Below are 56,441 nucleotides of genomic sequence, written 5' to 3'. Positions count from 1 at the left end.
CGCGGTCTGAAGCGCCTCGCGGAGCTGATCGGCGCCGATCCGGAATCGGCGGGCGGGCTCGACGCGCTTCCGCCCCAGCGAGAACCACACCGTGGCGCGGTGACGTCCGCAACTGTGACGCATACGCGTACGCGGACGCAGAAGGACATGTGATGGCCGACGAGCAGTACAGGTGGCTGAATCGTGCGACGGCGGAACGCCTACTGCGCGGTGAGTCCCCGGAAGCCGTCGACGCCTGCGCCCGTGACCAGGCAGAACGTCTCTCCCAGGCGCTCGGCGCGCTGTCCGGGCTGTCCGCCGAGGCAGCCCCCGGCACCGGTGAGCTGCCCGGCGAACAGGCCGCCCTGGCCGCGTTCCGCAAGGCGCGCGAAGCCGCCGACGCCGACCGGACCGCCACCGCGCCCGCGTCCGGCGGCGCCCGCGCGTCCGTGCCCTGCGCCGACGCGGGCCTGGTCCGCATCGGCGCGGGGGGCCGTACCGGAATCCCGTTCCGGCGCCCCCGCTGGGCCCGCCCGGTGCGCCTGGCGGTCGCCGCGGCCGTGGCCGCGGGCACGCTCGGCGGAGTGGCCGTGGCCGCCGGGAGCGGAGTGCTCCCCACGCCGTTCGGTGACGGGAAGCCCGGCCCCGCCGCGTCCGTCTCCGCCGGCGAGACCTCCGAGGAGTCGCTCGCCCCGGCGTCGCCGCAGACCACGCCGGACTACGCGACGGGCCCGGGTACGAGTCCGGGCACGGGTACACCGGGCGGCGGTCCGGGAGACCGCCGCGCCGACGCCTCGGGCGGGCCGTCCGGTCCGGCCGGCGGCACCGGCCAGAGCGCCGCCCCGGGCTCCGCCGCGCCCTCCGCGACGTCCGGCACCGGCTGGGCCGGCGCCGCCGCGGCCTGCCGGGCCCTGCGGGACGGCCGGGAACTGGACGCCGGCCGCAAGCGCGTGCTGGTGAACCTGGCGGGCGGCTCGGCCCGGGTGACCAAGTACTGCAAGGTCGTGCTGGGCGGTACCGGCTCCGGCTCCGGCGGCACGGGCGGCGGCACCACCACCGGCGGCCAGGGCAACGGCAACGGAAACGGCAACGGCGCCGGCAGCGGCGGGGACAAGGGCGGGGACAAGGGCAGCGGCGGGGACAAGGACAAAGACGGGGACCAGGGCCACGGCAAGGGCGACGGCGGCGGCAAGGGCCACGGCAACGGCCACGGCAACGGCGACGGCGGCGGCAAGGGCCACGGCAACGGCGACGGCAGGGGCAAGAGCGGCGGCAAGGGTCACGGCGCGGGTGCCGGCGGTGCGGGCGGTGCCGGCGGTGCCGGCGGCGGCAAGGGCGTCCGGCACCGCGGCGGCGCGGTCCCCGCTCCCTCCGGTCACGCCCCGGCGCACCCCGGCGGGCCGGGCAGCGCCCCCGCGGCCCCGTCGCCGACTGCGACATACACCGCGCTCTGACCGACGCAACCCCACCTGACCTGCGTTTTCGAGGTCGCCGAAAATATTTCGGCGGGAGGTGTGACGTTTCTGGAGCGGCTTACGCAGTACAGAGTGAGCCGACTGGTCATCGGCCGTCGCACTGAGCCGGGGTTCCCCCCGTACCCACGGCTCGTGCACCTGGCGCGGGCGGGACACGTTCCCCCGGTCCCGCCCGCGCCCCGCAGCCCCCTCCTCGCCCCTCCCTCACTCCACCCCGCGACGCGCCCCGCGTGACCGGCGCCGGACCACGGTGCATGGTGAGGAGTAGCGGTCCTACTGCGGAGGCATCCATGGCGCGTGATTCGGAGTCGGGCCTGCCCATCGAGCCGGTCTACGGACCGGCCGCGCTGACCGGCTGGGACCCGGACGAGAAGCTGGGCGACCCGGGCGCGTACCCCTTCACCCGCGGGGTGTATCCGACGATGTACACCGGCCGCCCCTGGACCATGCGCCAGTACGCGGGCTTCGGCACGGCCGCGGAGTCCAACGCCCGCTACCGCCGGCTGATCGACCACGGCACCACCGGCCTCTCCGTCGCCTTCGACCTGCCCACCCAGATGGGCCACGACTCCGACGCGCCCCTCGCGCACGGCGAGGTCGGCCGGGTCGGCGTCGCGATCGACTCGGTGGAGGACATGCGGATGCTCTTCGACGGCATCCCGCTGGACCGGGTCTCGACGTCCATGACGATCAACGCGCCCGCCGCGCTGCTCCTGCTCCTGTACCAACTGGTGGCCGAGGAACAGGGAGTCCCGGCGGACCGGCTGACCGGCACCGTGCAGAACGACGTGCTGAAGGAGTACATCGCGCGGGGCACCTACATCTTCCCGCCCCGGCCCTCGCTGCGGCTGACGGCGGACGTCTTCCGGTACTGCACCGCCGAGATCCCGAAGTGGAACATGATCTCGATCTCCGGCTACCACATGGCCGAGGCGGGCGCGAGCCCCGTGCAGGAGATCGCGTTCACCCTCGCCGACGGCATCGAGTACGTCCGTACGGCGGTGACGGCGGGCATGGACATCGACGACTTCGCGCCCCGCCTGTCCTTCTTCTTCGTGGCCCGCACGACCCTGCTGGAGGAGGTCGCCAAGTTCCGCGCGGCACGGCGTATCTGGGCCCGGGTGATGCGGGAGGACTTCGGCGCGCGGAACCCCAAGTCGCTGATGCTCCGCTTCCACACGCAGACCGCCGGGGTCCAGCTGACGGCCCAGCAGCCGGAGGTGAACCTGGCCCGCGTCACCGTCCAGGCCCTGGCCGCGGTCCTCGGCGGCACCCAGTCCCTCCACACCAACTCCTACGACGAGGCGCTCGCCCTGCCCACGGACAGGAGCGCCCGGCTGGCGCTGCGGACGCAGCAGGTGCTCGCCTACGAGACGGACGTACCGGCGACGGTGGACCCCTTCGCCGGGTCGTACGCGGTCGAGCGGATGACGGACGACGTCGAGGAGGCCGCCCTGGACCTGATGCGGAAGGTCGAGGACCTGGGCGGCGCCGAAGCGGCGATCGAACGGGGTTTCCAGAAGGCCGAGATCGAGCGGAACGCGTACCGCATCGCCCGGGAGACCGACTCCGGCGAGCGGGTGGTCGTCGGCGTCAACCGCTTCCGGCTGGACGAGGAGGAGCCGTACGAGCCCCTGCGGGTCGACCCGGCGATCGAGGCACGGCAGGCCGAGCGGCTCACCGTACTGCGGGCCGGGCGGGACCAGCAGGCGGTGGACTCGGCGCTGGACGCGCTGAGGAAGGCGGCCGAGGGGGAGGACAACGTGCTGTACCCGATGAAGGAAGCGCTGCGGGCCCGGGCGACGGTCGGTGAGGTGTGCGGGGCACTCCGGCAGGTCTGGGGCACCCACACACCCCCCGACACCTTCTGAGCCGGACGGTTCCCCCGCGCGGCACCGGCACTCGGACCCGGTGTCGTACCCCCGTGCGACACTCCTGCCATGTTCGGAGTCGTCGACCTTCCCACCTACCTCGCGGGGCTCGCCCTCATCGTTCTGCTGCCCGGGCCCAACTCCCTCTACGTGCTCTCCGTCGCCGCCCGCCGCGGGGTGCGGGCGGGTTACACGGCCGCCGCCGGGGTGTGGTGCGGCGACACCGTGCTGATGACGCTGTCCGCCGCCGGCGTCGCCTCGCTGCTCCGGGCGAACGCCCTGCTGTTCGGGATCGTGAAGTACGCCGGTGCCGGGTATCTGACCTGGCTGGCGGTCGGGATGCTGCGGGCCGCGCGGCAGATGTGGCGGACCCGGCGGGAGCCCACCGTGGCGGACGCCGCGCCCGCGCAGGGTGCGGACGAGCGGCCCTTCCGGCGTGCCCTCGTCGTCAGCCTGGTCAACCCCAAGGCGATCCTCTTCTTCGTCGCCTTCTTCGTGCAGTTCGTGGACCCCGGCTACGCGCATCCCGCCCTGTCGTTCGTCGTGCTCGGCGCCTTCGCCCAACTGGCCAGCTTCCTCTACCTCAGCGCGCTGATCATGGGCGGCACCCGCCTCGCCGCCGCCTTCCGGCGCCGCAGACGGCTGTCGGCGACGGCCACCTCGGCGGCGGGCGCGCTGTTCCTCGGGTTCGCCGTGAAGCTGTCCCTGGCCGGGGTGTGATCGCCGCGCCGGAGCCGCGGGGCCGGGTCGCCTGACACCGGGTCAGCCGCGGGGCTTTCCGTCCGCCGGGGCGGTGAGTTCCCGGGGGGACGCCGGTGTGCCGGCCCTCTTCAACGCCCTCCTGAGCCGTGGACCGAAAGGTTTCTCCACCCACCGGTGGATCAGCCACGCCAGCAGCAGCATGCCCAGCACGGTCAGGGCGAGCGCCGGCCACGGCGGCAGGCCGAGCCCCCGGTGCAGCACCCGGATGACGAACCAGCCCAGGTGCTCGTGCACCAGGTAGAACGGGTACGTCAGCGCGCCCGCCGTGACCAGCCAGGGCCAGGAGGCCCACCGTGTCCAGCCCAGTGCCACGGCGGCCACCGCCCCGAAGGCGACGGTGACGATCGCCAGCACGACGTGCGGGTCGCGGTGGAAATCGCCGTGCGCGCCGGCGTGCCACAGGGCGCTCGTGGCGGTGCTCTGCCCGAGCAGCCAGGACACGGCGACGATGCCCCACAGCAGCAGGTCGCTGCCGAAGCGGTGGATCAGGTACAGGGCCAGGCCGCCGATGAAGAAGGGGGCGTACTCCGGGATGAGCAGCTGGTCCGTGAGCGCGTTGCCGGAGGTGCGGCTGATCGCCGCCGCCAGCGTCCACACGCAGCAGAACACCACGACCCGGCGGTAGGTGACACCGCGCGCGACGACGAACAGGGCGAACAGCGCGTAGAACCGGACCTCGGCCCAGAGCGTCCAGCACACGCCGAGGACGCGGGTGACGCCCATCGGCTGTTGCAGCATCGTCAGATTGACGAGGAACTCGTCCGTCCGGACCGGGTGGACGACGACGGGCAGGGCGACGGCCGCCGCGGTGACCAGTACCAGGGCGACCCAGTAGGCGGGGTACAGGCGCGAGACGCGGGAGCGGAAGAAGTCGCCGACGGTGCGGCCCCAGCTGCTCATGCAGATGACGAAACCGCTGATGACGAAGAAGAACTGCACGCCCAGACAGCCGTAGGTCGCCGCCTGGGACAGGGTCGGGAAGACATGGGCCGGGCTCTGGTGCCAGGACGCCGAGACCGCGCCGCCGCGTCCGGCGTAGTGGTAGAGGCAGACCATCAGGGCGGCCACGAGCCGCAGGCCGTCCAGGGCGAGCAGGCGGCCCCGGTCCTGGCGGCGGCCGGGGACGGACGGGGTGGCGGCCGTCCCGGGCACCGGCGGGGCGTCGGTGAGCGTGGTGGGCGAAGGAGGCATGATGCTCGACATTTTCCCGAACAAACGTTGCCCGGCTCGGATTTTCATGTGAATTTCCGTGGCACGTCGAGCGGTATTTCCGTCCACCGGGCAGTGTTCGCCCGGCCACCCCTGCCCGTTAACCCGTTCTTCGTTTCTACTTCTTGTTCTATCCGCCTGCCCGGCCCTGCCGGGCAGGCGGAATTCAGCGCCGTACGGACCGGCGCAGACTGCGGGCCTTGCGCGCCACCCGGCGGACCGTCGCATTGCGCGGGATGAACGCCAGCTGGGCGGGCACCCCGCCGGGCAGCGCCAGCGCCGTCAGCCGTTTGCGCTTGAAGTAGCGCAGTATCCGCTCGTTCAGGTTCCCGCCGAGCCAGCTCTCGGTCTCCGCGCGCAGCCCCGGCAGGATCTTGGGCTGCATCGCGAAGCCCACCGCCCGCACGAGTGCGCCGAGCGTCTCCACGTCCATGCCCGGGCGCTGCCCGGCGACGGCCGCCCGGTCGGTCAGCTCGGGCAGCAGCGCGTCCACGACGGTGACCGGGACGCGGTTGCTGTTCTCGTACGGTGTCAGCCGCTCCAGCAGCAGTTCGGTGCCCACCCGGGCGACCGGCAGGCCGTACAGCGCGGAGGCCGTGAGCAGCGCGGTGGAGAAGCAGCCGACGACCAGCGCGGGACGCATCCGCTGGTACAGCACCTCCGCGAGGACCGGCGTGTCCAGGACGGTCAGCTCGACCTCCAGCCGCTCCGCCTCCGTCTCCAGGGAGCGGACGAAGCGGGCCGGAGCGGACGGGTGCGGCTTGAACACCACCCGCGTGTGCCCGAGCCCGGCCGCGCCCCTCAGCATCCGCACGTGCAGGTCCTCCTCCTGCTCGGCGGTGAGGATGTCCAGCGCGGACAGGTACTGGCCGAGCAGCAGCGCGGGCTCCTCGATCTCCGGCAGTTCCGTGCCGGAGGAGGCCAGCGTGGCGAGGACCTTGGTGAAGGCGGCCGACGGCAGGATCTCGCCGGGTACGCCGAACTCGGTGAGCAGCAGCGGCTCCAGGCCCGGCACCAGGTCCAGGTGCAGGACGCGGTCCACACGGGTGCCGACCAGCGGGTCGATCTTGTTGCGGGTGGGGCCGTAGCTCATCAGACCGTCGGCGTAGACGGTGACCGGGGCGCCGGTGAAGATCTGCGCGAGCGCCAGCGACGGACTGACCTGGATCGACTCGACCGCCAGCTCGACGTCGTCGGTGCCGAGCCGCCACTCGTGGCGCAGATACCGCTCCCACAGCGGCAGGTCGTCGCCGCGGGGAGTCCAGCCGCCCGGGTGGAACGGGAAGATCGCCGCGTTGTACGACACCACCTCGTCGAACCGGTCGCGCAGCCGCTCGAAGCCCGGCATCTCGTCCAGGGCGGGCGAGGTCTCGGGCGTGGCCGCGTTGTTGCAGACCAGGAGGATGCGCCGGTCGGCCGGGCGGAAGCAGCCGGAGTCCAGGGCGGCGGCGAGCGTGGCCGTGCCGTACAGCGTCGACGCCTGGAAGATCTGGACGGTCACGCGGCGGCTCCCACGGGTGCGGGACGGCGGCGCAGCCGGCGCAGCCGGGTGGCGCGCTGGAGGTCCATGGAGTCCAGTGCCTCGTCCAGCACGTCCTGCGGCATGCGCCGCAGGGCGGCGGCGCTCAGGGACTTCAGTTGCTTGGCCACCGCCGGCTCGAACCTTTCGATGGATCCCAGGTGATGGGAGATGATCGCGCAGTAGGTGCGGACGGCCTTCGGCAGCAGCGCGCCGGCCTCCCGGTCGGCCGCGGTCTCCGCGACGACCTGGTCGAAGGCGCGGATGAAGTCGAGCTGCCGGACGTCACCGATCTGGGTGAGTGACGAGGCGACCCCCCGCCGGTAGAACACGCCGAGCAGGCTCACCGCGGCGAAGGACTCCGCCTCCCGGTGCAGCTTCCAGATCCACGGCCGGTCCTCGGCCGTGCGCAGCCCGTCGGTGAAGTGCAGCAGCCCCTTGTCCAGGAGCCGGCGGTGGTAGACGCCCGCCCAGGCGTAGGCGTAGTCCACGGAGGTGGAGCGGTCGGCCGGCAGGATCGCCTCCCGCGGGTCCAGCACCGTGTTCCGGCGGCCCACCGGCACCCGGTGCACACTGCGCGACCGGGCGGTGCACTGCACATGGTCGGTGCGCAGGAAGTCGCAGCCCAGTTCCTCGATGGCCGTGACCAGCCGCGGGAGGTAACCGGCGGCGAGCCAGTCGTCGCCGTCCAGAAAAGTCAGGTACTCGCCGCGCGCCCGGTCGATACCGGTGTTGCGCGCGGTCGCCAGCCCTCCGTTCCGTTCGTGCCGGACCAGGACCGCGCCCGGCAGCTCGCGCTCGGCGTGCGCGAGGATCTCTGGTGTCCCGTCGCGGGAACAGTCGTCGACGAGAATGAATTCGAAGTCCTCACGCGCGTTCGCCCGCAGGCTCCTGAGCGTGTCGGGTGCGTATTGCTGCACGTTGTAGAACGGCACGATGACGGAGAGCTTGACCACGTCAGGGACGTTAGGGCGCGGCCCGGCATTCGTCTTGACCGTCTGCTTGATACCCGGTGAACGACACATGGCGAAGCTGTGAACCAGGCCTTTTCCACACCGGATCACGGCCCGATTCCCCATTCGGCGATGTGCTGTTAACCGTTTGTTGTGCCCGGGTTGGGCGGAACGGCGGAATGGCTTTCTAGCGTCCTCGGTGTGCCAGCAAGTGCAACGAAGTCTCTCCGGGTCGCCGTCCTCGCGGACTCCGACACCCGGTGGAAGTGGGGCGCGCTCACCGCGCGCCGGCTCACTCCACCGGCTGCCGAGGTCCGGCTCGACGGCTACCTCCTGCGAGGGCGCGCCACCCCCACCGCCCGCCAGCTGAACGAGATCGGCGTCCGGGCGGACTCCCTCCGTGAGGTCACCGCCGTCGAGTTCCTGCGGGCGATGACCGAGGACCCCGACGAGCGGTACGACGTCCTCGTCCTCGCCCTGGTCGGCGGCGGCGTGCAGGCCGTGCTGCACGGGCTCAGGAACGCCTGGGGGCCCGGGAGACGGCCCGTCGTCGTCACCGGTTACGTCGGCGTCGTCTACGAGAAGCTCACCGACGGGCTGCTGCTGCGGCACGGCGCGGACCTCGTCCTCGCCAACTCCCGTCACGACGCGGACCGGTTCCGGGCCGTGTACGAGGGCGTCGGGGCCGATGCCTCGGCCGTCACGGAGGTCGCGCTGCCCTTCCTCGGCGGTGACCCCTACACCGGCGGACACGAGCCCTGCACCGTCGTGTTCGCCGCCCAGCCGTCCGTCCCGGACAACCGCCGGGACCGTGCCTACCTGCTCGGCCGGCTCATCGAGCACGCCCGCAAGCACCCCGAACGTGAGGTGCTGCTGAAGCTGCGCTCCAAGCCCGGCGAACACACCACCCACATCGAGGAGCTGCCGTACCAGAAGCTGGTCCAGGGCATCGACCTGCCGGCCAACTTCCGCCTGGTGTACGGCCACATGGGGGACGTGCTGGACCGCACCGACCTGCTGGTCACGGTCAGCTCCACGGCCGCCCTGGAGGCCCTGCACCGCCGGATCCCCACGGCCGTCCTCACCGACCTCGGGGTGCGCGAGACGCTCGGCAACCACCACTTCACCGGCTCCGGCTGCCTCGCCTCCTGGAACCAGCTCGACGCCGGGCACCAGCCGGTGCCGGACGAGGAGTGGGTGGCCCGGCAGGGTGTCGCCGCCGGCGGCACCTCCCGCGGCGCGGGATCGTACGCCACCGCCTTCGACGCGGCCCGCGCGCGCATCGCCGAACTGCTGGAGCGGTCCGGGCACCTGCCGCCCCTGAACCCCTACTACACCCCCGAGACCGCGCCCGGCTATCTGCCCGGCATCCTCGCCCGCCACCACCTCGGCCCCGACGGCGCACCGCTGCCCGGTGCGCCCGCCGCCGACAAGGCGCCCGGACCGGTCCGCCAGATCGTGCGCCGCGCCGCGCGCGGCGCCTACCGGCACGGCGTCCAGCGGGTCGCCCCGGTGATCCGGCGGATGGGCGAGCTGTGACCTCTTCCCAAGGAGTAGACCTCATGTCCCACTCGGAAGCGGGCCCGGGCGCCCCGGTCCGCCGGGTGCTCGCGGTGATCCCCGCGCGCGGCGGCTCCAAGGGCGTACCCGCGAAGAACCTGGCCCCCGTCGGCGGTGTCCCGCTGGTGGCGCGCGCGGTGCGCGAGTGCCGGGCGGCCCGGCTGGTGACCGACGTCGTCGTGTCCACCGACGACCAGGCCATCGCCGCCGCCGCCCGCGAGGCCGGCGCCGAGGTCGTGCTGCGGCCGGCCGTCATCGCCGGCGACACGGCCACCTCGGAGGCCGCCGTCCTGCACGCCATGGACACGCACGAGGCGCTGCACGGCGCCGCCGTCGACGTGGTCCTCCTCGTGCAGTGCACCAGCCCGTTCCTGGTCCGGGAGGACGTCGACGGGGTGGCCGCCGCCGTCGCCGAGGCCGGCGCCGACACCGCCGTCACCGTGGCCGCCTTCCACGGCTTCGTGTGGCGGGACGGCCAGGACACCGCGGACGCCGCCGGTGACACGGGCGGCCACGGCGTCAACCACGACAAGTCCTTCCGCCCCCGCCGCCAGGACCGCCCCCAGGATTTGCTGGAGACCGGCGCCGCCTACGCGATGGACGCGGCCGGCTTCCGCACGCACCAGCACCGCTTCTTCGGCCGTACCGAGCTGGTCCGCACCGACCCGGCCCGGGTGCTGGAGATCGACGACCCGCACGACCTGGCCCGCGCCCGCGCCCTCGCCCCGCTCTTCGACGCGGACCGGCCCGGCGCGCTGCCCACCGCCGACGACATCGACGCGGTCGTACTCGACTTCGACGGCACCCAGACCGACGACCGGGTGCTGATCGACTCCGACGGACGGGAGTTCGTCGCCGTGCACCGCGGCGACGGGCTCGGCGTCGCGGCCCTCCGCAGGAGCGGCCTGAAACTGCTGATCCTGTCCACGGAACAGAACCCGGTCGTCGCCGCCCGCGCACGCAAGCTGCGCGTCCCCGTGCTGCACGGCATCGACCGCAAGGACCTCGCGCTGAAGCAGTGGTGCGAGGAGCAGGGCATCGCGCCGGAGCGCGTGCTCTACGTCGGCAACGACGTCAACGACCTCCCGTGCTTCGCCCTCGTCGGCTGGCCCGTGGCGGTCGCGAGCGCCCACGACGTCGTACGCGGCGCCGCACGCGCGGTCACCACCGTCCCCGGCGGTGACGGCGCGATCCGGGAGATCGCCAGCTGGATCCTCGGCCCCTCTCTCGATTCCCTCCCCAAGTAAGGACATCCCCTGATGAGCACCAACTCCCGTCTGCGCACTTTCGGTTCGCGCGAGGCCGGCCCCGGCCGCCCCGTCTACATCACCGGTGAGATCGGCATCAACCACAACGGTGAGCTGGAGAACGCCCTCAAGCTGATCGACGTGGCCGCCGAGGCCGGCTGCGACGCCGTGAAGTTCCAGAAGCGCACCCCGGAGATCTGCACCCCGCGCGACCAGTGGGACATCGAGCGCGACACCCCCTGGGGCCGGATGACCTACATCGACTACCGCCACCGGGTGGAGTTCGGCGAGGACGAGTACCGCCGGATCGACGAGTACTGCAAGGAGAAGGGCATCGACTGGTTCGCCTCCCCGTGGGACACCGAGGCCGTCGCCTTCCTGGAGAAGTTCGACGTCCCCGCCCACAAGGTGGCCAGCGCCTCCCTGACCGACGACGAGCTGCTGCGCGCCCTGCGCGCGACCGGCCGCACCGTCATCCTCTCCACCGGCATGTCCACCCCGAAGCAGATCCGCCACGCCGTGGAGGTCCTGGGCTCGGACAACATCCTCCTCTGCCACGCCACCTCCACCTACCCGGCCAAGGCCGAGGAGCTGAACCTCCGCGTGATCAACACGCTGGAGAAGGAGTACCCGAACGTCCCGATCGGCTACTCCGGCCACGAGACGGGCCTGCAGACCACGCTGGCCGCCGTCGCCCTCGGCGCCGTCTTCGTCGAGCGCCACATCACCCTCGACCGCGCCATGTGGGGCTCCGACCAGGCCGCCTCCGTCGAGCCCCAGGGCCTGACCCGCCTGGTCCGCGACATCCGCACCATCGAGGCCTCCCTCGGCGACGGCGTCAAGAAGGTCTACGACTCCGAGCTGGGCCCCATGAAGAAGCTGCGCCGCGTCGCCGGCGCCGTCGCCGAGGCGGAGATCGCCGCGGCGGCGGGCGAGCCGGTCTCGGTCTGAGCACCTTGACCGCCTTACTGCCCTACGACGGGACGGTCGTACGCCGATGAGCCCCCGCGCCGGTCACCCCGGCCACCCCGCCCACACACTCGCCTTCGTGGAGAGCCCGGTACAGCTGCTGAACGTACTGGAGTGGGCGCACGCCCACGGCCTGCGCGGCACCGCCGAGCAGGCCCGGCCGGTCCTGCCCACCCAGGCCGGGCCGGCCGGCGAACCGGTGCCGCCGGCCGGCGCGCAGCTCACCCTCGTCGTCCTGTCCCCGACCGACCCCATGACCCGGGGCCAGCTGCGCCGCATGGCCGACCTGGCCCGGGACGAGGGGTACCGGGTGCGCTGGGAGGAGGCGCGGGGCGGTACGACCGCGCCCTTCCACACCATCGGCGGCCTGGCCGGCTCCCTGCGCCGGGCCGAGCGGATCGTGATGGGCGACCCCTTCTCCCGCTACGTACAGCTCCTGCTGACCATCACCCGCGCCCGCGACCTCGTGGTCGTGGACGACGGCACGGCGACGATGGAGTTCGTCGCCCAGCTGGCCCGCGGGGAACGCCTGGTCCGCTGGCACCGCAAGGGCGGCCGTCCGGGCGCCCGCGACCTGCTGTTCGCGCCGGTGTCCTCCTCGGCCCGCCGCCGCCTCACCCCCAGCCCGCGCCGCCGGGTCGAGGTGTTCTCCTCCATGCCGGTGACGGAGACCCCGGACGGCGTCACCGTCACCGCCAACGACTTCGCCTGGACCCGCGCCCGCTTCGGCCCGCCCCGCATCACCAAGGGCGCGGACCTGGTCGGCACCTCCCTGGTGGAGACCGGCGTCGTGGACGGCGACCGCTATCTGACGGCCGTCCGCGACCTGGCCAAGGCGCACGGAGCCACCCGCTACTTCGCCCACCGCCGCGAGAGCGCCGAGAAACTGCACCGGCTGGCCGTCGAGACCGGCCTGGAGATCGTCCGCCCGGACCTCCCGCTGGAGCTGATCGCCCGCCGCGGCCCGATCGGCCGTACGGTCCTCAGCTTCCCCTCGACGGTCGTCCACACCCTCCCGCTGGCCCTGGCCGGCACCGGCGTCCGCGTGGCGGTCTGCGACATCGACCCCAGCTGGCTCACGGACACCGCCTCACCCCGGGCCCAGGGCTTCCTGTCCGGCGTCACGGGCACGGCCCGGGACGTCCACCGCCTGACGGCGGTCAGCCCGGCCTAGCACCGACGCGGGACACCCAACACCCCGGGGCCGCGCGGGGGTTCGATTTGATTTTCCTCCTCCTCCATGGCGAGCATGGCGAGGCCGGCGGGGGATGCCGGCGACGGGGAAACGGGGAGGACCAGACGTATGGCCTGGGACGAGTGGGAGCGATTGAAGGCGGACGCGGCGGCCCGCGGTTCCGCCCACATGCAGCTGAATCACGTGCCGATGGATCCCGGTGGCAGCGGTGCCTCGGGCAAGCTGAAGTCGGACAAGAAGACCTGGACGAAGGCCGGTGAGGACACCAAGGGTCTGCGGGACGCCATCGGCACGGCGCTGGGCAAGCTGGACGACGGGCAGGCGGGGCTGGGTGGCACCGCCGGCTGCGAATCGGCGGCGGCCCAGAAGGAGCTGTACGAGTCGTGGAAGAAGTACGTCGGTGACGTCAAGGGGCGGGCCGGTGAACTCGGCGGGGTGATGGAACGCTCCGGGCATGACCTGGCGAAGTCGGACGGCGACGTCAAGGCGGAGCTGGACAAGCTGCGGACCGGGTACCAGGACACCGAGGCTGTCGGCGGCCAGCCGAAGGGCCGGTGACGGGCAGGTCATGGACATCGCGACGCTGAAGGCCCTCAAGCCCACCGAGTACGAGCAGGCCGCGGACGGGTACCGGGCCACGAGCGACATGGCGGGCACCGCCAAGGACGAGGTGGACAACCAGATCTCGGCGACCATTCGCAACCAGCTCAGGGGCGAGGCCGCGGACGCTGCCCTGCGGGAGCTGAAGGAGCTGGGGAAGGACTTCCACTACATCCAGACCGAGTGCGCGCTGGCCGGTACGGCACTGAACGGTTTCGCCTTCGACATGGCCGCGGCCAAGAAGAAGCTGGAGGCGGCGCTGGAGGACGCACAGGCGGCCGGCTGCACGGTGGGTGCGGACGGGTCGGTGTCGTTCCCGGCCGGCGGCGAGGAGGTCGACGGCAAGGTGCCCGAGGGCGGCACGGTGTCGCCGTCGTCCAGCACGACCGACCCGACGGCGGCGGCGATCGAGCGCCAGGCCGTGAACATGCACCCCAATCCGAACTTCGGAAAGGCCGTGGGGTTCGCGAACCGTATCGGCGATGCGGTGAAGGAGGCCGCGGACGCGGACGCCAAGTGGGCGCCGAAGCTGCGGGCGCTGAAGGCCGACGACGACCTCACGGTCTCGGACCGGGACTGGTCGGATGTGAAGTCGGACCAGGACGGGGTGGGCGACGCCGGGAAGAAGTACCTCGATTCCCTTCCGCAGCCGCCCAAGGACGGCAGTCCCAAGGACAACGCGGGCTGGTGGAAGGGCCTCGACGACGACCAGCGGGCGGCCTGGCTCTCCCTCCAGCCCGATTCCGTCGGCAAACTGGACGGTCTGCCCTCCACGGTCCGCGACGAGGCCAACCGCGTCGTCCTCGACGAGACCCGCGCCCGCTACCAGATGGAACTCGACTCCATGCCGAAGGCGCCCATGAACGAGTGGACCTACATCGCCTCCAACGGCTGGGCGTCCAAGGTGCACACCGACGAATACATGGACTGGTACAACAAGTACGGCGAGCGCTACGACCACCTCACCAAGTCGCTCAACGGCATGAGGAGCATCCAGGAGCGCTTCGACAAGACCGGTGAACGGGGACTTCCCGAGGCCTACTTGCTGGGATTCAGCGCCGATGACGACGGCCGCGCGATCGTGGCCAACGGAAACCCGGACACCGCGGACCACCAGGCTGTCTACGTGCCTGGTACGACGTCGGATCTGAACGGTATCGGCGGCAATATCGACCGGATGGCCGATGTCTGGCGCCGGGCCGACAACGAGGCCGATGGCAAGGCCGTCTCCACGATCACCTGGCTCGGCTACGACGCACCCGACGACGTCGTCAAGGACGCGCCGTTCGAGCACTACGCCTACGACGGTGCTCCGGCGTTCAACAAGTTCCTGGACGGACTTGAGGCATCACACACCGGCGACGCGCCGGCGCACCGTACTGTGATCGGCCATTCGTACGGAACGACCCTGATCGGCGCTGCCGCCGAGAAGGGCACACTCAACGCGGACGACATCGTCTTCGCCGGCAGCCCCGGCGTCAAAGTGTCAGGCGCCGACGAGCTGGACGTTCCGAAGGGGCACGTGTGGAACGAGGAGGGCGGCTCGGACCCGGTTCCGGACATCGGCCGCTACGGCCACGGCGGGGACGGCTTCGTCATCCCGAGCGATCCGGACTTCGGCGCCAATCAGATGGCGACGGACACGCATGGCCACGGTGGGTACTGGACCCCTGGCTCCAAGAGCCTTTTGAACCAGGCGTTGGTCGTTGTCGGGAGGGGCGACGACGCGGAGCTGAAGCCGCAGCCCGGTACCTTCGATCCGCCCGGTTACTGGGCGCGTGTGAAGTAGGAGAGACCCACTGACATGAAGATCAGACTGAGCGCCTACGCGGTTGCCCTGCCCCTCGCCCTCACCACCCTGACCGGATGCAGCATGACTGACGAAGAGCCCGACGACATCATGTACGCCGGCACCAGCACCTCGCACGACGCCGCCGACGCGCTGGAGAAGATATCCAGCGGTATCTACGACTTGATCGGCGTCAAGGGGGAGACGTCCGACAGCCGTGCGGGCGTAGAGGAGTGCCCCGGCAAGGACAGCGAAACCTACTTCAGGACTTTCCACCCCTGGAGCTTCTACCCCGCGTCGCCGAGCGATCTCGACACCGCCATGCAGCACCTCAAGGAGAGGCTGCCGAAGCACGGCTGGAAGATCGTCGAGTACGGGCCGGACACCAGCAGGAACCGGAACGTCGTCCTGGTCGCCGACAACGACGAGAAGAAGGCCGGCGTGCACATCGCCAAGATGTCGAAGAGGGAGCGGCCGAAGCTCAGCCTGACCGTTGTCTCCGGTTGCTACCAGGTGCCGGACGGCCAGAAGGTCGAACATTTCTGATGCCGGACCCGGCTCCGCCCCTTCCGCCGGCGACCGCCCGGCCAGGTGCGACCGCCCGGGCGAGGGGCCGGGCGGTCCGTCGGGGCCGGGGCACGCGGGGGTCCGGTTCGTGGACATGGCGCGCGTGACACCGGTGATGCGTGGTATGCGTGGAGGGAGGAAACAGAGGTCTTACCCACCAGAGTCCGCCGCCATGCGTCCGACGGTCAGATTTTATTCCCCTGACGGGCTGAAATTTTGTTGAACGAGGGGTAGTTGACCGGCCGGGCGTCCTACCCTTCAGAGGGTGAAGCAATTGATGTCCTCAGAGTCCGAGGCCGGCCTCCCGGGCGATGTGCTCCCCGGCGTGCTGAGCGAGTCCCTGCATGCCGAACTCGTCGCGTTCCGGCGCGACTTGCACATGCATCCGGAGCTGGGCAACCAGGAGTTCCGCACCACCGCCGCGATCAAGGAGCGGCTCGAGCGAGCCGGTCTCAAGCCGCGCGTCCTCGCCACCGGAACCGGACTCGTCTGTGACATCGGGCTCGCGGAGGGTGAGCAGCCGGCCGTACCGCTGCTCGCGCTGCGCGCCGACATCGACGCCCTGCCCATCCCGGACACCAAGGCCGACTGCCCGTACCGGTCGACCGTGCCCGACCGGGCGCACGCCTGCGGTCACGACGTCCACACGACCGTCGTCCTCGGTGCCGGCCTCGTCCTCGCCGACCTGCACGCCAAGGACCTGCTGCCCCGGCCGGTACGACTGATCTTCCAGCCCGCCGAGGAGGTCCTGCCCGGCGGTGCCCTGAGCGCCATCGAGGACGGCGCGCTGGCGGGCGTGAGCCGGATCCTCGCCGTGCACTGCGACCCCCGGGTGGACGCCGGGCGGATCGGTCTGCGGCACGGCGCGATCACCAGCGCCTGCGACCGGCTGGAGATCGCCCTCGACGGGTCCGGCGGCCACACCGCCCGCCCCCACCTGACCACCGACCTGGTCACCGCCGCCGCCCGCGTCGCCGTCGACGTGCCCGCGCTGATCGCCCGCCGGGTCGACACCCGCGCCGGTCTCGCCCTCACCTGGGGCCGGATCGAGTCGGGGCACGCCCCGAACGTGATCCCGCAGCACGCCGAGCTGTCCGGGACCGTGCGCTGCCTGGACCTGGACGCCTGGCGGCAGGCGCCCGACATCGTGCACGCGGCCATCGACGAGGTCGCCACGCTGCACCGGGCCAAGTCCGAGATCAACTACGTGCGCGGAGTGCCGCCCGTCGTCAACGACCGGGAGTCCACCGAGGTGCTGCGCCGCGCCATGGTCGCCCGGCGCGGCATGAAGTCCGTGGAGAGCACCGAGCAGAGCCTCGGCGGCGAGGACTTCTCCTGGTACCTGGAGCAGGTGCCCGGCGCGATGGCCCGCCTCGGCGTGCGCCGGCCCGGCGAGCGCACCGTGCGTGACCTGCACCAGGGTGATTTCGACGCCGACGAGTACGCGATCACGGTGGGCGTGGAGATGTTCACCGCGGCGGCCTTCCTGGACACCGGCGCGGCCCGCGGCTGAGCCCGGGACCGGGCGGAGCGACCCCCCGGGGGGTCGCTCCGCCCGGCGCAACACGGATACAAGCCATTCGTGCACAGCGTGCGACAGCGGCGCGAGAAGGCCGGGAGTGCGTGTTCAGGCACTGTTTGCCTCGAATCGATAACGGCTTCGCGAGAGGTGTTTTTCTGACATCTACGCGCGTTACGATGCCGCGAAGCCGACGCCGAAGGGGCGTCCCGGCTCGAGCACCGACACGGTGCTCACATCAAGCGCCGACATGGCGCTCAGGTCAGGTGAAGGAGCCTTCCCGTGCGCCGGGTAGCCAAGCTTTCCGCTGCGTGTATCGCGTCCGCAGCACTCGCAATGACTGCCACTGCCTGTGGCAGCACCTCCTCCGACAACGACAGCCCGTCGTCCTCCGGTGACGGCAAGGGCGTCAAGATCGGCCTCGCGTTCGACGTCGGCGGCCGTGGTGACCGCTCCTTCAACGACTCCGCCGCGCGCGGTGCCGACCAGGCCAAGAAGGAGTTCGGCGGTGACATCAAGGAGCTGACCGCCAAGACCTCCGACACCGAGGCCGACCGGGAGCAGCGCCTGTCGGACCTGGCGGACGCCGGCTACAACCCCGTCGTGGGTGTGGGCTACGCGTACGCCGCCTCGATGGCCAAGGTTGCGGCGAAGTACCCGAAGACCAGCTTCGGCATCGTCGACTCGGTCGTGGACGCCAAGAACGTCGACAGCATCAACTTCACCGAGGAGCAGGGCTCCTACCTGGCCGGTGTCGCCGCCGCGCTGAAGACCAAGTCGAAGCACGTCGGCTTCGTCGGCGGTGTCGACGTCCCGCTGATCAAGAAGTTCGAGGCGGGCTACGTCCAGGGCGTCAAGGACACGAACCCCAAGGTCAAGGTCGACACCCAGTACCTGTCCCACGGCTCGGACACCTCCGGCTTCGCCAGCCCCGACAAGGGCAAGGAGGCCGCGCAGGGCATGCTGGACAACGGCGCCGACGTCATCTACACGGCGGCCGGCTCCTCCGGCAACGGCGCGATCGAGGCCGTCAGCGGCAAGAAGGGCGCCTGGGCCATCGGCGTGGACTCGGACCAGTACAACATCCCGGGTCTGGCCAAGTACAAGAACGCGATCCTGACCTCCATGGTCAAGAACGTCGACGTCGGCGTCTACGACTTCATCAAGTCCGTGCACGACGGCAAGCCGCTGGCCGGCACCAACAGCTACTCGCTCGCCAAGGACGGCGTGAAGCTGGCCACCAGCGGTGGCTTCATCAGCGACATCCAGGCGAAGCTGGACGCCGCGAAGAAGAAGATCGTCGACGGCTCGATCAAGGTCAAGACCACCCCGTGACCTGACGGGTCCCACGGACCCAGGCTCGGCGCGGGGGCGCCTCCCGGAGCCCCCGGCCGAGCCATAACAATGTGTCAACTCTACGCGTGTAGCACGGAGTTGCCGCGCTAGCGTCGCCGACGCCTGCCCCCTCCCCGCAGCCCCTTTCCCCGAGGAGAGTGCGCCATCAACGCGTCCAGCCCTCCCGCTGCCGTCGAACTGCGCGGCATCACCAAGCGTTTCCCCGGCGTCGTCGCCAACCGCGACATCGACATCACGGTCCGCACGGGCACCGTCCATGCCCTGTGCGGTGAGAACGGCGCCGGCAAGTCCACCCTGATGAAGATCCTCTACGGCATGCAGCAGCCGGACGAGGGCACCATCACCGTCGCCGGCGAACAGGTCGTCCTCAACAACCCCGGCGACGCCATCGCCCGCGGCATCGGCATGGTGCACCAGCACTTCATGCTGGCCGACAACCTCACCGTGCTGGAGAACGTCGTCCTCGGCGCGGAGAAGCTGCACGGCATCGGGGGCAGGGCGCGCGCCAGGATCACCGAGATCTCCGACGCCTACGGGCTCGGCGTCCGCCCCGACGCCCTGGTCGAGGAACTCGGTGTCGCCGACCGCCAGCGCGTGGAGATCCTCAAGGTCCTGTACCGCGGTGCCCGGACCCTCATCCTGGACGAGCCCACCGCCGTCCTGGTGCCGCAGGAGGTCGACGCCCTCTTCGCCAACCTGCGCGAGCTGAAGGCCGAGGGCCTCACGGTCATCTTCATCTCCCACAAGCTGGGCGAGGTGCTCTCCGTCGCCGACGAGATCACCGTCATCCGGCGCGGCACCACCGTCGGCACGGTCGAACCGAAGGGCACCACGCCCAGGCAGCTCGCCGAGCTGATGGTCGGCAGCGAACTGCCGACGCCCGAGACCGAGGAGTCCACGGTCACCGAGGTGCCGATGCTGGCGCTGGACGGCGTGCATCTCACCCAGACCGACCTCGACGGCGTCGAGCGGATCATCCTGGACGAGATCTCCTTCACCATCCACAAGGGCGAGGTCCTGGGCATCGCCGGCGTGGAGGGCAACGGCCAGTCCGAGCTGGTCGAGGCGATCATGGGCATGCGCCGGCCCGACGCCGGCGTCGTCCGTCTCGACGGCACCGACATCTCGCAGGCCCCCACCCGCGACCGCCGCGAGGCCGGCATCGGCTACATCCCCGAGGACCGCCACCGCCACGGCCTGCTGCTGGAAGCACCGCTGTGGGAGAACCGCATCCTCGGCCACGTCACCGAGAAGCCCAACTCGCGCGGCGCGCTGCTCGACCTCAAGGCGGCGCGCGCCGACACCCAGCGCATCGTCGAGGCCTACGACGTGCGCACCCCCGGCATCGACGTCACCGCGGCCTCGCTGTCCGGCGGCAACCAGCAGAAGCTGATCGTCGGCCGCGAGATGAGCCACCACCCCAAGCTGCTCATCGCCGCCCACCCCACCCGTGGTGTGGACGTCGGCGCGCAGGCCGCGATCTGGGACTACATCCGCGAGGCCCGCCGCGACGGCCTGGCCGTGCTGCTCATCTCCGCCGACCTCGACGAGCTGATCGGGCTCTCCGACACCCTGCGGGTGATGTACCGCGGCCGCCTGGTCGCCGACGCCGACCCCGCCACGATCACCCCCGAAGAGCTGGGCTCCGCCATGACGGGTGCGGCCACCGGGCACCTGGAGCACACAGAGGACGACGCGCGATGAAGAAGCTGACCTCACGGATCGACAAGGAGCGGCTGCTCCTCGGGATCGCGGCGCCGCTGCTGGCGGTCGTCGCCGCGCTCGTCGTCACCGCCCTGGTGATCGCCGCGACCGGCAAGAACCCCGGTCCCGCCTTCCACGACATGGTGACCTACGGCTTCGCCAGCGACAGCCAGGTCTTCATCCTGAACAAGGCGACGACGTACTACCTGGCGGGTGTCGCGGTGGCCATCGGCTTCCGCATGAACCTGTTCAACATCGGCGTCGACGGCCAGTACCGGCTCGCCGCGTTCGTCGCCGCCGTCCTCGGCGGGGCGCTCACCGTGCCCGGCTGGCTGGCCATCCCGCTGATCGTCATCTGCGCCATGGCGACCGGTGCCCTGTGGGCGGCCATCGCCGGCGTCCTGAAGGTGACCCGCGGTGTCAGCGAGGTCATCGCGACCATCATGCTGAACTCGATCGCCACCGCGATCATCGGCTACCTGCTCCAGCCCGGGAAGCTCGGCCAGCTCGACCAGGCGGGCACCCTGGTGTCCACCAAGCCGCTGCCGTCGTCCGCGCACTTCTTCAACATCGACACCGGCCCGGCCGGTGTCCTGGACGGCTTCATCGTCGTCGCCGTGCTCGTCGGTGTCGCGTACTGGTTCGTGCTCGGCCGCACCCGGTTCGGCTTCGACCTGCGCACCGTGGGCCAGTCCGAGAGCGCCGCCTCCGCGAGCGGTGTCTCGGTGAAGAAGATGATCGCCACCAGCATGATCATCTCGGGTGCGGTGGCCGGCCTGATCGGCATGCCGACCCTGCTGAACGAGAGCCACCAGTACGACAACAGCTTCCCCAGCGGGATCGGCTTCACCGGCATCGCCATCGCGCTGCTCGGCCGCAACAACCCGATCGGCATAGCCCTCGGCGCCCTGCTGTGGGGCTTCCTGGAGCGCACCACCAACCACCTGGAGTTCCAGGGCTACGACAAGGAGATCCTCGGCGTCATCCAGGGCGTCATCGTCCTCTGCGTCGTGATCGCCTACGAGGTCGTACGGCGCTACGGCCTCAAGCGCCAGCAGCAGAAGGTGGGCGCCGAACTCGCCGCCCAGGCCGCCGCGACGAAGAAGCAGGAGGTGGCGTGATGACTGCCACGATGACCGACGCGCCGCCGCCGGCGGCCCCCAGGGCGGCGGGCGCCCCCCGGCGCTCCGGCCGCTCCCTGGGCCTGACCCTCATGATCGTCGCGGGTGCGCTGCTGCTCCTCGCCGCGGTCCGCGTGATCACCGGCGCCAACCAGCTCGACTCCGCCGGACAGGTCGCCGCCGCGCTGGCCCTCGCCGTCCCGATCGGCCTCGCCGGTCTCGCCGGCCTGTGGTCCGAGCGGGCCGGTGTCGTCAACATCGGCCTCGAGGGCATGATGATCCTCGGCACCTTCGGCGCCGGCTGGATCGGCTGGCAGTCCAGCCCCTGGCTCGGCCTGCTGTGCGGCATCGGCTTCGGTGTCCTCGGCGGCCTGGTGCACGCCGTCGCCACCGTCACCTTCGGCGTCGACCACATCGTCTCCGGTGTCGCCGTCAACCTGCTCGCGCTCGGCGCCACCCAGTACCTCGCCAAGCTGTTCTTCGCCGGCGGCTCGGCCGCGGAGGCGGGCGGCAACCCCAAGCAGTCCCCGCCCGCCGACTCGCTGCCCGACGTCACCCTCCCCGGTCTCTCGGACGCCCTCGCGTCGGTCGAGAAGCACCACTGGTTCCTGGTCTCCGACCTGGCCGGCATCATCGGCGGTCTGATCACCAACCTGTCCGTGGTGACACTCCTGGCCGTGCTGCTGTTCGTCGGCAGCTGGTGGCTGCTGTGGCGCACCCCGTTCGGGCTGCGGCTGCGCTCCTGCGGTGAGAACCCCACCGCCGCGGAGTCGCTCGGCGTCAACGTCTACCGCTACAAGTACGCGGCCGTGGCCGTCTCCGGCGGCCTCGCCGGCCTCGGCGGCGCGTTCCTCGCGCTGGTCACCTCGCACACCTACCTGGAGGGCCAGACCGGAGGCCGCGGCTACATCGGCCTCGCGGCCATGATCTTCGGCAACTGGCGCCCCGGCGGCCTCGCGATGGGGGCTGGCCTGTTCGGCTACTCCGACGCGCTCCAGCTGCGCAACGGCGGCGTCACGGTCCACGCCCTGCTCCTGCTGCTGGTCGTCCTGCTCGCGCTGCTGGCCGGCTGGAAGCTGTACAAGAAGGCCCTGTGGCAGGGCGTGATCAGCGCCGTCATGGCCGCACTGGTCCTGGTCTGGTACCTGGTCACCGACGAGGTCCCCAGCGACTTCGTGGGCGCCACCCCGTACGTCGTCACGCTGCTCGTGCTGTCGCTGTCCGCGCAGCGCCTGCGGATGCCGAAGGCGGACGGCATGCGCTACCGGAAGGGCCAGGGCAAGTGACGGCGACACCGGCCGGCGGGTTCGACTGGGAGGCGCTGCGCGCCGAGGCGCGGGAGGCCATGTCCCACGCCTACGCCCCCTACTCCGGCTATCCGGTCGGTGTGGCGGCCCTGGTCGACGACGGCCGCACGGTCACCGGCTGCAACGTCGAGAACGCCTCCTACGGCCTCGGCCTGTGCGCCGAGTGCGGCCTGGTCTCGCAGCTCCAGCGCACCGGCGGTGGCCGGCTCACGCACTTCACCTGCGTGGACGGCACCGGCGCCCTGCTGGTCCCGTGCGGCCGCTGCCGCCAGCTGCTCTACGAGTTCGGCGGCCCGGACCTGCTGCTCGACACCCCCGCGGGCGTCCTCCCGCTCGCCGAGATGCTGCCCCAGGCCTTCGGCCCGGACCATCTCACCAAGTAACTCCCGTACGGCCCCCCTGAACCGCTCAGGGGGGCCGTGCACTTCGCACCTCCCGGAAGGAAGCCATCAGCCATGGCCATGGACGTCATCTCCGTCATCCGCACCAAGCGGGACCGCGGTGAGCTGAGCGACGAGCAGATCGACTGGGTCATCGACGCTTACACCCGCGGCGAGGTCGCCGACGAGCAGATGTCCGCGCTCGCCATGGCGATCCTGCTCAACGGCATGAACCGCCGCGAGATCGCCCGCTGGACCGCGGCCATGATCGCCTCCGGTGAGCGCATGGACTTCTCGGCGCTGTCCCGCCCGACCGCCGACAAGCACTCCACGGGTGGTGTCGGCGACAAGATCACCCTGCCCCTGGCCCCGCTGGTCGCGGCCTGCGGCGCCGCCGTCCCCCAGCTCTCCGGCCGCGGCCTCGGCCACACCGGCGGCACCCTGGACAAGCTGGAGTCGATCCCCGGCTGGCGCGCCCTGCTCTCCAACGAGGAGATGCTGCACGTCCTCGACACCACCGGCGCGGTGATCTGCGCGGCGGGCGACGGCCTGGCCCCGGCGGACAAGAAGCTGTACGCCCTGCGGGACGTGACCGGCACCGTCGAGGCGATCCCGCTGATCGCCTCCTCGATCATGTCGAAGAAGATCGCGGAAGGCACCGGCAGCCTGGTCCTGGACGTGAAGGTGGGCACCGGCGCCTTCATGAAGACGCTGGCCGACGCCCGCGAGCTGGCGTCCACGATGGTCGGCCTCGGCACGGACCACGGCGTGCGGACGGTGGCGCTCCTCACCGACATGTCCACCCCGCTCGGCCTCACGGCGGGCAACGCCCTGGAGGTCCGCGAGTCGGTCGAGGTCCTGGCGGGCGGCGGCCCGGCGGACGTCGTGGAGCTGACGGTCGCCCTGGCGCGCGAGATGCTCGACGCGGCCGGTATCAAGGACGCGGACCCCGCGAAGGCCCTGGCCGACGGCTCCGCGATGGACGTGTGGCGCCGGATGATCGCGGCCCAGGGCGGCGACCCGGACGCCGAGCTGCCCACGTCGAAGGAGCAGCACGTCATCAAGGCCCCCTCCACCGGCGTGCTGACCCGCCTGGACGCCTACGACATCGGCATCGCCGCCTGGCGCCTGGGCGCCGGCCGCGCCCGCAAGGAGGACCCGGTGCAGGCGGCGGCGGGCGTGGAACTGCACGCCAAGCCCGGCGACACGGTGACCGAGGGCCAGCCCCTGCTCACCCTCCACACGGACACCCCCGAGCGCTTCGACTACGCGCTCCAGGCGGTGACGGGCGCGTACGACATCGCGGCGCCCGGCACCGACTTCACGGCGACGCCCGTGGTGCTGGAGCGCATCGCCTGACGTTCGTCTCCCCCCTTCGGGTGAACGGGACCGGTGGACCTCCGCCGGTCCCGTTCGGCATGCTGGGATCGGTGACGCACCGATTGGAGACCGCCGTGGGCGCACTCACCGTGAGCCAGGACCCCGACCAGAACTGGGACGACCTCGTCCGGTACTGGGAGGAGATGGAATGGCCCGAGGGCAGCAAGGTGGAGATCATCGAGGGGATCATCACCGTGTCACCTGCTCCCGCGTACCGCCACAACGTGATCGCGGCCCGCATCCAGCGGCGCCTGTACTCCGTGATCCCCGATGACCTGGAAATTTTCCAGACGCAGGCCATCGCCGTGCCGTCGCGTCTCGGCATGCTCATCCCGGACCTGTTGGTGGCTCCGGTCCGGGAATGCGTGCAGGCGGACTCCCACATTCCCGCCGCCCTCGCCGAACTCGTCGTGGAGGTGACCTCCAGGTCCAACGCCCGGCACGACCGTGTCAGCAAACCCGCCGCCTACGCCACCGCCGGCATCCCGCTCTACCTCCTCATCGATCGCTGGGCCCCGGGAGGTCCGACCGCGACGCTGTACGGCGAGCCGAAAGGTGAGGTCTACCGGGTGCTGTCCGCGGTGAAGTTCGGGGACCCGATCGCGCTGCCGGAGCCGTTCGGCATCACCGTCGACACCGGCGAGTTCCCCGTCGACTGACCGGGTGTCAGCCGAGCACCGCCGCTATGCCCACCATCACCGGTACCGACACCACCGTCGACAGCAGGATCGACTCGCGGGCCAGGGACTCGGCCACGCGGTAGCGGCTGGCGTACGTGAAGAGGTTCTGGGCGGCCGGGAGGGCCGACGTGACCACGACGTCCAGCAGGGGCGCGCCGCGCAGTCCGAAGACGGCCGCCGCCAGCGTCCAGGCGACCAGCGGCTGGCCCACCGACTTCAGCGCCACCGACAGCAGGACCGGGTACCGGTCCCGGCCCCGGCCGGGCGCCGCGCTGCCGTGCAGCGACATGCCGAACGCCAGCAGGGCCGCCGGGACGGACATGTGCCCGATCAGGGTGAGGGGATTCATGAGCGGCCCGGGGAGCTGCCCGCCCGCCGCCGACACCACCACCCCGGACAGGGAGCCCACGGCTATCGGATTGCGCAGCGGGGTCAGCAGCCGCCGCCACACCGTGCCCTTCTCGGCCGCCCCGGACAGGTCCAGGACCGTCAGGGCGACGGGGGTGACCAGGACGACCTGGAAGAGCAGCACCGGCGCGACCAAGGACGCGTCGCCGAGCACGTACGCGGCGATCGGGATGCCGAGGTTGCCCGAGTTGACGTAGCCGGAGCACAGCGCGCCGATCGTCGTACGGCCCACCTCCCAGCGCCGCAGCGCACCGACCGCCACGAAGACCCCGGCCACCGCGGCCGTGCTCAGGGCCGTCACCAGCAGCCGGCTGGAGAAGAGGACGGAGAGGTCGGCGCGCGCGAGGGTCGTGAAGAGGAGTGCCGGGCCGGCCACCGTGAAGGCCAGCCTCGTCAGCACCTCGGCGCCCTGGTCGCCGAGCGTCCCGCGCCGCCCGAGCGCGTAACCCACGGCGATGACGACCGCGATCACCGCGAACCCGCTCAGCACCCCCACCACGAACCCCACCCTCAAGGGTGAGCGGGGACCGGTCAATGTGATCTTCGACGGCCCTGGCCACGGTATGGCGATGAGTTCCGTCCGTCCCGTCGGTCTAACCGGACGTGGATGCCGAGATTCCCGCCGTTCTTGTGCTGCCCTGGCCCGTCAGCCGTGACGAGGTGACCGGGCTGTGCGACGGCGTGCGGGCGCTGCTGGAGGACGGCGGCGGGGAACGTGTCGTCGTCTGTGACGTCGGCCGGCTCGGGCCGCCGGGGCTGGCGGCCGTCGACCTGCTGGCGCGGCTGGAGCTGGCCGCCCGCCGCGCCGGCGGGCGGATCCGGCTGCGGGGCGCCGGCTCCGCACTACCCGCCCTGCTGGACCTCGTCGGCCTCCGCTTCCAGCTGGAGGGGCAGGCCGAAGAGGGGGAACCAGCGCTGGGTGTCGAGGAAGCAGTGGAAACCGGTGATCCGGCCGTCTGAGATCTCCAGCACCTGCACCGCCCACGGGCTGAACCCGCCGTTCTCCGGGTCCGGCTTGTAGTGGGCGAAGCCCGGCAGGCCGTTGGCCCGCACCGGCAGCAGGCGGGAGCCGGCGCAGGAGGCGCCGATGGTGGTCATGAAGCCGGTGATGTCGGCGGTGCCGCGCAGCCACAGGTCGAACGGCGGCATCGTCATGACGGCGTCCTCGTGGAGCAGCGCCGTCAGCGCCGTCATGTCGTACCCCTCGAACGCCTTGACGTAGCGCTCCAGGAGTTTCTGCTGCTCCTCGTCCAGCGGGTCGGACACCGCGCCCTCGGCGCCCGTGTCCGCGCGCTCCGCGAGCGTGGCCCGGGCCCGCTGCAACGCGCTGTTCACCGAGGCGACCGTGGTGTCCAGCAGCTCGGCGACCTCGCTCGCCCGCCAGGCCAGCACCTCGCGCAGGATCAGCACCGCCCGCTGCTTGGCCGGCAGCTGCTGGAGGGCGGCCATGAAGGCGAGCCGGACGGATTCCTTGGCGACGGCGGCCTCCGCCGGGTCGTCGGCCGTCGGCAGCACGCGCGCGTCCGGCATCGGCTCCAGCCAGGTGTTGTCGGGGCGCGGCGTGAGCGCCGCCCGGGCGAGGGGGGTCGACTCGGTCAGGTCCATGGGCCGCGCCCGTTTGTTGCCGGCCGTCAGCATGTCCAGACACACGTTCGTCGCGATGCGGTACAGCCACGAGCGCAGGGAGGACCGGCCCTCGAACTTGTCGTGGCTGCGCCAGGCCCGCACCAGGGTGTCCTGCACCGCGTCCTCGGCCTCGAAGGAGGAACCGAGCATCCGGTAGCAGTACCCGGTCAGCTCGGTCCGGTGCTTCTCCAGTGCGACGTCCAGGTCCGCCGTCGCCGTGCTGTCGCCCATCGTCCACCCACCCCTGTGGCCGTGCTTCCGCGCGTCTTCGCGCCCCACCACCTGGAAGCTACCGCAGCCCACTGACAATGGCCCCCCGAGTACGAAAAGGGCCTGCTCAGTGGGCGCCCAACGGCTCCCGCCGGGCCGCCACCCGGGCCGCCCGGGTGCCGAGCACGGTGATCGTGACGACACCGAGGACCGCGAGGAGGCCGACACCGACCGTGCCGGACCAGCCGTTCGAGCGGAACGCCACCGCTCCGACCGTGCTGCCGACGCTGGAGCCGATGTAGTACGCGGACTGGTACAGCGCCGAGGCCTGCGCGCGGCCGTGGGTGGCCGTCTTGCTGACCGCCGAGGAGGCCACCGCGTGCCCGGCGAAGAACCCCGCCGTGATCAGCACCAGGCCCAGCAGCACCAGCGGCAGGGACGCGGCCAGGGAGAGGAGCAGGCCCGCCGCCGTGGTGCCGCCCGCCAGGTACAGCGCGCCCCGGCGGCCGCACCGGCCCACCAGCCGGCCCGCGGTGGACGCCGAGACCGTGCCCACCAGGTAGACGAGGAAGATCGAGCCCACGATCCCCTGCGGCAGGCCGAACGGCTCCGCCGTCAGCCGGTACCCGATCACCGTGTAGACGCCGCCGAACACCGTCATGAACAGCGCGCCGATCGCGTACAGGCGGCGCAGCAGCGGGTCGGAGAGGTGGCCGCGGACCGTGCCGAGCAGGATCCGCGGGCGCAGTGAGCCCGCCGTGAAGTGCCGCGGGGCCGGCAGCAGCAGCCGGAACGCCACGGCGCATCCGACCGCGAGCGCGCCGATCACACCGACCGAGACCCGCCAGCCCCACTCCTGCGCGACCCAGCCGGTGATCACCCGGCCGCTCATCCCGCCGACGCTGTTGCCCGCCACGAACAGCCCGATCGCCGTGACCAGCGCCTTCGGCCGCACCTCCTCGGCCAGGTACGCCTGCGCCGAGGCCGGGACCCCGGCCAGCGCGGCACCCTGCACCGCCCGCAGCACGACCAGCGCGCCCAGCGACGGTGCGAAGGGCACCAGCATGCCGACCGTGACCGCGACGGCCAGCGAGCCCGTCATCACCGTACGGCGGCCGAACCGCTCCGACAGGGCGCTCATCGGCAGCACGAACAGGGCCAGCCCGCCGGTCGCGGCGGCCACCGTCCAGCTCGCCTCGCTCGCCTGGACCCCGAACTCCCCGGAGATCAGCGGCAGCAGGGCCTGGGTGGAGTAGAGGAGGGCGAAGGTCGCGACTCCGGCGAGGAAGAGGGCGAGGCTCATCCGGCGGTAGCCGGGGCCGCCAGGGGTCAGCCGGGAGTCGGAGCCGCTGTCGGAGGGACGGACGGGGGAGACGGCGCCCACGCTGGTGGACGCCGGGGTACTGGCGGGAGACATGCCTCGACCGTAGGACCACCCCCCTCATGCGTCCAATGCATGGAATCGCCATAATCGTTCCCATGGCGCATCAGCGGAGGTCACAGGGGCGGCTGTCACCGTCCGGTGACACAGAAGACATGGCGGAGACGGTACGGCTGCTGGCGCCCCGCCTCGCCTACTTCGCCGGCGTGGCCCGCACGGAGCACGTCACCCGGGCCGCGCAGGAGATGAACGTCCCCCAGTCCACGCTGTCCCGGGCGATGGCCCGGCTGGAGCAGGACCTGGGCGTCGACCTGTTCGCCCGTCACGGCCGTACGGTCTCCCTGACCACCGCCGGCCGTACCCTCCTCGCCTCCGTCGAGCGGGCCCTCGCCGAGGTCGGGCGGGCCGCCGGGGAGATCCGCGCGGACGCCGACCCGGCCACCGGCAAGGTCGCCTTCGGCTTCCTGCACACCATGGGCGCCGAGACCGTCCCCGGCCTGCTGCACGCCTTCCGCGCCGACCACCCGCGCATCCGCTTCAGCCTCGTGCAGAACTACGGCGAGGCGATGCTGGAGCGGCTGCGCGCCGGTGAGCTGGACCTCTGCCTCACCTCGCCCGTCCCCGACGCCCCCGACCTGGTCGCCCGCCGCCTGGACGAGCAGAAACTGCGCCTGGTCGTCCCCGCCGACCACCGGCTGGCCGCCCGCCGCCGCGTCCGCCTGGCCGAGGCGGCCGACGACACCTTCGTCACCCTGGAGCCCGGCTACGGCCTCCGGCGGATCACGGACGACCTGTGCCGCGAGGCCGGCTTCAAACCCCGCGTCGCCTTCGAGGGCGAGGAGGCGGAGACGCTCCGGGGGCTGGTTGCGGCGGGGCTGGGGGTGGCGCTCCTGCCACCGCCGACCGTCCCCCGCCCCGGGGTGGTGGAACTGACGGTCACGGCCCCGAGGGCGGCCCGCGAGATCGGCGTGGCCTGGCTGGCGGACCGCCCGGACACCCCGCCCGTGGCGGCCTTCAAGAAGTTCCTGCTCTCCCGCCGGGGCAGCCTGCTTCCCTAGGCCGGGTCGACAGAGGCCGAGGCCGAGGGACGGCCAGGGCCAGGGCAAGGGAAGGTCAGGGCCATGGCCGAGGGACGGCCAGGGGCAAGGCCGGAGCCAGGGCATGCCGACCCGCACCGCCCGCACCGCCTCAGCGTTTCAGTGACCTGCCGAACCCCGCCGCCAGCGGCATCCGCAGGCCGATCGGCGGCGGCGCGGCCAGCGCGTCCTCCACCGGCCGCGACACCCGGCGGCCGAACAGGGCGCCGAGGACGAAGTCCACGCCCAGGTTCACCACTTCGGCCCGGTGCCCGTGCAACCCGTGGCCGTCGGAGTGCACTTCGAACCGGCACACCTCCCGGTTCGCCTTCTTCGCCCGCGCCGCGAAGCGGAACGACAGTTCGGGATCGGTGCGTTCGTCGTTCGTTCCGTGCACGATCAGCACCCGGCGCCCGACCAGCTGCTTCACCGGTTCGGCGGGCGCGGCGACATCCTCCTCCGGCAGCCAGGGGGCCAGCGCCACCACGGAGTTGACGGCCTCGTGACCGCCGGCCCGCAGCGCCGCGCGCCCGCCCATGTCCACGCCGACCAGACAGACCGGCACGTCCCCGTACCGTCGTACGACCTCGTCGGCGGCCCAGCCGGCGTCCGCCGCCAGATGTGCCTCGCTGCCGTTCCACCCGCGGTAGCGGTAGTGGACGGGATGGACGGCCAGGCCCTCGGCCCGGCCCGCACGGGCGAACGCGCGGCCCAGGGAGCGGATCAGGGTCAACGCCCGGACGGGGGACGGCCGGCGGGCGGAGACCTCCTCCCCGCCGGGGAGCAGCAGCACCGCCCCGCTCACCGACGTCGGCTCCGGGCCGACTGCCCTTCCCAGCCCGGCCGTTCGGACCGGCGTCACTTGCTGTCCCATGACAGAACAGTGTCAGAAGGCGCGGTGTACGAAACCCGTACGTGCGGTCACCGTTGCGTATCGACGGAAAAGTGCCGGGAACCGGCTGCTGCGCGCCCCCGGCGCTCTACGCGCGTAGGAGTTAGAGTGCGGAAATGACGAGCCAGACTGCACCGACGGGGGCCGTCCCGGCGGCCATCCCGGTCCATGTTCCGACGCCGGACCAGATCCGGCGGGCGCCCAAGGTGGTGCTGCACGATCATCTCGACGGCGGGCTGCGCCCGGGGACCGTCGTCGAACTCGCCCGGGAGACGGGCTACGACGGTCTTCCCGAGACGGACCCCGGCAAGCTGGGGATCTGGTTCCGTGAGGCCGCCGACTCCGGATCGCTGGAACGGTACCTGGAGACCTTCCGGCACACCGTCGGCGTCATGCAGACCCGGGACGCCCTGGTCCGGGTCGCCCGGGAGTGCGCCGAGGACCTGGCCGAGGACGGGGTCGTCTACGCCGAGGTGCGGTACGCGCCCGAGCAGCACCTCGACGGGGGGCTGACCCTGGAGCAGGTCGTGGAGGCCGTGAACGAGGGGTTCCGGCAGGGCGAGCGGCTCGCCCGGGAGAACGGGCACCGGATCCGGGTCGGCGCGCTGCTGACCGCGATGCGGCACGCGGCCCGCTCCCTGGAGATCGCCGAACTCGCCAACCGCCACCGGGACTCCGGCGTGGTCGGCTTCGACATCGCCGGTGCCGAGGCCGGCTACCCGCCCACCCGGCACCTGGACGCGTTCGAGTACCTGAAGCGGGAGAACAACCACTTCACCATCCACGCCGGCGAGGCGTTCGGGCTGCCGTCCATCTGGCAGGCGTTGCAGTGGTGCGGAGCCGACCGGCTCGGGCACGGGGTGCGCATCATCGACGACATCGAGGTCCGCGAGGACGGCTCGGTCGTCCTCGGCCGCCTCGCCTCCTACGTCCGGGACAAGCGCATCCCGCTGGAACTGTGCCCCAGCTCCAACCTCCAGACCGGGGCCGCGTCCTCCTACGCCGAGCACCCGATCGGACTGCTGCGCCGGCTGCACTTCCGGGCCACCGTGAACACCGACAACCGGCTGATGTCACACACCACGATGAGCCGGGAATTCGAGCATCTCGTCGAGGCGTTCGGTTACACGCTCGACGACCTCCAGTGGTTCTCCGTCAATGCGATGAAATCAGCGTTCATCCCTTTCGATGAACGACTCGCGATGATCAATGACGTCATCAAGCCCGGATATGCCGAGCTGAAATCCGAATGGCTGTTCCAGCAGACCGCTTCCACCAGCGGCTTCGCCGGTGCGGAGGGGTAACCGCAGGACATCCGCCGACCCGGAATGCGGACGCCTCCCCAGGGAGTGTCCGCATTCCGGTGTTTGCGGCTGGTGGGTCGGCGTGTTTAGGTCGGGGACCGCTCGGATCGTTCGTGATCTCCCGTCTCCGCATGCAAGGACGCATTCACCATGAAGCAGTCTGCTGCCAAGACCCTGGGCGTCGCCGCCCTCGGTGCCGCCGTCGCCGCCGTGGGCGCGGGCGCGGCCAACGCGGCCCCCGCCACCCCGGCCGCCGGCCAGACCCTGGCCACCGTCACCAAGGCGCTGCCGTCCGGGCAGATCGTCGAGGCCCTGCCCGACAGCGGCGCGATGAAGCTGCTCAAGCCCCTGGCCGAGCGCGGTGTCACCGCCGCGGTCCCGGCCGCCGGCAAGGGCGTGGCCGCCGCTCAGCCGGTCGCCGAATCCGTCCTCGCCAAGAGTCCGACCGGGCCGGTCAACGGCCTGCTCGGCGGAATGCCGCTGAAGGGGTTGCCCACGAACGGCGTGCCGGTCAACGGCATCGCGCTCGGCTGAGGCACGCTTCCGCACGACGCGGGCGGGGCGCTCCGGCAGGCCCGGAAGCGCCCCCGTGGTGTGCCCGCCCGCTCCGTCCCCGACTCACCAGGTGGGGGTGCGGACGCCGCCCTCCGCGGGCAGCAGGATCCACAGCGCTATGTAGAGCAGGAACTGCGGGCCGGGCAGCAGGCAGGACAGCAGGAAGATCACCCGCATCGTCGTCGCGGAGGTGCCGAAGCGCCGTGCCAGCGCGGCGCACACTCCGCCGATCACGCGGCCGTGGGTGGGGCGGGCAAGGGCGCTCATGAGGACTCCTCCGTGGTCGCCGGTCCGTCACCGGGCCGGGGGCGGGGCCGCCCGGATGGCGTCCCCAGCTGTCTTCCACGGTACGTAGACCAAAGGGATGAAGCGTCGCTCTACGGGGCGATCCCGACCCTGGGAATCGTCGGGGTACGTCCCTGAGACAGCTCCTCCTGGACGGTGACCGACGGCCCGGCCGCACCCGGCTCCCGCACGCCGCGCCGCCGCAGCCAGGCGCGGGCCGCCGGTACGACGGTCAGGTGGGCCAGGGCGACCCCCACCGTGTTCAGCAGCAGCGAGTCGACGTCGACGACCCGGCCGGGCACTCCCGTCTGGAGCAGGGCGATGCCGAGGGAGACCAGGGTGCCCGTCGCGGCCGTACGGACCAGGGACGCCGACGGGGACACGGTCAGTCTGCCGTGCGCCATCGGCAGCAGCACGCCCAGCGGGGCCAGCAGCGCGAGGCCCTCCCCGAGCGGTCGCGCGGCCCGAGGCCAGCCCAGCGCGAGGTCGGCACGGATGCCGGCCAGCGGGCGCAGGTTCGGGGGCATCACCCAGGGGACGTCCAGGGGGCGCAGCATCAGCCAGGCGACGAGGGCGAGGTGTGCGACGAGGAGGAGACCTCCCGTCACACGGATGCGGATCGCGGCGCTGCCGCCGATGGAGCCTTGACGCTGCACGACCCCCTAGACGCCGGGCCGGGGCCGGTTGGTTCCGCGACGGAAACATCCCGACGCGGACAGGCCGGATCCGGCCCCCGGCCGACGCGCGCACTCCGCACCCGCCGGCCCCGGCGGGTGCCGCGCCACCGGTGCCGGTCGGGGCGTCAGTGGTCCGTGATCGGGGTGGACGGGGGCTGCGACGCGCCCGGGTGTTCGCGGACGTCGTCCGTGCACTCGTAGCGGTGCAGCGGGCCCCCGTCCGGGCCGCCCAGGACGACCGAGCCGTCGCCCTCCGTCGCCGCCGAGTCGGACAGGGTGCACACCAGCTGCGCCACGGCGTAGGAGGTGAGACGCGACGGTGCCGTGCTCAGGCGGAGTGTGTCGTCGGGGTCCTTCGGGCCGGGCCCGCTGACGCCGAGGCCGCCCGGTACCCGCGTCGTGTAGCCGGCGGAGCGCTCCGCGGCCGACGGTGACGCGGCCAGCTGGTCCAGCAGCCCCTGTGCGACCATCACCCGGCGCCGGGCGTCGGGGGTGCCGTCGGGTACCCGTACGGTCCGGTCGACGGCCACCAGGGACGCCCCGCACAGCAGGAAGACCTGCACCGGCACCCCGTGCGAGGACTGCGTGGACAGGTCGGGGCCGGCCAGCGAGCACTGCACCCCGGACGGTGCCGCCCCGAAGTCGGTCGGCACCTCCGTGGCCCGGATGCCGCAGCCGGTGAGCAGCGCGCCCAGGAGGGGCAGCGCCAGCAGGCGTCGTACGGTCATGACCCCTCCTTCCCCAGGTGGTCCGCGCCGGTCCCGGTGTCCTCGGCGTCCTCGCCGTCCTCCTCGGCCAGCCGGGCGGGGTCCTGCGGCAGCCACAGCGTGAACACGGCGCCGCCCTCGGGGGAGTTGGCCGCGGTGATCCCGCCGCCGTGGATGTGGGCGTTCTCCAGGGCGATGGACAGGCCCAGTCCGCTGCCCTCGGAGCGCGGCCGGGAGGCGCTCGCCTTGTAGAAGCGGTCGAAGACGTGCGGCAGGACGTCCTCGGGGATGCCGGGCCCGTGGTCGCGGACCTGGATCTCGACCGCGTCGTCCGCCTTCCGCACCGACACCCGCACCGGCGACCCGCCGTGTTTGAGGGCGTTGCCGATCAGGTTGGCGAGGATGACGTCCAGGCGGCGCGGGTCGATGCGGGCGTGCAGGCCGCGCTCGGCGTCCAGTTCGACCGCGTCGAGCCAGGCGCGGGCGTCGATGCAGGCGGTGATCTGGTCGGCGAGGTCGACGTCGTCCAGGACCAGCCGGGCGGTGCCCGCGTCGAAGCGGGTGACCTCCATCAGGTTCTCCACCAGGTCGTTCAGCCGCCGGGTCTCGCTGACGACCAGCCGGACGGCGGATTCGATCATCGGGTCGATGCCCCCGGCCTCCGACTCCAGCTCCTCCTCCAGCACCTCCGTGACGGCGGTGATGGCGGTGAGCGGGGTCCGCAGTTCGTGGCTCATGTCGGCGACGAACCGCCGGGAGGCGTCGTCCCGCGCGGCCATCTCCGCGACCCGTTTCTCCAGCGCCTCGGCGGCCTGGTTGAACGTTCGGGACAGGTCGGCGAGTTCGTCGGTGCCGGACACCTGGAGCCGCGTGTCGAGCCTGCCCTCGCCGAGCCGCCCCGCGGCCACGCCGAGCCGGTGCACCGGCTTCAGTACGGTCGTCGCGGCGGCCTGCGCGAGCAGCGCGGCACCGATCAGCGCGAGTCCGGTGGCGATGCCCAGCGACCAGGCCAGCGAGTTGAGGTCCTTGGCCTCTGGCTCCAGGGACTTCGCCATGTAGCCGGTGGTGCCGCCGCCGATGACGCGCGTACCGGCCACCAGATAGGGCGTGCCGTGGTCCACGACCCGCTGCCAGTACAGGTGGTACGGATCCTTGTTGGTGTCGGTCACCGGCTGACGCCTGGTCACGGCCGCCCGCAGCGACGCGGGTACGTCCTCCAGCGCGAAGCCGTTGATGCCGCCGGAGGTGCCGTACACCTTCTTGCCGCCGGCGTCCCCGGCGACCAGGAGCACGCTGAAGCGCTGGCTGCTGGCCCCCATCTGGCCCGCGGCCCGCTGGAGCTGGTCCTGCGTCGGGTGCACGGGCAGCGCTCCGACGCGGTTCTGCATCTCCTGCCGGAAGTCGCGCAGCACCGCGTCCTGGGCGCGGGTGAGGACGGCCTCCCGGTTGAGCCAGTAGGCGATGCCCGACGCCGACACGGCGGCGGTGAGCGCGACCAGGCCGAAGACCAGCACCAGCCGCAGCCTGAGGCTGGTGAACCTCAGCCGGGTCAGATTCCCCCTGCGCCCCGCGGCCCAGCCGCGCAGCCCCCCGTGTGTGTCGGTCACTGAGGCGCGTCCAGGCGGTAGCCGACACCGCGGACGGTGCGGATCAGCGTCGGGGACGACGGCACGTCCTCGACCTTGGCCCGCAGCCGCTGTACGCACGCGTCCACCAGGCGCGAGTCGCCCAGGTAGTCGTGCTCCCACACCAGCCGCAGCAGTTGCTGCCGGGACAGCGCCTGACCGGGCCGCCGGCTCAGTTCGAGCAGCAGCCGCAGCTCGGTCGGGGTCAGCTGGAGGTCCTCGCCGTTCTTCGTGACGGTCATGGCCGACCGGTCGATGACGAGGCTGCCGAACGTCGCCGAGTCGCTGGACTCGCGTTCGCCGCGGCGCAGCACGGCCCGGATCCGGGCGTCCAGCACCCGTCCCTGGACCGGCTTGACGACATAGTCGTCGGCGCCGGACTCCAGCCCGACCACCACGTCGATGTCGTCGCTGCGCGCCGTCAGCAGGATGATCGGCAGCTGGTCGGTGCGCCGGATGCGCCGGCACACCTCGAACCCGTCGATGCCGGGCAGCATCACGTCCAGCACGATCAGGTCCGGGCGCTGCTCACGCAGCAGCTTCAGACCGTCCTCGCCGCTGGCAGCGGTGGCCACCCGGTGTCCCTGGCGCGTCAGGGACAGCTCCAGGGCCGTACGGATGGCGTCGTCGTCCTCGATCAGCAACAGGGAAGGCACGGGCTCATTCTGGCCCATGGACGGGGTGTCGTACGACCCGTCGACGCCCCTTCCTCGCCGCCGCCACCACCTGTGCGCACGCCGTCACCGTCGTGGACGGGGCCCCTGTGACAGGTCTGTGACAGTCGGCGGACACGTCCATGAAGGTCCCCCGGCAGTCTTTTGGTCACGGGCAGGGCCACCGGCCGCAACCAGCCCGGTACGACCGAGTCACCGGAAGTCCACCACGGGGAGCGCGAGATGAACACGCTGCACGGCATGAGCACCAGCGCAGTGGTCACGCGTCTGCACGACGTGCACCGGGGACCGGAGAAGGCCGGTGCCGGCACGGGCACCTCCCTGCTCGAGCGCAACCGCGAGCTCGGGGGAGGGCGGGGATGCGCCCGCGGCGGCACCGCGCGTCAGCACACCACGTTCATGACGGTGGTTGACGCGCACACGGGGGAGACGCACGGGGGAGCCGCGTACGGGGAGGACCCGGGGGAGCGTCGCTCGCTGACGGAGGCGGAGTTCACCGCCTACGTCCAGGAGCGCCGCGCCTCCCTGTACGCCACCGCCTACCACCTGACCGGGGACCGCTTCGCGGCCGAGGACCTGCTCCAGAGCGCGCTGTTCTCGACGTACCGGGCCTGGGAACGGATCAGCGACAAGGCGGCGGTCGGCGGATACCTCCGCCGCACCATGACCAACCTGCACATCAGCGCCTGGCGGCGCCGCAAGCTCAACGAGTACCCGACCGAGGAACTCCCCGAGACGCCCGGCGAGACGGACGCGATGCGCGGTACCGAGCTGCGCGCGGTCCTCTGGCAGGCGCTGGCCCGGCTGCCCGAACTCCAGCGCACCATGCTGGTCCTGCGCTACTACGAGGGCCGCACCGACCCGGAGATCGCGGAGATACTCGGCATCAGTGTCGGCACGGTCAAGTCCAGCATCTGGCGGTCGCTGCGCCGGCTGCGCGACGACGAGGTCCTGGGCTTCGGCCGTGACGAGGAGAGCGCCTTCGGCGAACTGGTCGCCTGAGCACAGCGGCGACGGGGCGACGGGGGAGAACCGGGGACCACTGGGGGGTGGGCCCACGGGGTGACACGGGGGAGGAACAGGGGCGGGACCGGTGGGCCAGGGGGGCCGGCCGGTCCCGCTCCTGCGTGCGTCAGGGGCGGGCGGGCGTCACGCCGCCGTCTGCTGCCGCGCCTGCCGGCCCGCCGCCGCTGCCGCCAGCCGGCCGAGCGCCTCGTCCCGGTCACAGGGGTGCGCGCCCAGGGACACCTGGCGGGTGACGATCGAGCGTTCCGAGCGCATCAGCCGCCAGCCGCGGCGCAGCAGGAACGGCACCGACTTGCGGCCCTCCCTGAGGTCGCGCAGGAAACGGCGGCGGAAGGTGGTGAACGGGCCCCGGGTCAGGCACAGGGCGTCCGCGAGCAGGCCCCGTTCCCGGCAGCGTCCGACGATCTCCGCGGCGAACACGCCCTCCGCGATGAACAGCGGGGTGCCGCCGATGCGCAGGGTCTCCTCGCCGGTACGGGCGCTCAGCGCGATGTCGTACACCGGTACCGGCGTCGACCGTGTGGCACACAGCCGGGCGATGGCCTCGACGGCGATGTCCGCGTCCCAGGACCCCGGGTGGTCCCAGTCGATGTCCGAACTCCCCGCCACCAGCGGCAGAGTCGGGTCGTCACCCTCCTTGTAGAAGTCGTCCAGGCGCAGGACGGGAAGCCCGGAGCGGGCGGCGACGAGTGACTTGCCCGAGCCCGAAGGGCCGCACAGCAGCACGACACGGGCGGGGGCCGGAGGATGAATGCTCACGGAACACCAGTTTGACGCATGGGGAGCGCCCTGCCGACCCCGCGGGTCGGCTTTTGAGCGTGAGACGCACCTCAACTACCCTGCGTGTCGACAGCCTTACCCTGCGCACCGAAGGTGGCACCAGCGATGGCCCGACACACCTCCCACCAGCGTTCCGCCGCGCGGCGCGCCCTGATCGCCCTGGCGACCGCCGGAGCGGCCCTGGGCGCGGGCGCGGCGACGGCGTCCGCCGACTCGATCCCGGCCCTGGGCCTCGACCACCGCCCCCTGGATCTCGGCAACGTCGACCCGCAGGCGGGTACCCGCGCCGCGACGGGCGTCCTCGGCCCGGTCGCCGGCCTCAAGCCCAACCCGCTCGCGGGCACCGGCGTGGACCCGCTGGACAACGGCGTGGAAACTCAGATCGCGGACTTCCGGCCCGTCAGGTCCAAGTCCCTGACGGGCCCTCTGGCCGAGGCCCCGTCGATCGGCGGCGTGCCGGTGGTGGGCGGGGCGCTGAGCATGCTGGGCCGCTGACGGCACCGACGGGGGCGGTGCGGGGGTCGTCCGGCCGCCGGTGCCGGACCGCGGGCGGCCGGACGGGACGCCCGCGGTTGCCCGCCGCGTCCCCTCGCCCCGTCACTCCGCGTACGTCAGTACGACGAACCGGACGCGCCCAGCGACCCCGTCGGGTGCCAGACGGTCTTGGTCTCCAGGAAGGCGGCCAGCCGGTCGGTCCCCGGCGTCCGGGAGTGGTCCACAGGCTGTGGACGCAGAACCCGCTTGAGGTTGTCCGCCGCCGCGATCTCCAGCTCCTTCGCCAGCGCCTCGTCGGCACCCGCGAGGTCGATCGCGTTGACGTCCTGGTGCGCGGCCAGCGGCGCGGCGATCTCCGCCGTACGGCCGGACAGGATGTTGACCACACCGCCCGGGACGTCGGAGGTGGCCAGCACCTCGGCCAGGGACAGCGCGGGCAGCGGGGCCTTCTCGGAGGCCACCACGACCGCCGTGTTGCCGGTGGCGATCACCGGCGCCAGCACCGACACCAGACCGAGGAACGACGACTCCTGCGGGGCCACCACGGCGACCACGCCCGTCGGCTCGGGGGAGGAGAGGTTGAAGTACGGGCCCGCGACCGGGTTGGCGCCGCCGAGCACCTGGGCGATCTTGTCGGTCCAGCCGGCGTACCAGACCCAGCGGTCGATCGCGGCCTCCACCTGCTCGGCGGCCGCGGACTTCGACAGGCCCTCCGCGTCGGCGACCTCGCGGACGAACTGCGCCCTGCGGCCCTCCAGCATCTCCGCCACGCGGTACAGGACCTGGCCGCGGTTGTAGGCGGTCGCGCCGGACCAGCCGCCGAACGCCTTGCGCGCGGCCACGACCGCGTCACGGGCGTCCTTGCGGGAGGACTGCGGAGCGTTCGCCAGCCACTTGCCCTTCGAGTCCGTCACCTCGTACACCCGGCCGCTCTCGGAACGCGGGAACTTCCCGCCGACGTACAGCTTGTAGGTCTTGAAGACGCTCAGACGGTTGTGATCAGACATCGAGGTACGCCTCCAGGCCGTGACGGCCGCCCTCGCGGCCGAAGCCCGACTCCTTGTAGCCGCCGAACGGCGAGGCAGGGTCGAACTTGTTGAACGTGTTGGACCAGACGACACCGGCGCGCAGCTTGCCGGCGACGGCCAGGATCCGCGAGCCCTTCTCGGACCAGATGCCCGCCGACAGGCCGTACTGCGTGTTGTTCGCCTTGGCGACCGCCTCGTCGGGCGTGCGGAAGGTGAGGACCGACAGCACCGGGCCGAAGATCTCGTCGCGCGCGACGGTGTGCGCCTGGGTGACGTTCGTGAAGAGCGTCGGCGTGAACCAGTAACCGGACGACGGCAGTTCGCAGGCCGGGGACCAGCGCTCGGCGCCCTCCGCCTCGCCCTGCTCGGTCAGCGTGGTGATCCGGGCCAGCTGCTCGGCGGAGTTGATCGCGCCGATGTCGGTGTTCTTGTCCAGCGGGTCGCCGAGGCGGAGCGTGGACAGCCGGCGCTTGAGGGAGTCCAGCAGCTCGTCCTGGACCGACTCCTGCACGAGCAGGCGGGAGCCCGCGCAGCAGACCTGGCCCTGGTTGAAGAAGATGCCGTTCACGATGCCCTCGACGGCCTGGTCGAGCGGGGCGTCGTCGAAGACGATGTTGGCGCCCTTGCCGCCCAGTTCGAGGGTCAGCTTCTTCCGCGTGCCGGCGACGGTCCGCGCGATCTCCTTGCCGACCGCGGTCGAACCGGTGAAGGCGACCTTGTTCACGTCCGGGTGCGCGACGAGCGCGGCGCCCGCGTCGCCGTAGCCCGGAAGGATGTTCACGACACCCTTGGGCAGGCCCGCCTGGCGGCAGATGTCCGCGAAGAAGAGCGCGGACAGCGGGGTGGTCTCCGCCGGCTTCAGGACGACCGTGTTGCCGGTCGCCAGCGCCGGGGCGATCTTCCACGCCAGCATCAGCAGCGGGAAGTTCCACGGGATGACCTGGCCGGCCACGCCCAGCGGCTGCGGGGCGGCGCCGAACCCGGCGTGCTCCAGCTTGTCCGCCCAGCCCGCGTAGTAGAAGAAGTGCGCGGCGACCAGCGGGAGGTCCGCGTCGCGGGTCTCCCGGATCGGCTTGCCGTTGTCCAGCGTCTCCAGGACCGCCAGCTCGCGGCTGCGCTCCTGGATGATGCGGGCGATGCGGAACAGGTACTTGGCGCGCTCGGAACCCGGCAGCGCCGACCACTTCCCGAACGCCGCGCGGGCGGCCCCGACGGCACGGTCGACGTCCTCGGCCCCCGCTCGGGCGACCTCGGACAGCACCTCCTCGGTGGCCGGCGAGATGCTCTTGAACACCCTGCCGTCGGCCGCCTCCGTGAACTCGCCGTCGATGAACAGGCCGTAGGAGGGGGCGAGGTCGACGACGGAGCGGGACTCGGGCGCCGGTGCGTACTCGAATGCGGAGGACCGCTTCTCGATGGTCATGGTGATCAGTCCACCGTTACGTAGTCGGGGCCGGAGTAACGGCCGGTGGCCAGCTTCTGCCGCTGCATCAGCAGGTCGTTCAGGAGGGAGGAGGCGCCGAAGCGGAACCAGTGGTTGTCCAGCCAGTCCTCGCCGGCCGTCTCGTTGACGAGGACGAGGAACTTGACGGCGTCCTTGGAGGTACGGATGCCACCGGCCGGCTTCACGCCGACCTGGACGCCGGTCTGCGCGCGGAAGTCCCGTACGGCCTCCAGCATCAGCAGCGTGTTGGCCGGCGTGGCGTTGACCGCGACCTTGCCCGTGGAGGTCTTGATGAAGTCCGCGCCCGCGAGCATGCCGAGCCAGGACGCGCGGCGGATGTTGTCGTACGTGGACAGCTCACCGGTCTCGAAGATCACCTTCAGCCGGGCGTCCGTGCCGCAGACCTGCCGCACGGCGACGATCTCGTCGTACACCTTCAGATACCGGCCCGCGAGGAACGCGCCCCGGTCGATGACCATGTCGATCTCGTCGGCACCGGCGGCGACGGCGTCCCGCACGTCGGCCAGCTTCACGTCGAGCGCGGCGCGGCCCGCCGGGAAGGCGGTGGCCACCGAGGCGACCTTCACGCCGGAACCGGCGACGGCCTCCTTGGCGACGGCCACCATGTCGGGATAGACGCAGACCGCGGCCGTGGTGGGGGCCGTCCGGTCGGTGGGGTCGGGGTGGACCGCCTTGGCGCCGAGCGCCCGGACCTTGCCCGGGGTGTCCGCGCCTTCCAGGGTCGTCAGGTCGACCATCGAGATGGCGAGGTCGATGGCGTGCGCCTTCGAGGCGGCCTTGATCGAACGGGTGCCGAGAGACGCGGCGCGTGCCTCCAGGCCGACCGCGTCCACGCCGGGCAGCCCGTGCAGGAAGCGGCGCAGCGTGCTGTCGGACGCGGTGACGTCGGCGAAGGAGCTACCGCCCGCGCGCTCGGCAGTGGGCGACTGTGCTGTGGGTGCAGTACGGGGCATGGTCACCAGACGAGCATATCTACGCGCGTAGCGGCTGTACACCCCCGGCTCTCGCCCGCGCTCCGCCCGCACCCCCCCGGGCTCCGCTCGACCACTCCCGCCGCGCGCGGGCCCGTCGTCGCGGTGACCCGCGCCGCCGGCGGGGTCGGCGCCCTGCTCACCGAGCGGCTCGCCGCGTCCGAGGAGGCCAGACAGGTCCTCGCCATCGACGAGCGGCGCGGCGAGTGCGCCGACGCGCGGTGGCACATCCTCGACGTGCGCGATGCCGCGATCGCGGACAGGCTGCGGGGCGCCGACGTGCCCGCACGGCGTCCCCCGCCCTCGCGCGGATCACGGATGGGCGCCGGTTGCCGGGCACGTGGCCGCGCCGCCGGAGCCGTCGGGCAGAATCGGGACCATGACCACCCCCGACCACCCGTCACCCGCGTCCCAGCCGCCGGCACCCGCCGCCAAGGACCGGGTCTACCGCTCGCCCCTCGGCCTCACGGGCGGTGCGCTGCTGCTCGTGGTCGTGCTCTGGCTGGGCTTCGACGCGCTGTTCAAGGGCCACGGCCGGACCCCCTGGCTGGCGCTCGCCGCCATGATCCTGGTCCTGCCGCTGGTGATCGCCTACACGCTCCGCCCGGCGGTCTTCGCCAACGAGGACCGGCTGCGCATCCGCAACCCCTTCCGCGTGATCACCCTGCCCTGGGGCGAGGTCGCCGGTCTGCGCTCCGGCTTCACCAACGAGGTCGTCGCCAGGTCCGGCGCCAAGTACCAGCTGTGGGCCGTCCCCGTCTCCCTGCGGGCCCGCAAGAAGGCGGCCCACCGCCGGCAGCGGGCGGCGGCCGACGCGGCGCGCGGTGTCACGCCGGGCGGCGTCGGCTCCGGGGGCGGGGGGCTCGCACCGAGCGGTTTCGGCTTCGGCGGGTTCAGCCTGCGCGGCGGTGACACCGGGCCGGCCCGGGCGGAGAGCGACCAGATCATCGACCAGCTGAACGAGATCCGGGACCGGCGCTGCGAGGCCGGCCAGGCCCAGGGCGAGCCGACGGTCCGCTGGGCGTACGAGGTGGCCGCGCCCGCGGTGGCGGGAGCCGTGCTGCTGGCGATCCTGCTGATCGTGGGCTGAGGTCCGCCACGGGGGCGGGCCGGGCGGCCGGCCGGCAGCCGAGAGCTGGGACGAGTTCCTGAGGGCGGAGGGGCCGGCAGGTACCGGGAGGCTGCGGGAGGCCGTCGTACGGGGTGCCGTACGACGGCGCCGGGCGCCGGCTGGTCACGGCCGCGCCGACAGCTCCCGCAGCGTCCTTGCGCGGCCGCTGTCCGACGCGACGGCAGGCGGGAACGGGCCGGCGCCGCGCGGCCCCCAGAACCTCGCCCAGGGGCGCCTGATGACCGCCGTGTGCCGAGACGGAGACGGGGCTGGACGGCGCCCCGCCCGGCCTGGCTGGAGCGCGGGCCGGGTCTCCTGGCAGCCCTTCGGGCGGGCCGCGGCGGGACCATCGCCCTCCGGCGCGCCCCGGCCGCGCCCGCCCGGACGGCGGCCGTGCTGTTCCTCGCCCGTCGCCGCGGCGTCGTGCGTCCATCCGGAACCGTTGAGGAACGTGACCAGAGCCCGGGTCCGCCCGCCGCCGGGGACCCTCGGGGTGCACCGGCGGCGGGCGGGCCCGGGGTCAGATGCCGGCAGCCGCCGACAGGTCCCGCCTGACGGCGTTCAGCAGCTCGGCCGCGCGGGCGCGGGCGGCCGGCAGGCCGGCATGGTCCGCGACCGGTACGACGACCTCCAGGTAGCACTTCAGCTTCGGTTCCGTGCCGCTGGGACGGACGATGACACGGGCACCGGTGAGGGTGTAGCGCAGGCCGTCGGTGGGCGGCAGCCGGTCCGTGCCCAGGCCGAGGTCCTCGGCCCGGGTGACCGGAAGACCGGCCAGCTCAGCCGGCGGCTGCTCGCGCAGGCGGCGCATGGCGTCGGCGATGAGGGAGAGGTCCTTGACGCGGACCGACAGCTGGTCGGTGGCGTGCAGGCCGTGTTCGACGGCCAGGTCGTCCAGGAGGTCGAGCAGCGTGCGGCCCTCCTCCTTGAGCACGGACGCCAGCTCGGTGATCAGCAGCGCGGCGGTGATGCCGTCCTTGTCGCGCACGCCCTCGGGGTCCACGCAGTAGCCGAGGGCCTCCTCGTAGCCGTAGCGCAGGCCGTCGACGCGGGCGATCCACTTGAAGCCGGTCAGCGTCTCCTCGTACGGCAGCCCCGCCTTCCCGGCGATCCGGCCGAGGAGGGAGGAGGAGACGATCGACTCGGCGAAGGTGCCCCGCGCGCCGCGCCGGACCAGGTGGGCGGCGAGCAGGGCGCCGACCTCGTCACCGCGCAGCATGCGCCAGTCGCCGCCGTCCTTCACGGCCACCGCGCAGCGGTCGGCGTCCGGGTCGTTGGCGATGACCAGGTCCGGGTCGGTGGCCCGGGCCCGGGCGAACGCCAGGTCCATCGCGCCCGGCTCCTCCGGGTTGGGGAAGGCGACCGTCGGGAAGTCCGGGTCCGGGTCGGCCTGCTCGGCGACCAGCACCGGCTCGGGGAACCCGGCGCGGGCGAAGGCGGCGAGCAGGACGTCCCTGCCGACGCCGTGCATCGCCGTGTAGACCGTGCGGGCGGTGCGGGGGGAGCCGGCGCCCAGGACGGCGTCCGTACGGGCCAGATAGGCGTCCAGGACCGCGTCGTCCAGGGTCTCCCAGCCGGACTCCGGGCGCGGTACGTCGTCCAGGGAGGCGATCGCGTCGATCTCGGCGGCGATCTCCGCGTCGGCGGGCGGGACGATCTGGGAGCCGTCGCCGAGGTACACCTTGTAGCCGTTGTCCCGGGGCGGGTTGTGGCTGGCGGTGACCTCCACGCCCGCGACCGCGCCGAGGTGCCGTACGGCGAACGCCAGCACGGGCGTGGGGAGGGGGCGCGGGAGCACGGCCGCGCGCAGGCCGGCGCCGGTCATCACGGCGGCCGTGTCGCGGGCGAAGTCGGCGGACTTGTGGCGGGCGTCGTAGCCGATGACGACGAGCCCGGCGCCGTCGCCCCCGTAGGGGGTGCCGCTCTTCTTCAGGTACGCGGCGAGGCCGGCGGCGGCGCGGATGACGACGCCGCGGTTCATGCGCATCGGGCCGGCGCCGAGTTCGCCGCGCAGGCCGGCGGTGCCGAACTGGAGGGTGCCGCTGAAGCGGGCCGCCAGTTCGTCCATGTCGCCGGCGTCGATCAGCCGGGCGAGTTCCTCACGGGTCTCCGCGTCGGGGTCCTCGGCCAGCCATGCCTTGGCCCGGGCGATGAGATCGTCGTGCACCTTGGGATCAACCTCTCCTGTGATTTGCCTGGTCCGGCCGGAGGCACCGCCCCCCGGACCCCCGTCCTCGCCCCCGCCATCCGACTCGGTCGGCTGGAGAGCGACCCAGCGACTTGTCGGCCCCCCGGCCCCCCCCGGCCACCGGCGGCACCGACGCCCCGCGCGACACCTGCCGCGCCCCGCTCGACGCCGGACGCGGCGACCGTGTCCCCTGGACGCGGCGCGACTGGCGCGCCGCGGCTCAGATGCGGCCCAGCACCTGGCCGAGCAGCTGGCCCATCCGGGCGGCCGAGTCGCGGCCGGCCTGGAGGACCTCCTCGTGGTTGAGGGGCTCGCCCGTCATGCCCGCGGCGAGGTTGGTGACCAGGGAGATGCCCAGGACCTCGGCGCCGGCCTCACGTGCGGCGATGGCCTCCAGGACCGTGGACATGCCGACCAGGTCCGCGCCGATGACGCGGGCCATGCGGATCTCGGCCGGGGTCTCGTAGTGCGGGCCGGGGAACTGGGCGTAGACGCCCTCCTCCAGCGTGGGGTCGATCTCCTTGCACAGGGCGCGCAGACGGGGCGAGTAGAGGTCCGTCAGGTCGACGAAGTTCGCGCCGACGATCGGGGAGGTCGCCGTCAGGTTGATGTGGTCGCTGATCAGCACGGGCTGGCCGGGGCGCATGCCCTCGCGCAGACCACCGCAGCCGTTGGTGAGCACGATGGTCTTGCAGCCGGCGGCGACGGCGGTGCGCACCCCGTGGGCGACGGCGGCGACGCCACGGCCCTCGTAGTAGTGGGTGCGGCCCAGGAAGACCAGGGCCCGCTTGTCACCGAAGGAGTACGAGCGGACCTTGCCGCCGTGCCCCTCGACGGCCGGCGCCGGGAAGCCGGGCAGCTCGGTGACCTGGAACTCGGCGTCGGGTGCGCCCAGGGCGTCGACGGCCGGAGCCCAGCCGGAGCCCATCACGAGGGCGACGTCGTGGGTCTCGGCACCGGTCAGCGCGCGCAGGCGCGCGGCGGCGGCGTCGGCGGCGGCGTGGGGATCGCCCTGGATGTCGTCCGGAAGGAGAGATGCGTTCACGCCGTCGAGAGTAACCGGTCTTCGCCTACGCGCGTAGATGACAGACCCCACGGGAATCGGTTCGTTGCCTTGTCGTTTTCCACGAGGGAGGGGGCGAATCGGCCGAGAGTGGGGGAAAGCGGCGCAGGAACCGCGGGACAGCCCGTAGGGCGGCCCCGGCAGGGACGGCTCAGCAGGGGCGCTTGCGGAGTTCCATCACATAGTCGTGCGGGGCCCCCGCCGACTCCGCCGCGTCGGCGATCTCGCCGAGGTAGCGGGCGGAGGGCAGGCCGCCCTCGTAACCGTCCAGGACGTACGCCCACGACGGCTCCTCGCCGTCCAGGGTGTGCACGCGCACGCGTACCCGCCGGTAGATCCCGAGGCCGACGCCCTCCCACCGGTCGAGCGACTCCTCGTCCATGGGCGCGAGGTCGTACAGGCCGACGAAGACCTGCGCCAGCGGGTCCTCGACGATCGTCGCGAGCGCGCCCTCCCAGCCCAGTTGCTCGCCGCCGAAGGTCAGCCGCCAGCCGTTCAGCCAGCCGGTGGCGCGCAGCGGGGAGTGCGGGGCGCGGCGGGACATCAGCCGCGCGTCGAGGTTGCCGGCGTACGCGGCATAGAGCGCCATGGACAGAGGGTACGGCAGCCGCACCGCGCGCCCCCCGCGCCCCGGGAGTGTGTCCGTGGCGCCCCCGGGCAGTGGCACCTTGAAGCGTGCGGGACAATGGGGTACGTGACTCGGATCGTGATCATCGGTGGCGGACCCGGCGGATACGAGGCGGCCCTGGTGGCCGCCCAGCTCGGCGCGGAGGTGACCGTCGTCGACTGCGACGGTCTGGGCGGAGCGTCGGTGCTGACCGACTGCGTGCCGTCGAAGACCCTAATCGCAACGGCCGAGGTGATGACCACCTTCGACTCCTCCTACGAGGAGCTGGGCATCATCGTCGCCGACGACACCCCGCCCCTGGAGCAGGCGGCCCGGGTGGTCGGCGTGGACCTCGGCAAGGTCAACCGCCGGGTGAAACGCCTCGCGCTCGCCCAGTCCCACGACATCACCGCCTCCGTCACCCGGGCCGGCGCGCGCGTCATGCGCGGACGCGGCCGGCTGGACGGCATGCAGGCACTCGACGGGTCCCGCAAGGTCGTCGTCAGCACCGCCGACGGCACCGAGGAGACCCTCGACGCCGACGCCGTCCTCATCGCCACCGGCGGCCACCCGCGCGAGCTGCCCGACGCCCAGCCCGACGGCGAGCGCATCCTGAACTGGACCCAGGTCTACGACCTCACCGAGCTGCCGGAAGAGCTGATCGTGGTCGGTTCCGGTGTGACCGGTGCCGAGTTCGCGGGCGCCTACCAGGCCCTCGGGTCCAGGGTGACCCTGGTGTCCTCGCGCGACCGGGTGCTGCCCGGCGAGGACCCGGACGCCGCCGCCGTCCTCGAGGACGTCTTCCGGCGCCGCGGCATGAACGTCATGGCCCGCTCCCGCGCGCAGTCCGCCAAGCGCGTCGGCGACCAGGTCGAGGTGACGCTGGCCGACGGCCGGGTCATCACCGGCTCGCACTGTCTGATGGCCGTCGGCGCCGTCCCGAACAGTGCGGGGCTGGGCCTGGAGGAGGCCGGCGTCAGGCTGCGCGAGTCCGGGCACATCTGGACCGACAAGGTGTCCCGGACGACTGCTCCCGGCGTCTACGCGGCCGGTGACGTGACGGGTGTGTTCGCCCTCGCGTCCGTCGCCGCCATGCAGGGACGTATCGCCATGTACCACTTCCTCGGCGACGCGGTGACCCCGCTGAACCTGAAGACGGTGTCCTCCAACGTCTTCACCGACCCCGAGATCGCCACCGTCGGCTACACGCAGGCGGACGTCGACGCGGGCAAGATCGACGCCCGGTCCGTGAAGCTGCCCCTCCTGCGCAACCCGCGCGCGAAGATGCAGGGCATCCGGGACGGCTTCGTGAAGATCTTCTGCCGGCCGGGCACGGGCATCGTCGTCGGTGGTGTGGTCGTGGCGCCGCGCGCCTCGGAACTCATCCACCCCATCTCGATCGCCGTCGACAACAATCTGACCGTCGAGCAGATCGCGAAGGCCTTCACGGTGTACCCCTCCCTATCGGGGTCGATCGCCGAGGTCGCCCGGCAGCTGCACACCCGCAAGGCGGGCGCCGAGGCCTGACCGGCCGGATCCGGCGGCCCGCCGGTCACGAAGAGTCGTGGCGTGTGCGGGCGGCATAGTCGGGGCGGATAGGCCCTATACCACCTCCGCCCCGACCATGCGAACAACTTCTGTTATTCGGCGCATACTGCTGAAACCAGACGGTCGCTGGGGTTACTGTCAGTTTCGTGTTCGCTGCTGAACGTCGCCAATTGATCCTCGAAATGGTGCGAGCGAACGGTGCCGTGTCGCTCCGTGAACTCGCCCGCGTCGTCCAGACCTCCGAAGTGACCGTACGGCGGGACGTGCGCGCACTGGAGGCAGAAGGACTCCTCGACCGCCGGCACGGCGGTGCGGTACTGCCGGGCGGGTTCACGCGAGAGTCCGGCTTTCCGCAGAAATCCCATCTCGCGACCGCCGAGAAGACGGCCATCGCCGACCTCGCCGCGGGCCTCGTCGAAGAGGGCGAGGCCATCGTGGTCGGCGCCGGTACCACCACGCAGGAGCTGGCCCGCCGGCTCGCGCGGGTGCCCGGTCTGACCGTCGTCACCAACTCCCTGCTGGTGGCCCAGGCCCTCGCCCACGCCAACCGGGTGGAGGTCGTGATGACCGGCGGCACCCTGCGCGGCTCCAACTACGCCCTCGTCGGCTCCGGCGCCGAGCAGTCCCTCCAGGGGCTGCGCGTGTCCAGGGCCTTCCTGTCCGGGAGCGGGCTCACCGCCGAGCGCGGGCTGTCCACGTCCAACATGCTCTCGGCCTCCGTCGACCGCGCACTCGTCCAGGCCGCCGCCGAGGTCGTGGTCCTCGCCGACCACACCAAGCTCGGCACGGACACCATGTTCCAGACCGTGCCGACGGACCTCATCACCCGCCTGGTCACCGACGAGCCGCCACCGCACGACGACCGCGCCGGCACGGAGTTGCAGGCGCTCGCCGACCAGGGGGTGCAGATCGCCGTGACCGGGGCGAACGGGAACTCGGGGGGTGACCAAGGGCCCGCGGCGCGGCGCGCTCCCCTGCCGGGGCCCAGAAGGGGGCACGTGCCGCTCCGCTCCGCGGGGCTGGGGGAGCAGCCGGCCGGATCCGACCGGGGCCGGGTGGCCGACCTGCGCCGCCGGTAGCCACCGCGCACGAAGGACGGGCGTACGGGACCGCCGTACGGCGCGCACGGGTGACGGGCGTACCGGGAACCGCAGTATGGCGCGCACGCGTGGCGGGCGTACGGGGAACCGCCGTGTACCGCCGCGCCCCCGCGTGACGGGCGTACGGAGACGCCCGGTGGACCGACGTCACGGTCCACCGGGCGTCTCGCGTGCCCTACGGGTCAGTCCTTGATCTCGCAGATCGCCGCGCCCGACGTGACGGACGCGCCGACCTCGGCACTCAGGCCCTTGACCGTGCCCGCCTTGTGGGCGTTCAGGGGCTGCTCCATCTTCATGGCCTCCAGGACGACGACCAGGTCGCCCTCCTGCACCTCCTGGCCCTCCTCGACCGCGATCTTGACGATCGTGCCCTGCATGGGCGAGGCGAGGGTGTCACCCGAGGCGACGGGCCCGGACTTCTTCGCCGCCCGCCGCTTGGGCTTCGCACCGGCCGCCAGACCCGTGCGGGCCAGGCTCATGCCGAGCGAGGACGGCAGGGACACCTCCAGGCGCTTGCCGCCGACCTCGACGACGACCGTCTCCCGGCCCAGCTCCTCCTCCGCCTCGGCGTCGGCGGGAGCGGTGAAGGGCTTGATGTCGTTGACGAACTCGGTCTCGATCCACCGGGTGTGGACCGTGAAGGGGTCCGTGGAACCGGTCAGTTCCGGGGCGAACGCGGGGTCGGTGACCACCTTGCGGTGGAAGGGGATCGCGGTGGCCATGCCCTCGACCTGGAACTCCTCCAGGGCACGGGCGGCCCGCTGGAGGGCCTCCGCGCGGGTGCGGCCGGTCACGATCAGCTTGGCCAGCAGGGAGTCCCAGGCCGGGCCGATGACGCTGCCGGACTCCACGCCCGCGTCCAGACGGACACCGGGACCGGACGGCGCCGCGAACTCGGTGACCGTGCCGGGGGCGGGCAGGAAGTTGCGGCCGGGGTCCTCGCCGTTGATGCGGAACTCGAAGGAGTGCCCGCGCAGGGCGGGGTCGTCGTAGCCGAGCTCCTCGCCGTCGGCGATGCGGAACATCTCGCGCACCAGGTCGATGCCGGCGACCTCCTCGGTCACCGGGTGTTCGACCTGGAGGCGGGTGTTGACCTCCAGGAAGGAGATGGTGCCGTCCTGGCCGACGAGGAACTCGCAGGTGCCGGCGCCCTCGTAGCGGGCCTCGCGCAGGATCGCCTTCGACGCCCGGTACAGCTCCGCGACCTGCGCCTCGGACAGGAAGGGCGCGGGGGCCTCCTCGACCAGCTTCTGGTGGCGGCGCTGGAGGGAGCAGTCACGCGTGGACACGACGACCACGTTGCCGTGCTTGTCGGCCAGGCACTGGGTCTCCACGTGGCGGGGCCGGTCGAGGTAGCGCTCGACGAAGCACTCGCCGCGGCCGAACGCGGCGACGGCCTCACGGACCGCCGAGTCGTACAGCTCCGGGACCTCCTCCAGCGTCCGGGCGACCTTCAGACCACGGCCGCCACCACCGAAGGCGGCCTTGATGGCGATGGGCAGGCCGTTCTCCCGGGCGAAGGCGACGACCTCGTCGGCGCCGCTCACGGGGTCCGGGGTGCCCGCGACCAGGGGCGCACCGGCGCGCTGGGCGATGTGGCGGGCGGCGACCTTGTCGCCGAGGTCGCGGATGGCCTGCGGGGGCGGGCCGATCCAGATCAGACCGGCGTCGAGCACGGCCTGGGCGAACTCGGCGTTCTCCGAGAGGAAGCCGTATCCGGGGTGGACGGCGTCCGCACCGGACTCCCGGGCGGCACCCAGGACCTTGTCGATGTCCAGATAGCTGGTGGCCGGGGTGTCACCGCCCAGGGCGAACGCCTCATCCGCGGCGCGGACATGCAGAGCGTCCCGGTCCGGGTCGGCGTAGACGGCCACGCTCGCGATCCCGGCGTCCCGGCAGGCCCGGGCCACGCGGACAGCGATTTCGCCACGGTTGGCGATGAGCACCTTGCGCACGATTGAGGCTCCCTCCTTGAAACAAGCCGAGTTTAGGGACTGCCGACACGGCACTTCGACCCGTCCCCACTGGTGAGCTTGCCCACACGGAGCGTGATGCGGGGCTCGCCCTACCCGCGAAAGCCCTTGTCGCACCGCCGTACGCAGGGCTCCTGCGGAAAACCCTAGTCCCGCCGTGTGGTCAAGGTCTCTGTGAGAGCGTGCTGCGGCCCACTCCGATTCTTTGTCGAGTCCCTACGAATGGCCCAATGATTCTTTGCTGCCACCCGAACCCTTGTCCCCGGGTTTACCCGTTAGTAGCGTTCGGGCTGTCCCGAACGTACCTGAGGTAACAGGCTGCTGGTGTGAGAGTGGGTGGGGGCCGGTGGTGCGCAGACCGGTGGCGTGGCTCGTGACGGTCGTCCTGCTGACGGAGGCGGTTGTCGTCGCGGCGCTCAACTGGGTGCTGGGAACGGTCGTCGACCGGCAGCACATGTCCCTGGCCGGCCTCGACCCGTCCATGATGGCGACGTCCTCGAAGATCGGCGGCATCGTCTTCGGCGCCTACTTCGCGCTGTGCGCCCTGGTGACCCTGCTCGTGGCGGTCCGCGACCGCGCCCCGGCCGGCTTCGGCCGGGTCCTGCTGGTCAGCGCGGCCGTGGTGCACGGCCTGCTCGGCGCGTTCGCCTGGGGGCTGGTCGGCTGGACGGCGTTCCTCTTCATGGTCGTCGTCCTCGGGCTGATCGTCCTGCTCCTGATGACGTACGACCGCGCGGGCGGGCCGGAGAGCGCCGCCCCGGGCCGGGCGCCCGGTGCGGGCGACGGGCCGGCCACGGGGGCCGAGCCGGGCGCGCCCCCCGCCGACGCGCCGGCGGACCGTACGGACCGGCCGTGGGACGGGGACGACGAGCCGCAGGACTCCGTCCCCGCCCAGGTCACTCGCCCGGCGCCCACAACTCCGTGATGCCCACGCCCAGCCGGGCGAGGAGCACCCGGAGCAGGGGCAGGCTGATGCCGATCACGTTGCCGTGGTCGCCCTCGATGCCCTCGATGAACGGCGCCGAACGGCCGTCCAGGGTGAACGCCCCGGCGACGTGGAGGGGCTCGCCGGAGGCCACGTAGGCGGCGACCTCCTCGTCGCTCGGACGGCCGAAGCGGACGACGGTGGAGGCGGTCGCCGACACGTACCGCCCGGCCTCGGTGTCCCACACGCAGTGCCCCGTCTGGAGCACGCCGGCCCGCCCGCGCATCGCCCGCCAGCGGGCGGTGGCCTCCTCGGCGTCGGCCGGCTTGCCGAGCGCCCTGCCGTCCAGCTCCAGCACCGAGTCGCAGCCGATCACCAGGGCGCCCCGCACCTCCGGTTTCGCCGCGACGACCGAGGCCTTCGCCTCGGCCAGGGCGAGCGCCAGCTCCGCCGGGGTGGGGGCGGTGACGGCGTCCTCGTCGACGCCGCTCACGATCACCTCGGGGGCGAGACCTGCCTGCCGGAGCAGGCCGAGCCGGGCGGGGGACTGGGAGGCGAGCACGAGTCGCCTGCGGTGCGTGGCAGTCATGCCGCCAGGTTAGTCAGCGCCGGCCGGCGGGCTCACCGCAGACCGATCACGACCATGATCAGGATCATGGCCGAGGCCAGGAAGAGGCCGAGCCGCCGCAGCATGTCCTGCGCGTCGCGCAGCTCTTGTGGCGGCTCGTCCTCGGGGTCTGACCACAGCATCCTTCCAGCGTGCGACGCCGGTGGCGGCGGTGCCTGAGTACCCGTACTCAAGTTGCGCCGGGGCCGCTCCTCAGCTCGGCCAGTAGGTGCGGGTCCAGGACGCCGGGCCCGGCGCGGGCACCCGGGCGGCCGCGATCCGCGCCGGGTCGGCCCACGCGTCCTTCGGTCCCTCGGCGCCGGACGGCACCGCGGCCGCCGCCGCGGCGCGGACGCGGACCACCGCCAGGGCGGCGGCCAGCTCCTCCGGGGTCGGGTTGCCTCGTACGACCTTGATGTTCATGACCGCTCCCAGGGTCCGCGGGGCCTAGAGGGGGATGTTGCCGTGCTTCTTCGGAGGCAGGGATTCCCGCTTGGTGCGCAGTTGACGCAGCCCGCGGACGATGTGGGCGCGGGTGTCCGACGGCATGATCACCGCGTCGATGTAGCCGCGCTCGGCCGCGACGTAGGGGTTGAGGAGGGCGTCCTCGTACTCCTGGATCAGCCGGGCCCGCACCGCTTCGGCGTTCTCGGCCTCCCCGCCGTTCTCCGCTGCCTCGGCGATGGTCCGCCGGTGCAGGATGTTGACCGCGCCCTGGGCGCCCATGACGGCGATCTGGGCGGTGGGCCAGGCCAGGTTGAGGTCGGCACCGAGGTGCTTGGAGCCCATGACGTCGTAGGCGCCGCCGAAGGCCTTGCGGGTGATGACGGTGATCAGCGGCACGGTGGCCTCGGCGTAGGCGTAGATGAGCTTGGCGCCGCGCCGGATGATGCCGTCGTGCTCCTGGCCGACGCCCGGCAGGAAGCCGGGGACATCGACGAAGGTCAGCACCGGGAGGTTGAAGGCGTCGCAGGTCCGCACGAACCGCGCGGCCTTCTCGCTGGCGGTGATGTCCAGGCAGCCGGCGAACTGCATCGGCTGGTTGGCGACGATGCCGACGGGACGGCCCTCGACCCGGCCGAAGCCGGTGAGGATGTTCGGCGCGAACAGCGCCTGCGTCTCGAAGAACTCGGCGTCGTCCAGGACGTGCTCGATCACCGTGTGCATGTCGTACGGCTGGTTCGCGCTGTCCGGTACGACGGTGTCCAGCTCGCGGTCCTCGTCGCCGACGGTGAGGTCCGCCTCCTCGGGGAAGAGCGGCGGCTCGGAGAGGTTGTTGGACGGCAGGTACGACAGCAGCTGCTTGACGTACTCGATGGCGTCCTTCTCGTCCCCGGCCATGTGGTGGGCGACGCCCGAGGCGGTGTTGTGGGTCCTGGCCCCGCCCAGCTCCTCGAAGCCGACGTCCTCGCCGGTGACGGTCTTGATGACGTCCGGGCCGGTGATGAACATGTGCGAGGTCTGGTCGACCATGACCGTGAAGTCGGTGATGGCCGGCGAGTAGACGGCGCCGCCGGCGCACGGGCCGACGACCAGGCTGATCTGCGGGATGACACCGGAGGCGTGCGTGTTGCGGCGGAAGATCTCGCCGTACGCGCCGAGGGAGGCGACTCCCTCCTGGATCCGGGCGCCGCCGGAGTCGTTGATGCCGATGACCGGGCAGCCGGTCTTCAGCGCGAAGTCCATGACCTTGACGATCTTCTGGCCGTAGACCTCGCCGAGCGCCCCGCCGAAGACGGTGAAGTCCTGCGAGAACACGGCGACCGGCCGGCCGTCCACCGTGCCGTACCCGGTGACGACACCGTCCCCGTACGGGCGGTTGTTCTCCAGTCCGAAGCTGGTCGACCGGTGCCGGGCGAACTCGTCCAGCTCGACGAACGACCCCTCGTCGAGCAGCAGCTCGATCCGCTCACGGGCCGTCAGCTTGCCCTTGGCGTGCTGCTTCTCGACGGCGCGCGCGGAGCCGGCGTGCGTCGCCTCGTGGATGCGCCGCTGGAGATCCGCGAGCTTGCCCGCGGTCGTGTGGATATCGATCTTTTCGATCTCGTGACGCTCTTCCGGCTCGGACATCGGGATGCGGCTCCCTGCCTGCTCAAAAGGGGGGACGGTTACTCATCCGTAGGGTAGTGGCGTGCCTACCGATCAGCACTGCGTCGTTTACCACACCTAGGGTGGCTTGCATGACGCCGCACAATCCATCAGACGACAGCCGCTGGTCCGACCTGGACCGCCCGCCTCTGAACGCCACGGCACTGCGGCGGGGGCTGATCCGGGAGGGCAGCCTGTACCGCGCCGTCGACGTCGTGCAGCGGACCGGTTCCACCAACTCCGACCTCGCCGCGTCGGCCGCCGCCGGCACCGCCGACGAGGGCACGGTCCTCGTGGCGGAGGAGCAGACGGCCGGCCGGGGCCGGCTGGACCGGCAGTGGACGGCACCGCCGCGCTCCGGCCTCTTCTTCTCCGTCCTGCTCAAGCCCGCCGAGGTGCCCGTGGCCCGCTGGGGCTGGCTCCCGCTGCTGACCGGGGTCGCCGTCGCGACCGGCCTGTCCCGGGCGGCAAGCGTCGACACGGCACTCAAATGGCCGAACGACCTGCTGCTGACCGTGGGCGGCGAGGAACGCAAGGCCGGCGGCATCCTCGCGGAGCGGGCCGGGACGGACGGCGTCGTCATCGGCGTCGGCATCAACGTCACCCTCCGGGCGGACGAACTCCCGGTCCCGCAGGCGGGTTCCCTGGTCCTCGCCGACGCCCTCACCACGGACCGCGATCCGCTGCTGCGCGCGGTGCTGCGGTCGCTGGAGGACTGGTACCGCCGCTGGCGCGCCGCCGGCGGCGATCCGGCGGCGAGCGGCCTCCAGGAGGCGTACACGGCGGGCTGCGCGACCCTCGGCCGGGTGGTGCGCGCGGAACTGCCGGGCGACCGGTCGCTGGTGGGGGAGGCCGTGGCGCTGGACGGCGACGGGCGGCTGGTCATCGCCACGGAGGCGGGAGT

54 protein-coding genes and 1 pseudogene (2 of these 55 running past the window's edge) are annotated in these 56,441 nt (G+C 72.2%); 31 read left to right on the top strand and 24 right to left on the bottom strand.

All coding sequences use genetic code 11. The annotated features are described in order from the left end of the window. The 4 genes from AB0F03_RS11225 to leuE form a co-directional block, all read left to right on the top strand. Positions 1-153, top strand: the end of a protein-coding gene (locus AB0F03_RS11225; RefSeq protein WP_361988964.1) for an RNA polymerase sigma factor. It extends 510 nt beyond the left edge of the window; 153 of the gene's 663 nt are visible here — the last part of the coding sequence; its start codon lies off the left edge, out of view; its stop codon occupies positions 151-153. After that, positions 153-1,433 (top strand): hypothetical protein, encoded by a 1,281-nt coding sequence (locus AB0F03_RS11220; protein WP_361988962.1) that lies wholly within the window; start codon positions 153-155, stop codon positions 1,431-1,433. The genes AB0F03_RS11225 and AB0F03_RS11220 overlap by 1 nt, the downstream gene beginning before the upstream one ends. Before the next feature lie 311 nt (positions 1,434-1,744). Further along, a complete protein-coding gene (locus tag AB0F03_RS11215) occupies positions 1,745-3,325 on the top strand; it encodes a methylmalonyl-CoA mutase family protein (RefSeq protein WP_361988959.1) in 1,581 nt (526 codons plus the stop codon). A gap of 69 nt (positions 3,326-3,394) precedes the next feature. Beyond that, complete coding sequence (leuE, locus tag AB0F03_RS11210) at positions 3,395-4,045, top strand: leucine efflux protein LeuE (RefSeq protein WP_361988956.1); 651 nt, start codon at positions 3,395-3,397, stop codon at positions 4,043-4,045. A gap of 42 nt (positions 4,046-4,087) precedes the next feature. Here the strand turns inward: leuE and AB0F03_RS11205 are convergent, their stop codons facing one another. The 3 genes from AB0F03_RS11205 to AB0F03_RS11195 form a co-directional block, all read right to left on the bottom strand. Continuing rightward, positions 4,088-5,278, bottom strand: coding sequence for an acyltransferase (locus AB0F03_RS11205; protein WP_361988953.1), 1,191 nt, complete (start codon positions 5,276-5,278; stop codon positions 4,088-4,090). 184 nt (positions 5,279-5,462) lie between these two features. Further along, positions 5,463-6,797 carry an alpha-2,8-polysialyltransferase family protein gene (locus tag AB0F03_RS11200; RefSeq protein ID WP_361988951.1) on the bottom strand — a complete coding sequence of 445 codons (1,335 nt, stop codon included), beginning with the start codon at positions 6,795-6,797 and terminating at the stop codon, positions 5,463-5,465. Next, positions 6,794-7,771 (bottom strand): glycosyltransferase family 2 protein, encoded by a 978-nt coding sequence (locus AB0F03_RS11195; protein ID WP_361988948.1) that lies wholly within the window; start codon positions 7,769-7,771, stop codon positions 6,794-6,796. The genes AB0F03_RS11200 and AB0F03_RS11195 overlap by 4 nt, the downstream gene beginning before the upstream one ends. A 198-nt stretch (positions 7,772-7,969) precedes the next feature. Between AB0F03_RS11195 and AB0F03_RS11190 the strand changes: the two genes are divergently transcribed. The 15 genes from AB0F03_RS11190 to AB0F03_RS11120 all read left to right on the top strand — a co-directional run bounded on the left by AB0F03_RS11190 (position 7,970) and on the right by AB0F03_RS11120 (position 25,121). Beyond that, entirely contained in the window at positions 7,970-9,307 is a 1,338-nt protein-coding gene (locus tag AB0F03_RS11190) for a DUF6716 putative glycosyltransferase (RefSeq protein WP_361988945.1), read from the top strand. 23 nt (positions 9,308-9,330) lie between these two features. Then, positions 9,331-10,575, top strand: a complete 1,245-nt coding sequence (locus AB0F03_RS11185; protein WP_361988942.1) for an N-acylneuraminate cytidylyltransferase — start codon at positions 9,331-9,333, stop codon at positions 10,573-10,575. A 12-nt stretch (positions 10,576-10,587) separates the two neighbouring features. Next, positions 10,588-11,526, top strand: a complete 939-nt coding sequence (locus AB0F03_RS11180; RefSeq protein WP_121787242.1) for an N-acetylneuraminate synthase family protein — start codon at positions 10,588-10,590, stop codon at positions 11,524-11,526. Between the two features lie 46 nt (positions 11,527-11,572). Then, a complete protein-coding gene (locus AB0F03_RS11175) occupies positions 11,573-12,718 on the top strand; it encodes a hypothetical protein (protein ID WP_361988939.1) in 1,146 nt (381 codons plus the stop codon). 129 nt (positions 12,719-12,847) lie between these two features. Then, the gene (locus AB0F03_RS11170) at positions 12,848-13,297 is read left to right on the top strand and encodes a hypothetical protein (protein ID WP_361988936.1); all 450 of its coding nucleotides are present in this window, start codon (positions 12,848-12,850) and stop codon (positions 13,295-13,297) included. 10 nt (positions 13,298-13,307) lie between these two features. Beyond that, positions 13,308-15,128: an alpha/beta hydrolase gene (locus AB0F03_RS11165; RefSeq protein ID WP_361988932.1), complete on the top strand. Its 1,821-nt coding sequence runs from the start codon at positions 13,308-13,310 to the stop codon at positions 15,126-15,128. A 15-nt stretch (positions 15,129-15,143) separates the two neighbouring features. Beyond that, complete coding sequence (locus AB0F03_RS11160; protein ID WP_361988929.1) at positions 15,144-15,674, top strand: hypothetical protein; 531 nt, start codon at positions 15,144-15,146, stop codon at positions 15,672-15,674. Between the two features lie 298 nt (positions 15,675-15,972). Beyond that, a complete protein-coding gene (locus tag AB0F03_RS11155; RefSeq protein WP_361988926.1) occupies positions 15,973-17,208 on the top strand; it encodes a M20 family metallopeptidase in 1,236 nt (411 codons plus the stop codon). A gap of 288 nt (positions 17,209-17,496) precedes the next feature. After that, entirely contained in the window at positions 17,497-18,549 is a 1,053-nt protein-coding gene (locus AB0F03_RS11150) for a BMP family ABC transporter substrate-binding protein (RefSeq protein ID WP_361988924.1), read from the top strand. Positions 18,550-18,714: 165 nt separating this feature from the next. Continuing rightward, on the top strand, positions 18,715-20,274 hold the full coding sequence (locus tag AB0F03_RS11145) for an ABC transporter ATP-binding protein (protein WP_361989152.1): 1,560 nt from the start codon (positions 18,715-18,717) through the stop codon (positions 20,272-20,274). Beyond that, a complete protein-coding gene (locus tag AB0F03_RS11140; protein WP_361988921.1) occupies positions 20,271-21,395 on the top strand; it encodes an ABC transporter permease in 1,125 nt (374 codons plus the stop codon). Before AB0F03_RS11145 ends, AB0F03_RS11140 begins: the two co-directional genes overlap by 4 nt. After that, a complete protein-coding gene (locus AB0F03_RS11135; protein WP_361988918.1) occupies positions 21,395-22,681 on the top strand; it encodes an ABC transporter permease in 1,287 nt (428 codons plus the stop codon). The genes AB0F03_RS11140 and AB0F03_RS11135 overlap by 1 nt, the downstream gene beginning before the upstream one ends. Next, entirely contained in the window at positions 22,678-23,085 is a 408-nt protein-coding gene (locus AB0F03_RS11130; protein WP_361988915.1) for a cytidine deaminase, read from the top strand. The genes AB0F03_RS11135 and AB0F03_RS11130 overlap by 4 nt, the downstream gene beginning before the upstream one ends. A 78-nt stretch (positions 23,086-23,163) precedes the next feature. Next, positions 23,164-24,441, top strand: coding sequence for a thymidine phosphorylase (locus AB0F03_RS11125; RefSeq protein WP_361989149.1), 1,278 nt, complete (start codon positions 23,164-23,166; stop codon positions 24,439-24,441). Positions 24,442-24,536: 95 nt separating this feature from the next. Next, the gene (locus AB0F03_RS11120; RefSeq protein WP_361989146.1) at positions 24,537-25,121 is read left to right on the top strand and encodes a Uma2 family endonuclease; all 585 of its coding nucleotides are present in this window, start codon (positions 24,537-24,539) and stop codon (positions 25,119-25,121) included. 7 nt (positions 25,122-25,128) lie between these two features. Here the strand turns inward: AB0F03_RS11120 and AB0F03_RS11115 are convergent, their stop codons facing one another. Further along, a complete protein-coding gene (locus tag AB0F03_RS11115; protein WP_361988912.1) occupies positions 25,129-26,049 on the bottom strand; it encodes an AEC family transporter in 921 nt (306 codons plus the stop codon). A gap of 104 nt (positions 26,050-26,153) precedes the next feature. Here AB0F03_RS11115 and AB0F03_RS11110 point away from each other — a divergent pair, with 104 nt between their 5' ends. Beyond that, complete coding sequence (locus AB0F03_RS11110; RefSeq protein ID WP_361988909.1) at positions 26,154-26,510, top strand: STAS domain-containing protein; 357 nt, start codon at positions 26,154-26,156, stop codon at positions 26,508-26,510. Here AB0F03_RS11110 and AB0F03_RS11105 read toward each other — a convergent pair. Both AB0F03_RS11105 and AB0F03_RS11100 read right to left on the bottom strand, forming a co-directional pair. After that, positions 26,394-27,407 carry a sigma-70 family RNA polymerase sigma factor gene (locus AB0F03_RS11105; protein WP_361988906.1) on the bottom strand — a complete coding sequence of 338 codons (1,014 nt, stop codon included), beginning with the start codon at positions 27,405-27,407 and terminating at the stop codon, positions 26,394-26,396. The two genes, AB0F03_RS11110 and AB0F03_RS11105, sit on opposite strands and share 117 nt — an antisense overlap. A 106-nt stretch (positions 27,408-27,513) precedes the next feature. Then, complete coding sequence (locus tag AB0F03_RS11100) at positions 27,514-28,803, bottom strand: MFS transporter (RefSeq protein WP_361988903.1); 1,290 nt, start codon at positions 28,801-28,803, stop codon at positions 27,514-27,516. A gap of 62 nt (positions 28,804-28,865) precedes the next feature. On the opposite strand from AB0F03_RS11100, the gene AB0F03_RS11095 reads away from it, so the two are divergent. After that, positions 28,866-29,825: a LysR family transcriptional regulator gene (locus AB0F03_RS11095; protein WP_361988900.1), complete on the top strand. Its 960-nt coding sequence runs from the start codon at positions 28,866-28,868 to the stop codon at positions 29,823-29,825. Positions 29,826-29,955: 130 nt separating this feature from the next. On the opposite strand, the gene AB0F03_RS11090 is transcribed toward AB0F03_RS11095, so the two are convergent. Then, positions 29,956-30,717 (bottom strand): alpha/beta hydrolase, encoded by a 762-nt coding sequence (locus tag AB0F03_RS11090; RefSeq protein ID WP_361988897.1) that lies wholly within the window; start codon positions 30,715-30,717, stop codon positions 29,956-29,958. 134 nt (positions 30,718-30,851) lie between these two features. Here AB0F03_RS11090 and AB0F03_RS11085 point away from each other — a divergent pair, with 134 nt between their 5' ends. Both AB0F03_RS11085 and AB0F03_RS11080 read left to right on the top strand, forming a co-directional pair. Further along, positions 30,852-32,039, top strand: a complete 1,188-nt coding sequence (locus AB0F03_RS11085; protein WP_361988894.1) for an adenosine deaminase — start codon at positions 30,852-30,854, stop codon at positions 32,037-32,039. A gap of 150 nt (positions 32,040-32,189) precedes the next feature. Then, positions 32,190-32,573, top strand: coding sequence for an ATP-binding protein (locus tag AB0F03_RS11080; RefSeq protein ID WP_361988891.1), 384 nt, complete (start codon positions 32,190-32,192; stop codon positions 32,571-32,573). A gap of 84 nt (positions 32,574-32,657) precedes the next feature. Here the strand turns inward: AB0F03_RS11080 and AB0F03_RS11075 are convergent, their stop codons facing one another. The 5 genes from AB0F03_RS11075 to afsQ1 all read right to left on the bottom strand — a co-directional run bounded on the left by AB0F03_RS11075 (position 32,658) and on the right by afsQ1 (position 36,544). Then, complete coding sequence (locus tag AB0F03_RS11075; RefSeq protein ID WP_361988889.1) at positions 32,658-32,861, bottom strand: PspC domain-containing protein; 204 nt, start codon at positions 32,859-32,861, stop codon at positions 32,658-32,660. Positions 32,862-32,971: 110 nt separating this feature from the next. Further along, the gene (locus tag AB0F03_RS11070; protein WP_361988887.1) at positions 32,972-33,535 is read right to left on the bottom strand and encodes a VanZ family protein; all 564 of its coding nucleotides are present in this window, start codon (positions 33,533-33,535) and stop codon (positions 32,972-32,974) included. Positions 33,536-33,681: 146 nt separating this feature from the next. Beyond that, positions 33,682-34,284, bottom strand: a complete 603-nt coding sequence (locus AB0F03_RS11065) for a hypothetical protein (protein WP_361988884.1) — start codon at positions 34,282-34,284, stop codon at positions 33,682-33,684. Further along, positions 34,281-35,870: a HAMP domain-containing sensor histidine kinase gene (locus AB0F03_RS11060; protein ID WP_361988881.1), complete on the bottom strand. Its 1,590-nt coding sequence runs from the start codon at positions 35,868-35,870 to the stop codon at positions 34,281-34,283. Before AB0F03_RS11060 ends, AB0F03_RS11065 begins: the two co-directional genes overlap by 4 nt. Then, positions 35,867-36,544, bottom strand: coding sequence for a two-component system response regulator AfsQ1 (afsQ1, locus tag AB0F03_RS11055; RefSeq protein WP_031024517.1), 678 nt, complete (start codon positions 36,542-36,544; stop codon positions 35,867-35,869). The genes AB0F03_RS11060 and afsQ1 overlap by 4 nt, the downstream gene beginning before the upstream one ends. 240 nt (positions 36,545-36,784) lie before the next feature. Between afsQ1 and AB0F03_RS11050 the strand changes: the two genes are divergently transcribed. Further along, complete coding sequence (locus tag AB0F03_RS11050; protein WP_361988878.1) at positions 36,785-37,564, top strand: SigE family RNA polymerase sigma factor; 780 nt, start codon at positions 36,785-36,787, stop codon at positions 37,562-37,564. Between the two features lie 147 nt (positions 37,565-37,711). Here AB0F03_RS11050 and AB0F03_RS11045 read toward each other — a convergent pair whose 3' ends face one another. Beyond that, entirely contained in the window at positions 37,712-38,314 is a 603-nt protein-coding gene (locus tag AB0F03_RS11045) for a uridine kinase (RefSeq protein ID WP_361989143.1), read from the bottom strand. Positions 38,315-38,473: 159 nt separating this feature from the next. Between AB0F03_RS11045 and AB0F03_RS11040 the strand changes: the two genes are divergently transcribed. Continuing rightward, a complete protein-coding gene (locus AB0F03_RS11040) occupies positions 38,474-38,863 on the top strand; it encodes a hypothetical protein (protein WP_361988875.1) in 390 nt (129 codons plus the stop codon). Positions 38,864-38,979: 116 nt separating this feature from the next. Here AB0F03_RS11040 and AB0F03_RS11035 read toward each other — a convergent pair whose 3' ends face one another. The 3 genes from AB0F03_RS11035 to deoC are packed head-to-tail and all read right to left on the bottom strand — an operon-like array spanning position 38,980 to position 42,309. After that, positions 38,980-39,870, bottom strand: coding sequence for an aldehyde dehydrogenase family protein (locus AB0F03_RS11035; RefSeq protein WP_361988873.1), 891 nt, complete (start codon positions 39,868-39,870; stop codon positions 38,980-38,982). Then, a complete protein-coding gene (locus AB0F03_RS11030; protein ID WP_361988870.1) occupies positions 39,863-41,314 on the bottom strand; it encodes an aldehyde dehydrogenase family protein in 1,452 nt (483 codons plus the stop codon). Before AB0F03_RS11030 ends, AB0F03_RS11035 begins: the two co-directional genes overlap by 8 nt. Before the next feature lie 5 nt (positions 41,315-41,319). Continuing rightward, positions 41,320-42,309: a deoxyribose-phosphate aldolase gene (deoC, locus tag AB0F03_RS11025; protein ID WP_361989141.1), complete on the bottom strand. Its 990-nt coding sequence runs from the start codon at positions 42,307-42,309 to the stop codon at positions 41,320-41,322. A 123-nt stretch (positions 42,310-42,432) separates the two neighbouring features. Here deoC and AB0F03_RS11020 point away from each other — a divergent pair. Together AB0F03_RS11020 and AB0F03_RS11015 are read left to right on the top strand one after the other, a co-directional pair. Continuing rightward, positions 42,433-42,609: pseudogene (locus AB0F03_RS11020) on the top strand (NAD-dependent dehydratase); the annotation flags it as partial. 97 nt (positions 42,610-42,706) lie between these two features. Next, positions 42,707-43,417, top strand: a complete 711-nt coding sequence (locus tag AB0F03_RS11015) for a PH domain-containing protein (RefSeq protein WP_361988867.1) — start codon at positions 42,707-42,709, stop codon at positions 43,415-43,417. A gap of 541 nt (positions 43,418-43,958) precedes the next feature. Here AB0F03_RS11015 and AB0F03_RS11010 read toward each other — a convergent pair. The 3 genes from AB0F03_RS11010 to AB0F03_RS11000 form a co-directional block, all read right to left on the bottom strand. Then, on the bottom strand, positions 43,959-45,605 hold the full coding sequence (locus AB0F03_RS11010) for a phospho-sugar mutase (RefSeq protein WP_361988865.1): 1,647 nt from the start codon (positions 45,603-45,605) through the stop codon (positions 43,959-43,961). 241 nt (positions 45,606-45,846) lie between these two features. Beyond that, a complete protein-coding gene (locus tag AB0F03_RS11005) occupies positions 45,847-46,671 on the bottom strand; it encodes a purine-nucleoside phosphorylase (RefSeq protein WP_361988862.1) in 825 nt (274 codons plus the stop codon). A 169-nt stretch (positions 46,672-46,840) separates the two neighbouring features. Further along, positions 46,841-47,278, bottom strand: coding sequence for a gamma-glutamylcyclotransferase (locus AB0F03_RS11000; protein ID WP_361988859.1), 438 nt, complete (start codon positions 47,276-47,278; stop codon positions 46,841-46,843). A gap of 96 nt (positions 47,279-47,374) precedes the next feature. On the opposite strand from AB0F03_RS11000, the gene AB0F03_RS10995 reads away from it, so the two are divergent. Both AB0F03_RS10995 and AB0F03_RS10990 read left to right on the top strand, forming a co-directional pair. Continuing rightward, entirely contained in the window at positions 47,375-48,823 is a 1,449-nt protein-coding gene (locus tag AB0F03_RS10995; protein ID WP_361988857.1) for an NAD(P)H-quinone dehydrogenase, read from the top strand. A gap of 167 nt (positions 48,824-48,990) precedes the next feature. Beyond that, entirely contained in the window at positions 48,991-49,923 is a 933-nt protein-coding gene (locus tag AB0F03_RS10990) for a DeoR/GlpR family DNA-binding transcription regulator (RefSeq protein WP_361988854.1), read from the top strand. Between the two features lie 203 nt (positions 49,924-50,126). Here the strand turns inward: AB0F03_RS10990 and AB0F03_RS10985 are convergent, their stop codons facing one another. Next, positions 50,127-51,899 (bottom strand): biotin carboxylase N-terminal domain-containing protein, encoded by a 1,773-nt coding sequence (locus tag AB0F03_RS10985; RefSeq protein WP_361988851.1) that lies wholly within the window; start codon positions 51,897-51,899, stop codon positions 50,127-50,129. A 379-nt stretch (positions 51,900-52,278) separates the two neighbouring features. Between AB0F03_RS10985 and AB0F03_RS10980 the strand changes: the two genes are divergently transcribed. Beyond that, positions 52,279-52,842, top strand: a complete 564-nt coding sequence (locus tag AB0F03_RS10980) for a hypothetical protein (protein ID WP_361988849.1) — start codon at positions 52,279-52,281, stop codon at positions 52,840-52,842. Here the strand turns inward: AB0F03_RS10980 and AB0F03_RS10975 are convergent. The 4 genes from AB0F03_RS10975 to AB0F03_RS10960 form a co-directional block, all read right to left on the bottom strand. After that, positions 52,814-53,431, bottom strand: coding sequence for a nucleoside triphosphate pyrophosphatase (locus AB0F03_RS10975; RefSeq protein ID WP_361988846.1), 618 nt, complete (start codon positions 53,429-53,431; stop codon positions 52,814-52,816). The genes AB0F03_RS10980 and AB0F03_RS10975 overlap by 29 nt on opposite strands. A gap of 32 nt (positions 53,432-53,463) precedes the next feature. Next, positions 53,464-53,592 carry a hypothetical protein gene (locus AB0F03_RS10970; RefSeq protein WP_356818443.1) on the bottom strand — a complete coding sequence of 43 codons (129 nt, stop codon included), beginning with the start codon at positions 53,590-53,592 and terminating at the stop codon, positions 53,464-53,466. Between the two features lie 70 nt (positions 53,593-53,662). Then, positions 53,663-53,872 (bottom strand): acyl-CoA carboxylase epsilon subunit, encoded by a 210-nt coding sequence (locus tag AB0F03_RS10965; RefSeq protein WP_361988844.1) that lies wholly within the window; start codon positions 53,870-53,872, stop codon positions 53,663-53,665. Positions 53,873-53,896: 24 nt separating this feature from the next. Then, a complete protein-coding gene (locus tag AB0F03_RS10960) occupies positions 53,897-55,519 on the bottom strand; it encodes an acyl-CoA carboxylase subunit beta (protein WP_361988842.1) in 1,623 nt (540 codons plus the stop codon). A gap of 110 nt (positions 55,520-55,629) precedes the next feature. On the opposite strand from AB0F03_RS10960, the gene AB0F03_RS10955 reads away from it, so the two are divergent. Continuing rightward, a protein-coding gene (locus AB0F03_RS10955; protein ID WP_361988839.1) for a biotin--[acetyl-CoA-carboxylase] ligase crosses the window boundary here: on the top strand, positions 55,630-56,441 show its 5' portion. It continues 49 nt past the right edge of the window; only the first 812 of its 861 coding nucleotides appear in the window; its start codon is at positions 55,630-55,632; its stop codon lies beyond the right edge, outside the window.

This window comes from Streptomyces sp. NPDC028722, assembly GCF_040637655.1.
In the GTDB taxonomy this organism is placed as follows: Bacteria; Actinomycetota; Actinomycetes; order Streptomycetales; family Streptomycetaceae; genus Streptomyces.
Note: the sequence above shows the minus strand (reverse complement) of the source record. Positions and strands in the feature narration are given on the sequence as shown.

What these genes read in the sequence shown, in the direction of transcription:
- AB0F03_RS11220 (WP_361988962.1), top strand. Translation starts at nt 153, where the DNA reads ATGGCCGACGAGCAGTACAGGTGGCTGAATCGTGCGACGGCGGAACGC.
- AB0F03_RS11215 (WP_361988959.1), top strand. Translation starts at nt 1,745, where the DNA reads ATGGCGCGTGATTCGGAGTCGGGCCTGCCCATCGAGCCGGTCTACGGA.
- leuE (WP_361988956.1), top strand. Translation starts at nt 3,395, where the DNA reads ATGTTCGGAGTCGTCGACCTTCCCACCTACCTCGCGGGGCTCGCCCTC.
- AB0F03_RS11205 (WP_361988953.1), bottom strand. Translation starts at nt 5,278, where the DNA reads ATGCCTCCTTCGCCCACCACGCTCACCGACGCCCCGCCGGTGCCCGGG.
- AB0F03_RS11185 (WP_361988942.1), top strand. Translation starts at nt 9,331, where the DNA reads ATGTCCCACTCGGAAGCGGGCCCGGGCGCCCCGGTCCGCCGGGTGCTC.
- AB0F03_RS11180 (WP_121787242.1), top strand. Translation starts at nt 10,588, where the DNA reads ATGAGCACCAACTCCCGTCTGCGCACTTTCGGTTCGCGCGAGGCCGGC.
- AB0F03_RS11175 (WP_361988939.1), top strand. Translation starts at nt 11,573, where the DNA reads ATGAGCCCCCGCGCCGGTCACCCCGGCCACCCCGCCCACACACTCGCC.
- AB0F03_RS11170 (WP_361988936.1), top strand. Translation starts at nt 12,848, where the DNA reads ATGGCCTGGGACGAGTGGGAGCGATTGAAGGCGGACGCGGCGGCCCGC.
- AB0F03_RS11165 (WP_361988932.1), top strand. Translation starts at nt 13,308, where the DNA reads ATGGACATCGCGACGCTGAAGGCCCTCAAGCCCACCGAGTACGAGCAG.
- AB0F03_RS11160 (WP_361988929.1), top strand. Translation starts at nt 15,144, where the DNA reads ATGAAGATCAGACTGAGCGCCTACGCGGTTGCCCTGCCCCTCGCCCTC.
- AB0F03_RS11155 (WP_361988926.1), top strand. Translation starts at nt 15,973, where the DNA reads ATGTCCTCAGAGTCCGAGGCCGGCCTCCCGGGCGATGTGCTCCCCGGC.
- AB0F03_RS11140 (WP_361988921.1), top strand. Translation starts at nt 20,271, where the DNA reads ATGAAGAAGCTGACCTCACGGATCGACAAGGAGCGGCTGCTCCTCGGG.
- AB0F03_RS11135 (WP_361988918.1), top strand. Translation starts at nt 21,395, where the DNA reads ATGACTGCCACGATGACCGACGCGCCGCCGCCGGCGGCCCCCAGGGCG.
- AB0F03_RS11125 (WP_361989149.1), top strand. Translation starts at nt 23,164, where the DNA reads ATGGACGTCATCTCCGTCATCCGCACCAAGCGGGACCGCGGTGAGCTG.
- AB0F03_RS11105 (WP_361988906.1), bottom strand. Translation starts at nt 27,407, where the DNA reads ATGGGCGACAGCACGGCGACGGCGGACCTGGACGTCGCACTGGAGAAG.
- AB0F03_RS11100 (WP_361988903.1), bottom strand. Translation starts at nt 28,803, where the DNA reads ATGTCTCCCGCCAGTACCCCGGCGTCCACCAGCGTGGGCGCCGTCTCC.
- AB0F03_RS11095 (WP_361988900.1), top strand. Translation starts at nt 28,866, where the DNA reads ATGGCGCATCAGCGGAGGTCACAGGGGCGGCTGTCACCGTCCGGTGAC.
- AB0F03_RS11090 (WP_361988897.1), bottom strand. Translation starts at nt 30,717, where the DNA reads ATGGGACAGCAAGTGACGCCGGTCCGAACGGCCGGGCTGGGAAGGGCA.
- AB0F03_RS11085 (WP_361988894.1), top strand. Translation starts at nt 30,852, where the DNA reads ATGACGAGCCAGACTGCACCGACGGGGGCCGTCCCGGCGGCCATCCCG.
- AB0F03_RS11080 (WP_361988891.1), top strand. Translation starts at nt 32,190, where the DNA reads ATGAAGCAGTCTGCTGCCAAGACCCTGGGCGTCGCCGCCCTCGGTGCC.
- AB0F03_RS11075 (WP_361988889.1), bottom strand. Translation starts at nt 32,861, where the DNA reads ATGAGCGCCCTTGCCCGCCCCACCCACGGCCGCGTGATCGGCGGAGTG.
- AB0F03_RS11065 (WP_361988884.1), bottom strand. Translation starts at nt 34,284, where the DNA reads ATGACCGTACGACGCCTGCTGGCGCTGCCCCTCCTGGGCGCGCTGCTC.
- AB0F03_RS11050 (WP_361988878.1), top strand. Translation starts at nt 36,785, where the DNA reads ATGAACACGCTGCACGGCATGAGCACCAGCGCAGTGGTCACGCGTCTG.
- AB0F03_RS11040 (WP_361988875.1), top strand. Translation starts at nt 38,474, where the DNA reads ATGGCCCGACACACCTCCCACCAGCGTTCCGCCGCGCGGCGCGCCCTG.
- AB0F03_RS11035 (WP_361988873.1), bottom strand. Translation starts at nt 39,870, where the DNA reads ATGTCTGATCACAACCGTCTGAGCGTCTTCAAGACCTACAAGCTGTAC.
- AB0F03_RS11030 (WP_361988870.1), bottom strand. Translation starts at nt 41,314, where the DNA reads ATGACCATCGAGAAGCGGTCCTCCGCATTCGAGTACGCACCGGCGCCC.
- deoC (WP_361989141.1), bottom strand. Translation starts at nt 42,309, where the DNA reads ATGCCCCGTACTGCACCCACAGCACAGTCGCCCACTGCCGAGCGCGCG.
- AB0F03_RS11015 (WP_361988867.1), top strand. Translation starts at nt 42,707, where the DNA reads ATGACCACCCCCGACCACCCGTCACCCGCGTCCCAGCCGCCGGCACCC.
- AB0F03_RS11000 (WP_361988859.1), bottom strand. Translation starts at nt 47,278, where the DNA reads ATGGCGCTCTATGCCGCGTACGCCGGCAACCTCGACGCGCGGCTGATG.
- AB0F03_RS10995 (WP_361988857.1), top strand. Translation starts at nt 47,375, where the DNA reads ATGGGGTACGTGACTCGGATCGTGATCATCGGTGGCGGACCCGGCGGA.
- AB0F03_RS10975 (WP_361988846.1), bottom strand. Translation starts at nt 53,431, where the DNA reads ATGACTGCCACGCACCGCAGGCGACTCGTGCTCGCCTCCCAGTCCCCC.
- AB0F03_RS10970 (WP_356818443.1), bottom strand. Translation starts at nt 53,592, where the DNA reads ATGCTGTGGTCAGACCCCGAGGACGAGCCGCCACAAGAGCTGCGCGAC.
- AB0F03_RS10965 (WP_361988844.1), bottom strand. Translation starts at nt 53,872, where the DNA reads ATGAACATCAAGGTCGTACGAGGCAACCCGACCCCGGAGGAGCTGGCC.
- AB0F03_RS10960 (WP_361988842.1), bottom strand. Translation starts at nt 55,519, where the DNA reads ATGTCCGAGCCGGAAGAGCGTCACGAGATCGAAAAGATCGATATCCAC.